48 protein-coding genes and 3 pseudogenes (1 of these 51 only partly in view) are annotated in these 46,368 nt (G+C 60.5%); 41 read left to right on the top strand and 10 right to left on the bottom strand.

Annotated features, from left to right (window positions below):
• The 3 genes and pseudogenes from CK222_RS22020 to CK222_RS22005 form a co-directional block, all read right to left on the bottom strand.
• Positions 1 to 687, bottom strand: a pseudogene (locus CK222_RS22020) (hypothetical protein); the annotation flags it as partial.
• 710 nt (positions 688 to 1,397) lie between these two features.
• Entirely contained in the window at positions 1,398 to 1,892 is a 495-nt protein-coding gene (locus tag CK222_RS22010) for a response regulator transcription factor (protein ID WP_095801817.1), read from the bottom strand.
• Between the two features lie 305 nt (positions 1,893 to 2,197).
• Positions 2,198 to 2,644 carry a MucR family transcriptional regulator gene (locus CK222_RS22005; RefSeq protein ID WP_095801816.1) on the bottom strand — a complete coding sequence of 149 codons (447 nt, stop codon included), beginning with the start codon at positions 2,642 to 2,644 and terminating at the stop codon, positions 2,198 to 2,200.
• Positions 2,645 to 3,093: 449 nt separating this feature from the next.
• Between CK222_RS22005 and CK222_RS22000 the strand changes: the two genes are divergently transcribed.
• Positions 3,094 to 3,309 carry a DUF768 domain-containing protein gene (locus CK222_RS22000; RefSeq protein ID WP_095801815.1) on the top strand — a complete coding sequence of 72 codons (216 nt, stop codon included), beginning with the start codon at positions 3,094 to 3,096 and terminating at the stop codon, positions 3,307 to 3,309.
• Positions 3,310 to 3,837: 528 nt separating this feature from the next.
• Here CK222_RS22000 and CK222_RS21995 read toward each other — a convergent pair.
• Together CK222_RS21995 and CK222_RS21990 are read right to left on the bottom strand one after the other, a co-directional pair.
• The gene (locus tag CK222_RS21995; protein ID WP_095801814.1) at positions 3,838 to 4,242 is read right to left on the bottom strand and encodes a MucR family transcriptional regulator; all 405 of its coding nucleotides are present in this window, start codon (positions 4,240 to 4,242) and stop codon (positions 3,838 to 3,840) included.
• A gap of 265 nt (positions 4,243 to 4,507) precedes the next feature.
• Positions 4,508 to 4,800, bottom strand: a pseudogene (locus tag CK222_RS21990) (DUF763 domain-containing protein); the annotation flags it as partial.
• Between the two features lie 493 nt (positions 4,801 to 5,293).
• Between CK222_RS21990 and CK222_RS32990 the strand changes: the two are divergent.
• The gene (locus CK222_RS32990) at positions 5,294 to 5,587 is read left to right on the top strand and encodes a PilZ domain-containing protein (RefSeq protein WP_095801813.1); all 294 of its coding nucleotides are present in this window, start codon (positions 5,294 to 5,296) and stop codon (positions 5,585 to 5,587) included.
• A gap of 61 nt (positions 5,588 to 5,648) precedes the next feature.
• Here CK222_RS32990 and CK222_RS21980 read toward each other — a convergent pair whose 3' ends face one another.
• Positions 5,649 to 5,927: a hypothetical protein gene (locus tag CK222_RS21980; protein WP_095801812.1), complete on the bottom strand. Its 279-nt coding sequence runs from the start codon at positions 5,925 to 5,927 to the stop codon at positions 5,649 to 5,651.
• A 1,034-nt stretch (positions 5,928 to 6,961) separates the two neighbouring features.
• Positions 6,962 to 7,681, bottom strand: a complete 720-nt coding sequence (locus tag CK222_RS21970; RefSeq protein ID WP_095801844.1) for a recombinase family protein — start codon at positions 7,679 to 7,681, stop codon at positions 6,962 to 6,964.
• Positions 7,682 to 7,877: 196 nt separating this feature from the next.
• Between CK222_RS21970 and CK222_RS32985 the strand changes: the two are divergent.
• Both CK222_RS32985 and CK222_RS21965 read left to right on the top strand, forming a co-directional pair.
• Positions 7,878 to 7,922, top strand: a pseudogene (locus tag CK222_RS32985) (hypothetical protein); the annotation flags it as partial.
• 6 nt (positions 7,923 to 7,928) lie between these two features.
• Complete coding sequence (locus CK222_RS21965; protein WP_176477684.1) at positions 7,929 to 8,873, top strand: hypothetical protein; 945 nt, start codon at positions 7,929 to 7,931, stop codon at positions 8,871 to 8,873.
• A gap of 109 nt (positions 8,874 to 8,982) precedes the next feature.
• Here the strand turns inward: CK222_RS21965 and CK222_RS21960 are convergent, their stop codons facing one another.
• Positions 8,983 to 9,714: a hypothetical protein gene (locus CK222_RS21960; RefSeq protein WP_176477704.1), complete on the bottom strand. Its 732-nt coding sequence runs from the start codon at positions 9,712 to 9,714 to the stop codon at positions 8,983 to 8,985.
• A 294-nt stretch (positions 9,715 to 10,008) separates the two neighbouring features.
• On the opposite strand from CK222_RS21960, the gene CK222_RS21950 reads away from it, so the two are divergent.
• From CK222_RS21950 to CK222_RS21770, 37 genes are all read left to right on the top strand, one after another.
• Positions 10,009 to 10,806, top strand: a complete 798-nt coding sequence (locus CK222_RS21950; RefSeq protein WP_095801809.1) for a HipA family kinase — start codon at positions 10,009 to 10,011, stop codon at positions 10,804 to 10,806.
• Positions 10,803 to 11,732: a hypothetical protein gene (locus CK222_RS21945; RefSeq protein WP_095801808.1), complete on the top strand. Its 930-nt coding sequence runs from the start codon at positions 10,803 to 10,805 to the stop codon at positions 11,730 to 11,732. The genes CK222_RS21950 and CK222_RS21945 overlap by 4 nt, the downstream gene beginning before the upstream one ends.
• A gap of 734 nt (positions 11,733 to 12,466) precedes the next feature.
• A complete protein-coding gene (locus CK222_RS21935; RefSeq protein ID WP_095801806.1) occupies positions 12,467 to 14,047 on the top strand; it encodes a hypothetical protein in 1,581 nt (526 codons plus the stop codon).
• Between the two features lie 1,041 nt (positions 14,048 to 15,088).
• Positions 15,089 to 15,271 (top strand): AlpA family phage regulatory protein, encoded by a 183-nt coding sequence (locus CK222_RS21930; protein ID WP_095801843.1) that lies wholly within the window; start codon positions 15,089 to 15,091, stop codon positions 15,269 to 15,271.
• Positions 15,264 to 15,428: a hypothetical protein gene (locus CK222_RS32455; protein WP_176477703.1), complete on the top strand. Its 165-nt coding sequence runs from the start codon at positions 15,264 to 15,266 to the stop codon at positions 15,426 to 15,428. The genes CK222_RS21930 and CK222_RS32455 overlap by 8 nt, the downstream gene beginning before the upstream one ends.
• A complete protein-coding gene (locus CK222_RS21925) occupies positions 15,425 to 16,153 on the top strand; it encodes a hypothetical protein (RefSeq protein WP_095801805.1) in 729 nt (242 codons plus the stop codon). The genes CK222_RS32455 and CK222_RS21925 overlap by 4 nt, the downstream gene beginning before the upstream one ends.
• Entirely contained in the window at positions 16,150 to 18,327 is a 2,178-nt protein-coding gene (locus CK222_RS21920) for a terminase gpA endonuclease subunit (RefSeq protein WP_095801804.1), read from the top strand. The genes CK222_RS21925 and CK222_RS21920 overlap by 4 nt, the downstream gene beginning before the upstream one ends.
• An 87-nt stretch (positions 18,328 to 18,414) precedes the next feature.
• Positions 18,415 to 18,630, top strand: coding sequence for a gpW family head-tail joining protein (gene gpW, locus CK222_RS21915; protein ID WP_095801803.1), 216 nt, complete (start codon positions 18,415 to 18,417; stop codon positions 18,628 to 18,630).
• Complete coding sequence (locus tag CK222_RS21910; RefSeq protein WP_095801802.1) at positions 18,627 to 20,315, top strand: phage portal protein; 1,689 nt, start codon at positions 18,627 to 18,629, stop codon at positions 20,313 to 20,315. Before gpW ends, CK222_RS21910 begins: the two co-directional genes overlap by 4 nt.
• Positions 20,312 to 21,565 carry a S49 family peptidase gene (locus CK222_RS21905; protein ID WP_095801801.1) on the top strand — a complete coding sequence of 418 codons (1,254 nt, stop codon included), beginning with the start codon at positions 20,312 to 20,314 and terminating at the stop codon, positions 21,563 to 21,565. Before CK222_RS21910 ends, CK222_RS21905 begins: the two co-directional genes overlap by 4 nt.
• Before the next feature lie 38 nt (positions 21,566 to 21,603).
• On the top strand, positions 21,604 to 22,056 hold the full coding sequence (locus CK222_RS21900; protein WP_095801800.1) for a head decoration protein: 453 nt from the start codon (positions 21,604 to 21,606) through the stop codon (positions 22,054 to 22,056).
• A gap of 44 nt (positions 22,057 to 22,100) precedes the next feature.
• Positions 22,101 to 23,195, top strand: a complete 1,095-nt coding sequence (locus CK222_RS21895; protein WP_095801799.1) for a major capsid protein — start codon at positions 22,101 to 22,103, stop codon at positions 23,193 to 23,195.
• Positions 23,196 to 23,264: 69 nt separating this feature from the next.
• Positions 23,265 to 23,801 (top strand): hypothetical protein, encoded by a 537-nt coding sequence (locus CK222_RS32450; RefSeq protein ID WP_176477702.1) that lies wholly within the window; start codon positions 23,265 to 23,267, stop codon positions 23,799 to 23,801.
• Positions 23,801 to 24,208, top strand: coding sequence for a hypothetical protein (locus tag CK222_RS21885; RefSeq protein WP_095801798.1), 408 nt, complete (start codon positions 23,801 to 23,803; stop codon positions 24,206 to 24,208). Before CK222_RS32450 ends, CK222_RS21885 begins: the two co-directional genes overlap by 1 nt.
• Positions 24,205 to 24,819 (top strand): phage tail protein, encoded by a 615-nt coding sequence (locus CK222_RS21880; RefSeq protein WP_176477701.1) that lies wholly within the window; start codon positions 24,205 to 24,207, stop codon positions 24,817 to 24,819. Before CK222_RS21885 ends, CK222_RS21880 begins: the two co-directional genes overlap by 4 nt.
• Positions 24,812 to 25,345, top strand: coding sequence for a hypothetical protein (locus tag CK222_RS21875; RefSeq protein WP_095801796.1), 534 nt, complete (start codon positions 24,812 to 24,814; stop codon positions 25,343 to 25,345). Before CK222_RS21880 ends, CK222_RS21875 begins: the two co-directional genes overlap by 8 nt.
• Positions 25,346 to 25,393: 48 nt before the next feature.
• Positions 25,394 to 26,179, top strand: coding sequence for a hypothetical protein (locus CK222_RS21870; RefSeq protein ID WP_095801795.1), 786 nt, complete (start codon positions 25,394 to 25,396; stop codon positions 26,177 to 26,179).
• Between the two features lie 9 nt (positions 26,180 to 26,188).
• Positions 26,189 to 26,623 (top strand): hypothetical protein, encoded by a 435-nt coding sequence (locus tag CK222_RS21865; protein WP_095801794.1) that lies wholly within the window; start codon positions 26,189 to 26,191, stop codon positions 26,621 to 26,623.
• 95 nt (positions 26,624 to 26,718) lie between these two features.
• Positions 26,719 to 26,874: a hypothetical protein gene (locus CK222_RS32445; RefSeq protein ID WP_176477700.1), complete on the top strand. Its 156-nt coding sequence runs from the start codon at positions 26,719 to 26,721 to the stop codon at positions 26,872 to 26,874.
• A 460-nt stretch (positions 26,875 to 27,334) separates the two neighbouring features.
• The gene (locus CK222_RS21855; RefSeq protein WP_176477699.1) at positions 27,335 to 30,382 is read left to right on the top strand and encodes a phage tail length tape measure family protein; all 3,048 of its coding nucleotides are present in this window, start codon (positions 27,335 to 27,337) and stop codon (positions 30,380 to 30,382) included.
• Between the two features lie 54 nt (positions 30,383 to 30,436).
• A complete protein-coding gene (locus CK222_RS21850) occupies positions 30,437 to 31,738 on the top strand; it encodes a hypothetical protein (protein ID WP_095801791.1) in 1,302 nt (433 codons plus the stop codon).
• Between the two features lie 3 nt (positions 31,739 to 31,741).
• Positions 31,742 to 33,667: a hypothetical protein gene (locus CK222_RS21845; RefSeq protein ID WP_095801790.1), complete on the top strand. Its 1,926-nt coding sequence runs from the start codon at positions 31,742 to 31,744 to the stop codon at positions 33,665 to 33,667.
• Entirely contained in the window at positions 33,667 to 35,286 is a 1,620-nt protein-coding gene (locus CK222_RS21840; RefSeq protein ID WP_095801789.1) for a hypothetical protein, read from the top strand. Before CK222_RS21845 ends, CK222_RS21840 begins: the two co-directional genes overlap by 1 nt.
• 99 nt (positions 35,287 to 35,385) lie before the next feature.
• Entirely contained in the window at positions 35,386 to 36,204 is an 819-nt protein-coding gene (locus CK222_RS21835) for a phage BR0599 family protein (protein ID WP_141247102.1), read from the top strand.
• Between the two features lie 50 nt (positions 36,205 to 36,254).
• A complete protein-coding gene (locus CK222_RS21830; protein WP_095801787.1) occupies positions 36,255 to 36,497 on the top strand; it encodes a hypothetical protein in 243 nt (80 codons plus the stop codon).
• On the top strand, positions 36,494 to 36,706 hold the full coding sequence (locus CK222_RS21825; protein WP_095801786.1) for a hypothetical protein: 213 nt from the start codon (positions 36,494 to 36,496) through the stop codon (positions 36,704 to 36,706). Before CK222_RS21830 ends, CK222_RS21825 begins: the two co-directional genes overlap by 4 nt.
• A gap of 34 nt (positions 36,707 to 36,740) precedes the next feature.
• Positions 36,741 to 39,260, top strand: a complete 2,520-nt coding sequence (locus CK222_RS21820) for a phage tail protein (protein WP_176477698.1) — start codon at positions 36,741 to 36,743, stop codon at positions 39,258 to 39,260.
• Positions 39,261 to 39,281: 21 nt separating this feature from the next.
• Positions 39,282 to 39,668, top strand: a complete 387-nt coding sequence (locus tag CK222_RS21815) for a hypothetical protein (RefSeq protein WP_095801784.1) — start codon at positions 39,282 to 39,284, stop codon at positions 39,666 to 39,668.
• A gap of 6 nt (positions 39,669 to 39,674) precedes the next feature.
• The gene (locus CK222_RS21810) at positions 39,675 to 40,754 is read left to right on the top strand and encodes a hypothetical protein (RefSeq protein WP_095801783.1); all 1,080 of its coding nucleotides are present in this window, start codon (positions 39,675 to 39,677) and stop codon (positions 40,752 to 40,754) included.
• Between the two features lie 232 nt (positions 40,755 to 40,986).
• The gene (locus CK222_RS31825; RefSeq protein ID WP_141247101.1) at positions 40,987 to 41,829 is read left to right on the top strand and encodes a glycine-rich domain-containing protein; all 843 of its coding nucleotides are present in this window, start codon (positions 40,987 to 40,989) and stop codon (positions 41,827 to 41,829) included.
• Positions 41,830 to 42,337: 508 nt separating this feature from the next.
• On the top strand, positions 42,338 to 42,631 hold the full coding sequence (locus CK222_RS21800) for a hypothetical protein (protein WP_095801781.1): 294 nt from the start codon (positions 42,338 to 42,340) through the stop codon (positions 42,629 to 42,631).
• Positions 42,585 to 43,259, top strand: coding sequence for a lysozyme (locus CK222_RS21795; RefSeq protein ID WP_245433121.1), 675 nt, complete (start codon positions 42,585 to 42,587; stop codon positions 43,257 to 43,259). The genes CK222_RS21800 and CK222_RS21795 overlap by 47 nt, the downstream gene beginning before the upstream one ends.
• A complete protein-coding gene (locus CK222_RS21790; RefSeq protein WP_095801780.1) occupies positions 43,259 to 43,672 on the top strand; it encodes a hypothetical protein in 414 nt (137 codons plus the stop codon). The genes CK222_RS21795 and CK222_RS21790 overlap by 1 nt, the downstream gene beginning before the upstream one ends.
• Positions 43,673 to 43,784: 112 nt before the next feature.
• Positions 43,785 to 44,213, top strand: coding sequence for a hypothetical protein (locus CK222_RS21785; RefSeq protein ID WP_095801779.1), 429 nt, complete (start codon positions 43,785 to 43,787; stop codon positions 44,211 to 44,213).
• Positions 44,176 to 44,487, top strand: coding sequence for a hypothetical protein (locus CK222_RS31820; RefSeq protein WP_176477697.1), 312 nt, complete (start codon positions 44,176 to 44,178; stop codon positions 44,485 to 44,487). The genes CK222_RS21785 and CK222_RS31820 overlap by 38 nt, the downstream gene beginning before the upstream one ends.
• Positions 44,484 to 44,723 (top strand): hypothetical protein, encoded by a 240-nt coding sequence (locus CK222_RS21775; RefSeq protein ID WP_095801777.1) that lies wholly within the window; start codon positions 44,484 to 44,486, stop codon positions 44,721 to 44,723. Before CK222_RS31820 ends, CK222_RS21775 begins: the two co-directional genes overlap by 4 nt.
• Positions 44,724 to 44,737: 14 nt before the next feature.
• A complete protein-coding gene (locus CK222_RS21770) occupies positions 44,738 to 45,988 on the top strand; it encodes a hypothetical protein (protein ID WP_095801776.1) in 1,251 nt (416 codons plus the stop codon).
• Between the two features lie 77 nt (positions 45,989 to 46,065).
• On the opposite strand, the gene CK222_RS21765 is transcribed toward CK222_RS21770, so the two are convergent.
• Positions 46,066 to 46,335: a hypothetical protein gene (locus CK222_RS21765; protein WP_141247099.1), complete on the bottom strand. Its 270-nt coding sequence runs from the start codon at positions 46,333 to 46,335 to the stop codon at positions 46,066 to 46,068.
• Between the two features lie 27 nt (positions 46,336 to 46,362).
• Positions 46,363 to 46,368, bottom strand: partial view of a site-specific DNA-methyltransferase gene (locus CK222_RS21760; RefSeq protein WP_095801774.1) — the 3' end only. 1,317 nt of this gene lie beyond the right edge of the window; 6 of the gene's 1,323 nt are visible here — the last part of the coding sequence; the start codon falls outside the window, past its right edge — the gene reads right to left on this strand; it ends in the stop codon at positions 46,363 to 46,365.

The raw sequence follows: 46,368 nt of genomic DNA, 5'->3' as shown, positions 1-46,368 counted from the left end.
GGTCGCGCCGGTCTTCACCTCATTGGCCTGGAACTGGATGTAGGCGCTGGTGATGATCGCGCCTTGCGGGATATCGACGCCGGTGAAGCGTAGGCCGACCGTCTGGCGGGTCGTGCTGGCAAAGCCCAGTTCCAGATCGTCGACATTGGTCGAAATCGAGCCGGAACCTTTCTCCTCGACATCATCGCCCGCGGCCGCCAGCCGCGTTTCGAAAACCGGGTCGGCCCCCAGGGCACTGGTGGCGGTCAATGCGCTCGCCGTCGCGGTGCCGGTGTTGGATGCCGTACCGGCACTGGTGGCTTCGTGGGTGGTGTCTGCTAGGCCCGCACGGTGCCCCGAGCCATAGCCAGTTACGCTGTCAGGAAGAGTGCTGTCGAGATGAATGCCAATTCTGGCTGCAGCTTCGGCAAGGCCATTCAGGCCGGCATTGATCCCGCCTGTCGAGGTGCAGGCCGCAATAAGGGTATCGATCCCGGTCGCGGCTTGATTCGCGCCATCGCTATGAACGCTTTTGTCGTTTCCGGCGGCAAGGTTGCCGGAGCCGGGAGCTTCCTCTGTCGCTGAAACCCTTGGCGTGTCATGGTCCTGCTTATCGACCTTCGGAACGCCAGTTCCGGCCGTTGGGACCGGCCCGTCAGCGATCGTCTGAAGGCCTTTTACGGAGGACCAGGAGCCGAACCAAGTCATGTCGGCCCCAAGGCTTTCGCCAACGCCAGATGTCCAAAGTCGTTCGGACATATCATGTCTTCTTCGCCGCTCATGACAAAGCGCCCAGCCTTGGCCTGGATCGATGCAGCCTCGACGGTCGCATTCAACCGCGCGCGCCGGCGCTTCACGATGACCCGAACAGGATGGTGTGGAGGAAGCTGATTTCTAGTATTATTTCAGGCGATTCTGCCACATCACAACGGTCACCTTGTCAGACAAATGGCTTAGCATCGCGCGCTATAGCCTAGATAAAAACGGTGTTTTGGTGCGAGGAGTTTTAATCCCCAGAGCGCCGGGACCAAGCGACCATCTCGCGGGTTCGGTCGCTGGATGCTTCCGGCCGGCGCTAGCGCAGGCCGCCTCTCGCAGAAGGCCCGCATAGTAACCTCCACATGAGCTGCTGTTCCTTCGAGTGATCCTGAAGGTCCGGATTGGCTGAATGAGCCTTGGCAAGGTCTGCCGCTGAGCGATGCCCATAGCTGTTGGCGCTGGGGTCCGTGACTATCGGCAGATGCCCTCAGGATTTCAAAAAAGCAAATCCAGGTATTCGCCCACTACTGCCTGCAAGGACGTTCTGTTCGTCGCGCTCAGCTTGGAGTAGACCTTGTTCAGGTGAATCTTGACAGTGCCTTCGGATATCTTCAGGTGCCGTGCTATCTCTTTGTTGGACAGGTCGCGGCTAGCCAGCCTTACAATTTCCCGCTCTCGCTTCGTGAGCGGCTTGAACAGAATGCGGGCGCGGTCGCGCCGTTCGGTTTCTCGGCCCAGTGCTGCCACAATCGTGTCCGGGTAAGCCATCGGCGGCCGGCCGCCACCTCGCGCAGGCAATCGATGAGGGTGTCAGGCGCGGCGTTCTTCATACTCAGCCCATCCAGCCCGGCCGACAGGGCATCCATAATGTCCGCGTCGCTAATGTCGGCCGTTAGAAGTACAATGCGCGATGGCAGCCTTGCCGCCCTGACTTCTTTCAGAATATCGAGCCCGCTCATGCCAGGCATATTCAGATCGATCACCGCAATATCGGGTCTGCTTTCTTGAATTTCCGCCAGAGCCGTCGAGCCGTCGGTAGAGATGGCGACGATTTCAAGGTCCGGGTTCCCATTGATCAAAGACGCCAAGCCACGCAGTACGCGCGGGTGGTCATCAGCAAGCAATATTGTCGTGGGGGCATGTTGACGTCTCATCCGATCGGGACCTTCAAATCGATCTCGAGACCCTCAGGTGAGCTGTGGAGGTGCACGATGGCGCCGAGGTCGATGGCTCTTCGCCTTAGCGAGGCAGAACCGAGCCCTGCCTCGAACACGCGTTTGTGGGAGAGGGAACCAGACAGCCCTGGTAGGCCACTGCCATTGTCCTGCAGGCGGATGGATAGCGCTGTCTCCGACTTCGCCACGTCGAGCCGGAAGGTCGCCGAGGCCGGCCGACACCTGCGGGCACACCCAAGTTGATGGTCACCCTGCCTTCGTTGACGCGGGTGAAGGCTCCGCAGTCACCGTGTCGAACGTTTTTTGCCATTGCCGTTTGCCGGCTTGGCGGCAGGCTTCCGCCCCAACCCGCTGGCCTTCGCCAATTCAGAGCGTTGAGCCGCGTAGTTCGGCGCCACCATGGGATAATCGGGCTTCAATCCCCATCTGGCCCGGTATTCGTCGGGCGTCAGTCCGTGGAGCGCAAGATGGCGCTTCAGCGATTTGAACTTCTTCCCATCCTCCAGGCATACGATGTAGTCCGGGAACACAGACTTTTTGGGATTCACAGCGGGGACTTGTGCTTCCGGCACAGCCGACCTCTGGCTAAGGCCTGATAATGACGAGTGAACCGACGAGATGAGGTCCGCCAAGCCTGCAACCGGGACTGAATTGTTGCTTACGAACGCCGAGACTATGTCGGCGGTAAGCTCCACGAGTTCGGTGGCATCGGTGTTGGTTTGGTCGATCATGCGTGAGATCCCTTTTGTCTGACAAAGCCTCTCTATTGGAGGAAACTCAGGGGCGCAATGGAAGCGTTTGTGCAACGGAGCGCTGTAGACTGATCCGACGAAGCTCCGTGCCAGCAATCGGCGCATCCACTGACAGGAATTGAACAGGTCATATTCGCGATTGTAGCGGCGAAGGTATTTTGGACGTTGTTGCGGATGTTATGGACCAGGATCGCGCCTTCAAGCAGTGCCAGCATTATCTCGCCGGCGACCTCATCGGGTATCTGCCTGGGGAGGGCGGATGGTATTGACTGCGCGCGGCCGAGCGCCTTCGCCGATGATGTGGAATGGCTGAAGCCAGGCATCACCGGGCGCGTGAAATTCCTTCGCGGTGAACACACCCCACGCCATGCGACGCTGCAGGATTTCATAGGAAGGAACCTAAGATCGCGGTCGGCTTTTCCTCGACCATGAGCGCGCGCGCTTTGGAGTTTCTGGACAGATGGATTGCAGAACATCTGCCGAAAGTGAGCGACCAAGCGGCCATTGCCGATCTCGTCCTTGAACTCGTGGATTCTGCCAGGACTGTGGGCATCGCGCCCGAAGAAATATACGAGGAGATCGACAGCGTGTTTCGCCTTCTGAGTGAAGCGATGGAGCGCCGTAGGGGCGGCTCGGCCCCCTAAGACGGCGAATAGATGTCACTCCAAGGGCCTACATCATTTTTAAATAACGGCGCGCTGCTGCGCTCGCCAGATGGCGGGCCAAGTTCAACAAAGGGGGATTCGCCAATGAAGCGCATGTATGAAAAGCCTACCCTGGTCTAGCGTGACCGCCTGTCCGCCGTTACAGCAAACATCGTCGTCTCGATCGCGAACGGCGCGGCGTCCCGATAAAGGACGATGCCGGCCACTCCAGGCAACCGAATGGCGGGCATCTATCACTCCTCTGCCGCCGACGATAGGGGCCCCGTCACCGCTCGCCGGCTCTATCAAATGATGGACCGCGGCGAAGGTTTCAGCGTAGGGACCAAAGCGTCATTCTCTACGCCTTCTGTCTAAATTGGGAACATCCCGACGGGATGCGAATATGGCCTCGGCGGCACGGGTAGTTCCGGCATTCTATCCGGGCCGCCTGAAAGGCAAAGCATGGAGCCCGCTCGCACTCCTTCTCTCACGAGCGGGCTCTTGCCCGCCGCCCAGAGGGCCTTCACTTCACGCTCTCCGCTTGGTTGCCTTCTTCGCCGGCTTAGCTGCAGCCTTCCGCTGAAAGCCAAACCCCTTCGCCAACGCCGATCGCTGCTCCGCATAGTTCGGCGCCACCATCGGATACTCTGGATTCAATCCCCACTTGTTGCGGTACTTATCGGGGGTCAGGCCATGTTCGGTCGACAGGTGCCGTTTCAGCGACTTGAACTTCTTCCCGTCCTCGAGGCAGACGATGTGATCGGGGAAGACCGAGCGCTCCGGGTCGACGGCAGGCTCCTGCTTTGGCAGCAGGGCTGCGCCAGTGAGCGAGTAATATACCGACGCGATCAAATCCGCCAAGTCGGTTACCGAGACGAGATTATTGCTAACATAAGCGGAGACGATGTCGGCGGTGAGGTCCACAAGTGACATGCGAAATCTCTTTTATCTGGCAACCTCTCTATTTGAGCGCATCTGCTAATAAAACGAAATCCAGCCAAAAGGCCGAGCCCGCCTTGCATCGCCAGCATGACGGCTGGACTCCTCAAGAGCTTATCGATGCGGGCATGTCCGTCACGGGCGGCTGCCTGGACTGCCATCGTCATCAGAGGCTCGATCTGCCGGCGCTCCGCGATCGGTTCGGCCCTGACGCTCCCGCCATGGAGTGGGATCTGCGGCCGAAGATGAAGTGCGCCATCCCGCGCCCGCCACAGGCATGGATGCCGAGCTCACCGGCGATCGGGTGAGCCCGCGCTTCAGCGCGCTGATGACGGAAGTGGTCATGCCGGAGGAGTGCCAGTCCATGCCCATCACGGCGCCGAAGGACTGGCACCAGAAGGGATGGGCGAGGCGGCGCAAAAGCTCGTCGCGGCCATAATGATGGATGATGGCTTCGCACAGCACCGCGCCGAGCTTCGTCATGCGATCGCCCAGCCATTTCGGGACCCGCCCGCCATGCAAGAAAGCGCCAAATGCGTTCCCGCCTCGCACAAAGGCGACGAATTCCAAGCCCGTGTCGAAGATGTTGCCACTATCGTGAAGCCAAGCGACAAGGCTGCAATCGCTATCGAACAACGCAATCATTTCATGCTCCTCGCCCTTCGTCGCTTGCGCTCCGCTTAATGAAGCGAACGAGCGCCGCCATAGTAGCCATGGAAGCAGTTGCCAACTTTTGAAGATCGTCTACCGGGAAGTCGAGCAAGGTGCTTTCTCGCTAACCCCACGGGGGAGGGCAAATGGGGTCTGAGGCCGGACTACCCGATGGTAGCGGCAATTTCCCGCCTATACGCTCCCACTGGCTTTGTTCCCGGCCCGAAAGAGTACGTCGCCAGCGTCCATTGAGCACAGTGATCGCGTCCCGGCTGCTCTCCCGAGCACAGTGGGAGGCAAAGCTGCGCCGCTGGGGCTGCCGGCCGATGGCTCTCGGCCTGCCCAATGTTTGTGACTGGGCGGAGCGCCGGAAGCCCATTCACGTTATAGGCCTATGGAATCCCCACCTCCAGACGGTCCCCGTCGAGAACATCGCCCGCGCGTGCTGAAGGGCGGAACGATCATCACGGGTTTTCAAAACTCGGAAATCAGCTGCTCTCTACGCAATCAGCACTCCCAAGGAGCCGAACTGAGGTTGGCCGCAGACATTCAGATTCCAGCACGTTTTCTGCTCTACGTTCCAGTCGACGGGATCGCTTACCGGACTGTTGTTCGATGGCGCAAGAATGACCGCGTAGGCGTCGAATTCGAGGGTACCGAGCCAAAGCCGAAGTTTCATTACGGTTGAGCCGCGATGCCCCTAGGCCGGGGTTCGGCGGCTGGGCTGGCCGGGGTTATCAGCCGGGGCGCTATGTGGCGGGGCCTTTTTCAGCTGTTGGGACGTAAATGGCATCGCCCGAGGGAATCTTTGCCCCGAACTGGAGTGTGAACAAGAGGCGGTTTCTGCCATCCGTCACATGCATGATCCAGGGCGTCTGATGATTCCAGAAGGACTGCTTTGCCTCATTGATCATTTCGCCCGCAGCGCGCACTGCCTCGACCTGAGCGGCGGCCAAATCCAGGAGTTCGACGCCGTTCGCGTCGGGAATGAACTCGCCGTTGTCAACATGAAAGTGATAGATCGGCATGCGGCTCAACGGATTTGAAAAACACTCCCGAAGGAACGCCCTCGGCCGGATTTTGTTTCGGGAGCACCCTCAGCCCTCGGGAAGTGTGGTTAATCGGGCCAGCGCTTCGCCAGTGGCAGAAAAGTCACGCAACTTGGCTATGCGGGCGCTTCAACTAGGGCGCGCTTATTATCGATCTCAGCGAGGCGTACCGTCTTGCTGCGGGGTAACGGGGGCTTCGCCTTTGGATATCAACGAAATGGCACAATTCCGAGCCGCGCCCTTTCGCTCGCGGCGAAAGTCTCGGCTTCTCTGTGGGAATCGAATGCCTTGATGTTCACAACGCCATTTTCGATGATCCGGACGTAATGCCTGCTTTTTGACTTCCCCGATGATTTCGACCGCAGTCTTCCGCGATTGGTTGTTCATTCGCCCAGCCCCCTGAGAGAACGCCTACTATACCACTATAGCGGGTAGGAGGGCAGCCCAGGGTGTCTCGATGGTTAATGGGGTTTTCACGGAGGCGGGCCGGCGGAGCCAAGATATTCCGCGAAACTTAAAGTCGACCAGCCCCCTAGGGGCACGTGTGGCGTCATTGGATTGAGTGGAGTGAGAGGCTTCAGGGGTCGCAGCGGCCTCAGGGGTTTCAACGGGTTCAGGGGCTGCAATGGATCGGGCCGGCTCATTGGGGCATGGCCGCTTCCGAATGTGACAGGTCGCCCAGCTCGATCCATCAGCGTCGTATAGTCGATCGGGCCCAGCCAACTCAGATTGGAAGCGCTAAATACGTTCCCGCCTCGTACAAAGGCGACGAATTCCAAGCCCGTGTCGAAAATGTTGCCACTATCGTGAAGCCAAGCGACAAGGCTGCAATCGCTATCGAACAACGCAATCATTTCATGTTCCTCGCCCTTCGTCGCTTGCGCTCCGCTTAATGAAGCGATCGAGCGCCGCCATAGTAGCCATGGAAGCAGTTGCCAACTTTTGAAGATCGTCTACCGGGAAGTCGAGCAAGGTGATTTCTCGCTAACCCCACGACGGGCTCTGAGGCCGGACTACCCGATGGTAGCGGCAATTTCCCGCCTATTAAAACACCCCTCATCAGTCGTTGATCGACGAAGGAGGTTGCGCACGTTCGAAACCTGCCACTGCCCGCCCCGGGCCGTCCGAACGCCTCGGTTGTTTAGAGCGACTGCCATGCCGCGCAGGCTAGTCACGCCTGAGCGCTGAATGGACCCGATGATTGGTAGGACAGTCTGCGCGAAGCGATCCGCGCCCTCCACCGAGACCAGCCGCCCCTTGGCCGCAGCTTCGGCAGCATTCGTCGGATTGCCAAGCCTGGTGCCTATGGACTTGCGAGAGGCGAGGGCGGCCTTGGTGCGTTCCGAGATCAGCCGCCGCTCTTTCTCGGCGAGCGCCGCATAGAGATGTAGCATGAAAGGATCGGCGTCAGCCCCGAGTTCGGCAACAATGAACGGCACGCGCTGAACCATCAAGCCGGCGATGAATGCGACGTCGCGCGACAGGCGGTCGAGCTTGGCAACGATGACCGGGCACTTTGCTTGGCGTGCCTGGGACAGGGCGGCTGCAAGCTGCGGGCGTCGATCGAGAGCGTCTGAACCTTTGCCAGTCTCGACCTCGGTAAACTCCTGGATGATTCGAATGCGTTCAGCTTCGGCGAAGCGAGCAATGGCTACGCGTTGTGATTCGATACCTAGACCCGAACGACCCTGTCGCTGCGTTGACACGCGATAATAGGCAACCGCGCTCGACATCGCCGGAACTCCGCTGGTGTTCAGACTGCAAACCACCGTTTGCAGTGTGCTCACAAGCTGCCACATAGCAACTACACAGTTGATATTGCCGGATAAATGACCCGTGCTCGTGCCGTTGGTTGGGGGGCCCTTGTTATGTCGGCTTGCCGATTAAACGGTCACATGGGAAGTAGCGCAAAACCTCCTGACAGCTGGATTGAAGAGAACGGGCGCGACCTACGCCCAACTCGTCGAAAGGCTGAATGCCATGGGCGTTGACGAGGAGGAACTGAACGTGCGGAATAAGCTCTCTAGGGGCAACGGCGGCGTTTCTTGTTCAATGCCTAAAGGCGATTGGTTCTCCTACCTTGCACTTGGACTAATAGCGGGACTTGGCCTCGCGCTCGTCTTTATGACTTCGCTTGCGTTCATGAATGGGTACCTAGCTACCAATTACCCATACGGCTCCACCGAACAGCAGCAAGGCAATCTGAAAAAGAGTGAGCAAGACCACGGCTATGTCGTGCCTTTTGGGCAGGCAACCGGCGACGATATCCGCAAGCTTGAAGCTCGCGAAAATCCAGACGATTCCAAATATTATGAAGAGCAGGACCGCCGGGCGCAAAAGAGCGCAGCGGACGCTGCGCAAGTCATGGTGTTTCTCACCGAGGTCTCGATAATACTGGGGCTCGTAGGTGCTGGCGCAATTATCTGGACGCTCGCAGTTTCCAGAGAATCCAATTCCATCTCCCGGGAAACCGCCGAACGCCAACTGCGAGCTTACATTCATGTTACGAGCGTAAAGCTCGAACACGCTAACGACGATTTTGCCCCAACGATAACCGTCAATTATAAGAACTTCGGGCAAACTCCAGCCCGGAACGTCATCAATCACCTTTCCGTAAGTTTCGTGATCATGGGGGAAGCCAAAGGAGGCAAACGAAAGGTTTCCGATGAGCGAGGGTACGACCTTGGGCCAAGCCAAGATTCATCCACCTCTTCCCATGTCTCGTTCGACACCGGTTTTAGCTCGCGCGAAATGCTCGTAGATAACTTGGTCAAGCTGTATGTGATCGGAGAGATCACCTACAAAGATGTCTTTGGGCTACAAGACCGCTATACGCGCTACAAGATGGTCCTCCACCCCGAGCCCGACGCGGTTATCGACACCGACGCCTTCATGATTTGTCACGATGGAAACGAAGCCAATTAACATGCGGGCCACGCCGCTCAAGCCGATACGACGCGCGCCGTCTAGGCCAGGATTCCCCTCTTCAGGGCTTGGTGCTTTTGGCCGCACTAGCGACCGCCGTTCAGATCAATCACACGACCCAGCTTAAATCACGATGCTCGTATGCGAGCGGCTTCCGCGGCTCCTCGTAAGACACGCTGATCAGCCCGAAGGCGTCGGCGCCGTGGCTCGACCAATCGTGCTCGGGGCCGAGGCCGATGTTGCGCGCTTCGTCGTACTTCTCGTGATACCAGCCCAGAGCATCGAGCCCGGGCGAGCAGGTGGGCTCGTTGAACCAGAATGCCGGGAAGAGACGGCGGGTTGCCTCGACGCGCTTCAGTGCCGCCCCCTTGCCCTGGTTGGGCACCGTGGTGACGTCAAAGCCTGCAGAGCGGATATGATCCTCGAAGCGGATGGCAGTGAGCGCGTCCTCTTGCGAAGCGTCGTGCGGCAGGAAACATTCGGCACTTCCATAGCCCTTCGATCGGAGCCACTCCAGGTGCGTGGCCAACGGTTGCCGCACTGCCTCGTAGTAGTCGAGCACTCGGATCTCGCGCCCGACATACTGCACGATCCAGATAGCAGTCGCATCCCGGACGCCGATGTCCCAGAAAGCCTTGATCGGGAGGAGGGGGTCCCGAGCCACCTTGCCGATGCGGCCTTCAGAACGGGCGGCCGTCAGTGAGGCAGCATAGTAGGCGCCGGTCAGTACGGTCGCATAGTGCAGGCATTTGATTGGAAGCATCAATTGGATGTTTGTAGGTTTGCTACGGTCTCCGAACTTGCCGCCGCCAAAGGACTCGATCGATCGTTTGTCGGTCATATGCTGCGACTTACGCTGCTAGCGCCTGACCTAATTGAAGCGATCCTCGATGGTCGCCAGCCTCCGACGATGCAATTGCAGCCGCTGGTGCGCGGGTTTGCCGTGGAGTGGGAGCGCCAACGGCCCGGTAGCGGCTAATGCTGTAGTCCGGGTTTTGACCGAAAGCGGCCATTCCCGACGGGAAACGGCGTCTACAAAGCCGACGTTCAGGCCCATCGCACGTTCGCTTGCAGAGCACTCGACACCGGGCGTCATTGCAAATAGCTTGCCGGCCGATGGGTTAGAGCCGAGTGCATGTCCGAAATCCAACTGGCAACTGTGCTTCCGGGCGCAAAGGGGTTCAAGGAAGGGAATGTCAACGACACGTTCCGTGGACAGGTGCTGCTCGCCGATGGGACGGTCAGAGGTGCCATCCTCAAAGACCTCGATCAGAAGCAGCTATCGAACGAGGTGCTGACTTCCGTCCTCGCCCGTGCGGCAAGCCTTCCGACGCCAGACGTCTATCTCGCCCTCGTTCGTGGCTCCGATCTGCCGGTGGCGAAAGCGCCACAACTGCAGGATGGTAACCGGCTCGTGTTCGCGAGCGTGGAAGTGAAGGTGCCCAACATCACATTCCGCGCGACCGGGGCGAGCGTCGACGAGCAACAGCAGCTTCTCCGCGACATACTGGAATGGGGCGACCTCGGCCATCTCTACGCCTTCGATGCGTGGATAGCGAATATTGACCGCCATCCTGGCAACCTATTGTTCGGCGGCAAGAAGGAGATGTGGCTGATCGACCACGGCCATTGCTTCTCAGGACCAGCATGGGAACCGAGCGACCTCGACCCTGACGCCGATTATCGCAACCGCTTGTCCGAATGGCTGACGGGCCACTTCACGCTCGATCAAAAGCGAAAGCGGTCTTCGGAGGCAGCGAAGTTCTCGGAGGTCATCGCGTCCATCGACGTGGCCGAGTCCCGGCGTAGGAGCCGCATCGAGGCAATACTGCCTTCAGCCTATGTCGTTGCCGTCGAGAAGTTTCTGAGAGAGCGGACGGATAAGGTACCCGTTCATGCCAACCGCGCGCTAGGAGTTCCAACACTGGTATGACGGATCAAAGACTCAACACGGCAGCTTTCCCTGCCTTCAAGCGCAGCGTCCGCGCTCGCTGGGCGCCGGTGCTGCTTGAGCCTATCGCTGGATCCTATGAAAGACTGGTCATCGGCGTGGCGGTTGTCTCTGACGATGGTTTTCACCTCGAACTCGCAAACGCACTTGACCGCCTGCGTTGCCTCTACTCGGACGATGCCTACGGCGCCGTCTATGCGATTCAGCTCACGGCGGAGCACCTGCGGCAGGATCTCGCGACAAGGGCACTTCAGGCCCTGACGGACCCAAAGCCCGCCACGTCGGGAGTCGTCATTGGCGAGAGCCGCGAGGCAGAGGGCGAGAGCTTGCAGAAGATAGGCGCAAGCTGGATGCTCACCCTGTCATCGCTCTACCGGGAGGTTGCCCAGGATGCAGACGAGGCAGGGCCGGAACTCGATGAAGCGTTGGACGGGCCCGGCGAGAGCGGCGGTGACCGCCTGCCACTCCTCGTTCTCGGCTATGTGACGGAGCGGCGGGAAGGCCTGGCTCGGTTTTTCAGCAACGATCTCCGCGGGGGTCGCAAGCGGCGCACGGCAGGGCGCAGCCACGAAATAGTGATCGACTTTTCGGGTTCACGCCTCGTCGCCAACTTCGGGACGCTTCAAGCGGGTAGTATCGCGGGGTCGGTAAACCTCATCAAGCGGCGGCTGTGGGATTTGAAGGTTGAGCGCGATCGTGAGCACAGCCCGATGCTCCTTCGCCAGCACGAGATGATTCTACAAGCGCCTCCCAAGGGCGATCCACAGGTTTCGACGAAGCAGCGCGCCAACATCAATGACGCACTAGAGGCTCTTGAAGCGCAGGCCGATCAGGAGGAACTGCGGCTCCGGGCGTTACCTTCAGTTGCGGAAATCGGTGAGCACCTCATGCGGCTAGAGGCGGCTTAGGAACGCCTCGTCTGACACTACTGGTGCCGGCTTCCAGAATGCGTTCGACGCTGATTCTGAGCCAGTTAGCCGCTCCGCCCTTATCGCCCCAGATTGCAGAGAAGGAATCCCGCATGGCCTCCGCTGCGTCAGTGGAGAACAGTCCGAACGCTGCTTCGATCGGTCTCCGGATGTCGACTGGGGTTTCTTTTGGAATCTCGATTATCGGCGGGCGGGAACCATACTGCGGGTGCAAGAACGCTGTCCCAGTCTTCGACCAATCGCCATTCTCGTAAGTTTTGAGGTAGCAGCGTGTTGAAAGACAATTGCCCGGCGACTCCGACTGCGGTCCTTTGCTTGACCGCTCCAACGCGCGGCTCAAGGATGCAGCACTCGATGGTATGCAGGTGAGCGAGCGATGGCACGGACCGTAATCCCTCGACCAAATCCGGGTGCAGTTCCTGGTGGACAGACGGTCGCAAGACCTGAGCCGCTGCGTATCGCAGCCTTCGGAGATTCCCTGATGTGGGGACAAGGCCTGCGCAACGCCGAGAAGTTCAAGAACCTCATCGCCAGCGCACTGGGCAGGCACCACGGCAAGACAGCGAGTATTGTGGTTGATCGGTCGCGATCCGGGGCCCAGCTGCTCGCGCGTCCGAGCGCTGACCAGACTAAGGATCCGCGAGAGGCATTTATCGACGCCTTTGCGGGCCTCTTCGCGGACGAGACGTCGCGACGCCGCTTCAGGTCAGGCGATGATGAGAGCCCCCGCTGAAAAACTCTACGGCGAGGTACCCGCAACGTTTCCCACCATTGCCTGGCAAGTCGAAACGGTAAAAAGTGACCTTGGGAAAAAGATAGACGTGGCTCTTTTGACCGGCGGAGCGAACGACATCGGTTTTGATGCGGTCATCAACCCGCGCGATTTTCCTGGCCAGTTTCTCCAACGGTTCGAAGGTGAGATCGCTTCCATTGCCTATGCCGAAACTCTGCAGAGCATCGCCCGAGTCCGCTCGAAGTGCCCGAAGGCCATTATTATGCTCTTCGGCTACTTCGCTCCAATCTCGTATTCCTCCCATGTCAGCAAGATACGCAGCTTTTTCAAGCATGAGCTGAATGACGACTTCGGCTGGTGGATCAACAAAGCCTTCAATTTCGTAGACGTCGAGGCCGCCATTCGAGAGGGCAAGATTCGATCCGTGTGGGCAGCTAGCCGCGCCCAACACTGGATGCGGGCAGCCGTTACAGAGGCCAATCGAAATGATGCCCTTAGGGGGGCGGGTGTGCTGTTTGTTCCTTCGGCAATCGACCGCGGCAGCTCGGCCTTCGCGAACAACCCGAAGGTTGCCGCCGACTACAAACACCCCGCCACCGATCCCGCACAGGCTGATCGGGAGAAGCGGTGTCCGCGAGCCGACCTGCTGAAGGATATGCAGAAGGTGTGGTACGCCGTCGCAAGGACAACGGCGGGGGCTACGTCCAGCTTCGACAACCTGCTCAAGGATCTAAAGGCCGACGGTGGCCCTGCGTCCCTCATTGCGGCCATGACCAGGTTTAAGAGCAACCCTGGCAACACCAATACGAGAGCGGAAATAGTCGGCGGGCTGCAGTCGGAGATCCACCGAATACAGCGAGCACTCATCGCCTCTTTCCTGCATCCGAACGCTTCGGGTGCCGCCGGCTATGCCAGTATTGCCACCCGACGGTATCAGGAGCACCTGAGCGTCGTCTCGAAGATCAAGGCAACACGCCCCCAAGGTCCCGCGAGAGCCGCCATCCAGCCGAGCCAAACCCTCGATGTTATACTACGGAGGTTTGGGCTTCGCGGTCCTGGCTCCCTTCTCGCTGATATCGGCCATCTGGATATCGACGCAATCTTTTTGACAATCGTGACCGCCCGCCTCTCCGAAGCAAAGTTAACTCCGGACATCTCGCTTATGGTCGAAACGCAGAAGCAGAACCTGCCGAAGAAGACGCGCGAATATGTCCTTAACTTCCCCTATTACTTTCCGGACATTCAGGGCGTGAGCTTAGTCCGCAAGATCGCACCGGACTTTGAGCCGGCGACAACGACGCTTTCTTCAATCGATACGCTCGACCAACTAAGACTGGAGGATATAACGGCCGTCTATCTCCGCGTAGGGCAGGATCCCTTGGCGGGAAAAGTCGCGGAGCCCCATGGAACGACCTGGAGGCCACGGCGGGTCGAGGTCAAATTCAATGGCGTACCGGTGATAGACGTAACCCTTCAGGACCCCTTTGTCGGTCCAGGGGGCACCGTCCAACTGAACTTCCCTCCCACTCCTTCCCAACCAGGTGTGCTTGCGCCAGTCTGACGGTCCAGGTTGATGTCGCAACCAGGACCTGGCGATGGTCTAGTTGTGGCTTGTTTGACAGGCGAGCGAAACGCAAAACTGCCCGCAGCAAGGCAGGCGCTAAAGCATTGATATTGTTGTGTCAAAACCTGGGGATTTTTTGAAGCTACTCCCCAGGTTCGGAGAATGATGGACATTCGGAGAGCAGTTTGAGTAGGAAAATTGTTTTCGCTCTCCCCAGCTTTCGGCTTCACATCCCACAAACGCTGGGCTTCCAGGAAGCCAAGAGGGGCCGGAGAATTGTTTGGACTTTGAGGGTGGTAGCGGAGGAGGGATTTTAATCGACAACGAAATCAATAACTTACGCGACGCTAGTCAACATTTCGGGAAAAATGAGTCCACAGGCGAGTTAAGACCTATCGCATTTGCTGCCCTTAAGGCAGGAACGCCGATGGGGAGAAGTCGACTTGGCCCGCCCGGTTGATGCGCCTGCTATGTCGCCGCGAACGGCGCCGGGGGCTCGCACCCCGCCTCACATGACTGACGGCGGGCCAAGTCTTGCCGGTCTTTCCCGACTGCCCGACCCACGCCTCCACGGCGGCAAAGAACCTTCTTTCGAAGGAAACGGATTCGAACCGTATTTACTCACCTGATCTCGGTCAGCGAGGCGGAATTGAACCGCGCCACCCTCGTTGGCGGATAACCGCCGATCTCATTCACGATAGCCCTCACGCCATCATCAGAGCAACACCGGCCTTCTCATCCTCCTGCAAGAGGGTAGCTACGAAAGCTGGTCAGTGAGTTGCAGCCCACTTAGGTGTTGCCGTGATGGTGGCGCGCCAGATGCATGTACACCTGGCGCTAATCGACAAAGTTTTCTGTTTAGGGCGGTTTTCGCCGCCTAATTCATGGTCGCCTCCATCGCTGCAAAGGGCTTCGTTCGCGTCTGCGTTCTGATCAGTCGCTACTAAGGCCATGTGTGCACTTTCACGTTTATCGTGTTTTCTATTGTATGTCACGTAAAAAGTGATTATGAATGGGGCCGTATATGGAGACGTGAAAATGGAAATCGAGCAAAGCCTTCGGCTGCCGCAGGTGATAGCGATCACCGGGCTATCTCGATCGGAAATCTATCGGCGCATCCAGGCCGGCCTGTTTCCGAAGCAGACGCGCAAGTCGCACAGGGTTTCGGTCTGGAGGAGCAGCGAGATCAAGGCGTATCAGGAGGCCGTTTTCGGTGCCTGAGAAGTCCGAGCCGCAGCCCAAGCGAGAGCAGGTGAAGCGTAAATGGCTTCCCGAGAAAGGCCCGCACGGGCGCCGCTGGCATCCTGATCTTTGCGGCAATGGTGGCGTGGTGCCGCGCGCGCCGTTCCTGGACGAGTTGGACCGGGACGACCAATGACCGATGACAGCGATCTCTCGGACCTGCTCGGCGACGACGAGCCGACATCCGAGCCCGAGATAGCGCGTCCGAAGCGCGGCCGGCCGACCAAGGAAGAAGCCGCCAGGCGCTTGCAAGAGCAAGCTTCAAACAGCCTGCCGCACTACACGGCCTTTCGGCGTCCGGTTGGCGTGACCTTCTTCGCAAACATCCTCGGCGTTCAGCCGAAGCAAATTCAGAAGCGGCTCGAAAAGTGCCCGATTCACTCGTTCGTCACGCACGCAGGGAAGCAGCAGCCGCTGTACGACTTCCTGACGGGCATGTCCTATCTGATCCCGCCGCAGGGCAGCATTGAGGACTGGCTGGCGCAGCAGAACCAGGCGTCGCTGCCGCCGATCGTCTCCAAGGCCTATTGGGAGATGACCAACGCCCGTATCCGGGCGCTCACGGCTGCCGGGCAGCTTTGGCACGACGAAGACGTGCTCATGACCTTCGCGCGCGTGGCCATGCTGATCCGGCAGGAAACCAAGCTCTGGATCGAGAACATGCCCGGCCGCGACCGGCTGAGCGACGAGCAGTACAAGTTCATGCTGGCGGCCGTGGCCGACCTGAATGTCCAAGTCAAGGAAGCGCTCGAAACCAAAGCGCGCACCTGGCAGAAGGTGACTGCTCATTCGCAGGAGATAGCCAAGGAGCTTGAAGGCACGGACAAGCGCCCGCCGCCTGATCTGCCGGGTGATGAATGACCGCGAGAATGCGCCCGCCGTCGATCAATGACCTGATCGACGCAGCCCCATATCAAACGCTCGACGAATTGCTGGTGAAGGGCTTCGAAAGCCTGACCCCGCAGGAAGTCTTGACGGTCTCCGAGGCTGCTGAGAAGTACATGCGGATCGGCGGCGGCAGCGGCCACAGCGTCCCGTGGTCCGCGAAGAAGACGCCCTATCTCGTCGAGCCTATGAACATCCTCACCAGCCTCGACTATCAGGGCATGGTGTTCGTCGGGCCGGCGCGTACCGGCAAGACCATGATGAGCCTCGGCTGGCTGACGCACACCGTCAAGGCCGATCCGGGCGACATGCTCTACATCCACATGGACCGCGAGAACGCGCGCAAGTGGTCGAATGGCGATCTCAAGCGCTATCTCGAAGCGTCAACGCATGTGCGCGCCGAGCAGTTCACCAGCCGGCAAGATGACAACACCTTCGACAAGGAATTCAAGTCGGGGATGCGCTTCCTGCTCGCCTATCCCACCGCGAGCAACCTATCGGGCATCACCGTGCCGCGCGGATGGCTGATCGACTACGACCGCATGGACGACAACGTGGATGGCGAAGGCAACCCCTTCGACCTTCTGCAGATGCGCACGACGACGTTCAAGCGCTTCGGCATGACCGTCGCCGAGTCGTCGCCCAACCCGAACAAGGAAATCCAAGACCCGAAGTGGCAGCCGCCAAAGCATAGTCCACACGAGGCGCCACCGATCCGTGGCATCTTCGAGCTATACAATCGCGGCGACCGGCGCCGCTGGTATTGGTGCTGCCCGCATTGCCGCGAGTCCTTCGAACCCGACTTCAAGCTGTTGCGCTACCCCGACAGCGAAGACATCATGGAAGCGCGCGAGCAGACCTACATGCTCTGCCCCGTCTTCCAGTGCGGCGGTGTGCTTGAGCCGCACATGAAGGAGGAATTGAACGACACCGGCCGGTGGGTGAGGGACGGCATGATCTGGCTGCCGGCCGAAAACAGGATCATCGAGCGCAACGGGCTCAAGGCCGCTCGATCGAGCATTGCATCATTCTGGATGAAAGGGCCGGCCGCCGCGTATCAGGATTGGGGCCAGTTGGTTGAGAAGTACCTGCGCGCGGAGAAGGCGCTCAAAGACACGGGCGATGACGCGCCGCTGCGCAAGACCGTCACGACCGACCAGGGTTCATTCTACATTCCCGCCTCGCGTCTGTCCGAGCGCTCGCCGGAAGACCTGAAAGACAAGGCCGAGGATTGGGGCACCGAGCCGATTGTGCCGCATGGCGTCCGGTTTATGGTTGCCACAGTCGACGTGCAGAAGACGGCCTTCGTTTGCCAGGTGCATGGCATCACTGCGAGCGGCGACCTAGTGGTAATCGACGCATTCAAGCTCCGTCTGTCAGATCGCCTCAACGGGGCAGGGGAGAAACTGCCGATCGATCCGGCCGCCTTCGAGGAAGATTGGGACGTGCTTATCGAGCAGGTCATCTTGAAGACCTACCCGCTGGCCGACGAGAGTGGCAGGAGAATGCGCATCCGTGCGACTGGCGGCGACTCAGGCGGTGCCGAGGGTGTCACCGGGCACGCGTATAATTTCTGGCGCCGGCTGCGCAAACGCGGCGATGGGCTCCATCGTCGCTTCTGCCTCATCAAAGGCGAGCCCTCCAAGACGGCACCGCACGCGCGCACGACCTGGCCGGATTCCAGTCAGAAGGGAAAGAAGGCCATAGCCAAGGGTGACGTGCCCGTGATCCTGCTCAACTCGAACCTGATGAAGGATCGCGTCTCGAACATGATGGCGCGCCGCGTCGGCGACGAGAGCGAGGAAAACGCTGGCGCTATACTGCGCTATCCCGACTGGATGCCCGACTGGTTCTACAATCAGTTGACGACCGAAATCCGCACCGAAAAGGGATGGGAAAATCCCTTGAAGCGGCGCAACGAGGCATTCGACCTTGCGTATTATGCGCTCGGCCTGGCTATCCGGCCGTTCGAGGAAATGGTGCCCTACGTTACGTTTAACATCGATCGGCTCGATTGGGAGAACCCGCCAGGATGGGCAGCCGAATGGGATGAGAACGACATGGTGTATGGCGGCGCCGCGCCGGCTGCTTCGGAGCCGGTCAAAGAGGAGTCCAAGAGCTTCGCGGCGCTCGCGGAAAAGCTTGCTTAGACTTTCACTTTTATGTTGAAAATCAATTATATATTGCGTAAGTTTCACGTTTGCGCTATCTATACGTGAAATTCACATGGATAGCCGATGGCGACCACCGCCGATCTCCTTGCAGAAGCTCAAACAGCTTACCACCGACTGCAAATCGGTGAGTCGGCTGTAGAAGTGCGCGACGCTACCGGCGAGTCGATCCGCTACACGCCAGCCAATGCGAGCCGGCTGCTCGCCTACATCCGCTCCCTGCAAGCCCAAATCAACGGCTGCCCGGCAGTCGTTCCTCCGTTGCGGCCGGTGTGGGGATGAGCGATCTCGATCTTTCGGACCTGCTTGGGTCGGATGCCGGTGTCTCCCCGGCGATCCATGCGGTGCAGCCGCCCGTTGCCTCGGCGGTGGCAGCGGGCGGCGGTGTCGCCTATGACGGCGCGGACAAGCTGAGCCGGCTCGCCGGCTGGCGCCCACCGCTGCGTTCGGCTGATGCCGATCTTCTGCCGCTCAAGGACGATCTCGACGCCCGCTCGATCGATACGGCTCGCAATGACGCGTACGTCGCGGGCGGCGCGACGATCCGCAAGGACTCCATCGTCGGAACCCTGTTCCTTCTGAACGCCAAACCGGAAACCAAAGTTCTGTTCGGCAAAGAAGACGAGCAGTGGGAAGCCGAGGCTCAGGAAGAAATCGAGACCAAGTTTACTCTGTGGGCAGAAAGCCCGCAGTGCTGGCCCGATGCCGCGCGCAGGAAGACGCTGACCGATATCGTGCGCCTCTCCGTTGGCGTGCATCTGATGGGCGGCGAGGTGCTGCAGTCGGCCGAGTGGTTCGACGATGGCCGGCCGTATGCCAGCGCCATTCAGATGATCGACACCGCGCGCCTCTCCGATCCTCGCGACCGCATCTTTCAGCCGTTCAAGGGCAGCCGCTTGCGCAAGGGCGTCGAACTAGACTCCTATGGCGCACCGCTCGCCTATTACATCCGCAGCGCTCATCCCGCCGACTATCGCTCGGGCGTGAATTCCTTCACGGCGCCGACCTGGAAGCGCGTGCCGGCCCGGAAGTCTTGGGGACGCATGGTCATCAACCATGTGTTCGAGGAACTGCGTCCCGACCAGACGCGCGGCGTCGCGGCGATGGTCACGGCGCTCAGCGAAATGCGGATGACGAAACACTTCCGCAGGACGGAATTGGAGAGGGCGGTCGTCGCGGCCACCTACGCGGCTTCGATCGAATCGGAAATCCCGCAGGATGTGACGGCCGCCCTGGGTGCCGGTGCCGGTGAAGGCAACGCGACGACGACCTGGATGCAGGCGTATCTATCGGCTATCGCCGAGTATGCGGGCGCCGCCAAGAATCTGCACATGGACGGTGCGAAGATTCCGATCTTTGCGCCCGGCACCAAGCTCAAGATTCAAAATCCGGGTGCGAACAGCCCGGCCGGTGACAAGTTCGAGCAGAGCTTGCTGCGCTATATCGCAGCCGCACTAAACGTCTCCTACGAGCAGTTGTCTCGCGACTTCACGCAGACCAACTACTCGTCGGCGCGCGCGGCTCTCGGCGAGACCTACAAGACGATGATGTCGCTCAAGCGCATCGTTGCCGACAAGGTGGCCAATTTCATCTACCGCCTCTGGCTTGAGGAAGCGATCAACTACAACGAACTCGAATGCTTCAAGCGGCGTGGCGTGCCCCGCTTCTACGATGGCCTCAACGCCGAAGCGTTCAGCGCGTGCGAGTGGATCGGTGCCGGTCAGGGTCAGATTGATCCGCTGAAGGAAACGCAGGCTGCGGTCCTCAAGATCAAGAGCGGCCTGTCCACCAAGGAAATCGAGATCGCGAAAATGTCGGGCGGCGACTGGCGAAAGATCGCCCGTCAAATCGCTCGCGAACGCGCGCTCGACGAGAAGTACGGCAACCCGTCGATCTACGACCAGGCCGACCCGAACCTGATGAATTCGCTGTCAGCGACGCCGAGCGACGGAGGCAAGAAACAATGAACCCGATCATCGCTCAGTTTCAGGACCAGCCGGCGCTCATCGACGAGGGGCAGGGCGCATGGCTGCAGTCATCGCTCCTGGCGCTCGGCGCCCGCATTGATGAAATCGAGAAGATGACCGCCGAGTCGGCCGCAGCCGATTTCTGGTTTCCCGAGGACGATTACCGTTCGCGCTATCGTCCCTACGTCGTGAAGAACGGCATCCTGCACGTCCCGGTTAAGGGCGTGCTGCTGAACGATTTCCCGTGGGCCTTCGGTGTCTACGCAACCGGCTACGAGTACATCTACCAGGCCGTCAAGCGCGGCGTGGACGACTCCAACGTCAAAGGCATCGCCTACATTGTCAATTCGGGCGGTGGCCTGGTCGCGGGCAACTTCGACCTAGTGGATAGGCTGTATGCCCTGCGTGGCAAGAAGCCCATTCGCGGCTTTGCGGAGCACGCTTACTCGGCAGCCTACAACGTCATTTCGGCCGCCGATCCTAACGGCATCACCGTCTCCCGCAGCGGTGGCGTCGGTTCGATCGGCGTCGTCGTGGTCGCCATCGAGTATTCCAAGATGCTCGATGCAGCGGGCATCACGGCCAACATCATCCGCTCCAAGCCCGACAAGATGGAGGGCAACCCCTACGAGAAATTGTCCGAGGGGGCGCGCGAGCGGATTCAGGAGCGCGTGGATGCATTCCACGAGCAATTCGTCGCTTCGGTGGCGAGAAACCGGGACATGAAGGCGGAAGCGGTCGACGCAACCGACGCACATACTTTCATGGCTCAACAGGCGATCGACAACGGCTTGGCTGACGCAATCGGAGCCCTGGACGACGCTATCACGGCCTTTGAGGCCACATTCTCAGAAGGAGATGAACAAATGGCCGAACTCACCCAGGCCGATCTCGACACCGCTAAGGCAGCCGGCAAAACCGAAGGCCTGGCAGAAGGCATCAAGCAGGGCGCCACCGAGGCCCTTGCTCGCATCACCGCGATCCTCGGCTCCGAAGCCGGCAAGAAGCGGCCGAAGGCGGCACTCAATGCCGCTCTCAAGACCAGCATGTCGGCCGAGGAAGCTGCGGCCTTCATCGGCGAACTGGCCGAGGAATCTGCGCCCGAGGCTGGTGCCGGCGCGCCGAAGGGAATGCTCAAGGACGCCATGCGCGGCTCGGGCAATCCCGGCATCGAGGCCTCTGCCGATGAGGAAGCCGACAAAACGGAAGTGAGCCGCGCCGCAAAGACGCTCGCAATGGTCAAGGGCTAACGGCCCGAGGCTCAACCGTAGACTAAGGAGAGAGTCGAATGGACATCAATCTTCCGAACCTCGGTCCTTCCGCTGGCACGCCGTCGCAGTGGACCGATACCATCAACCCCGTCTTGGAAGGCCTGATCGTCGGCGAAACGCCGGCTGTCGTCGTACAGGACTTGAAGGCTGCGGCCAACCAGACGCTGGAACCCTACACCCCTGTCGGCTTCGACGACTCGGGCAATCTGGTTCCGGCTCTCGTCGGGAGCGTCGATCCGGCCGACGACATCAAGGCCATCGGCATCACGCTTTTCAAGATCGTGATCCCGGTCGGACAGAACCCCGGTCTCCCGATCCTGCGCAGCGGCTGCCTTGCCAAGCACATGATCGCCTGGCCGGCGAGCTTCGACACCGACGCCGAGAAGTTCGCGGCGTTCGCTGGCGCACCCACCCCGACCAACATCGTCGTTCGCGAAGTTTACTTCGGCTCGACCGTGGCGGCCCCGTAACCCCGAAGGCTCGTTAGCCCCGAACTCTCGAAGGAAAAGCATCCATGGGTATCGAACTCTGGACTCCCAAAGACCTCTACGCTCTGCGTCAGGACGATCGCTACAAGGCGATTCCGTCCTACTTCCTGGACACGTTCTTCACGCAGATGCACTTCTCGGAAGACGGCGCGATCCGCTTCGCGGACCTGCCGGCCTCCACTCGCTTCCTGGCGCCCTTCGTCCTGCCTTACGAACAGGGCCGGCCGATGCAGAACGCCAAGAGCGAGTCGATCTCGGAGATCACCGCGCCGTATATCAAGCTCAAGAATGCGGTGCGCGCGACCGACCTGAAGAACATCCGTCCTTCGGAAGTCTTCATCAACGCCGGCCGTCAGCCCACGCTCGCCGAGAGGTACGACATGCGCGTGGCTGAGATCACCGAAATGCACACTCGCGCGATCGACGTGCGCGAGGCGTGGATGGCGGCGCGAGCCTTCATCGACGCCAAGGTGCAGATCGATTATGACCGCGACCAGGGCGCCAAGAATCCGTCCGTCCTGCTCGACTTTGGCCGCGCGGCCGGTCACACCGTCGTCAAGTCCTCGGGCTTCTGGAGCGATCCGGCCGCCGACATCCTTGGCGATCTGCAGACGTGGATGAACACCATGTACCTGGCCAACGGCGGCGGCTCGGCCGCGCAGTTGATCGTAGGTGCGCAGGTGGCTCCCGTGTTCCGCAAGAATGCCGGCATCAAGGACGCGCTCGACACTCGCTACCGTGGCAACGACACGGTGTCGATCTCGCTCGGCATCATGCGGCAGGAGCAGCCGCTGACCTATATCGGCCAGCTTGCCGATGGTCTCAGCGTTTGGGCCTACAAGGATACCGTCGATGTGCCGGATGGCTCTGGCGGCACCACGAAGGTGGACCTGTTCAACGAGAAGGACATCCTGCTCGTCGCTCCGGGTGCCACGGGCGTCAAGTGCTACGGTGCGATCTTCGACAACGAGGCGATCAAGAGCGGTCTGCAAAACGCCCGCATCTTCGCCAAGCAGTTCAAGACCGACGATCCGGGCGACGACTTCCTGATGCATCAGGCCTCGCCCCTGCCGGTTCCGCTCTACCCGAACCGCACTTTCAAGGCTCGCGTGCTGGCGTAAGCCAGGACACGAGAGAACCCCACGGCCCGGCAAACCCTGTCGGGCCGTTTTCTCAACGGAGACGATCTCATGTACATCAAAGCAATCCACACCATTCAGCGCGACCCGAAGACGAAACCCCCGGTCGTGTATCCCGGCCAGGTCGCGGACCTGGAAGGCGACGAACTCGACTACGTTCTGCGGCCCGATGTCCTCGCGGCTGTTGAGGCCAGCGAGGAAGACCTGGTGAAGGCCGGCATCAAGAAGCCTGTCGATCACGAGGCCGAGGAAGCTGAGCGCGCTGCTGCTGAGGCCGCCGCGAAGGCCGCCAAGGAGCAGGCCGAGAAGGACGCTGCCGACAAGGCTGCTGCTGACGCGGCTGAGAAGCTTGCTCAGGAGCAGGCCGAGAAGGACGCTGCCGACAAGGCTGCTGCTGACGCGGCTGAGAAGCTTGCTCAGGAACAAGCTGAAGCGGCCGAGAAGGCTGCCAAGGAGCAGGCCGAGAAGGACGCTGCCGACAAGGCTGCTGCTGACGCGGCTGAGAAGGAAGCGGCTGACAAAGCTGCCGCCGATGCTGCCAAGAAGAAGGGCGGCAAGAAGGCTGCCGACGACGAGTCGCTCGTCTAATGGCCGGCTGGCGCGAACAGAAGCGAAAGTCGCTTGGACACGTCCACGCGACTTTCGAGATTCCTGCGGTGTACCTCACGCACGCCGCAGGGACGCCTGTTCGCGTCACCGTCCGTTTGCATAAGGCGCAGGTGGCCTCGCAGAACCAGGCCGACGACTTCCGCAACGGCGCCACGGTGCTCGATCTAACGAATCGTATCGTCTTTCAGCAGACCCAACTGCCGAAGGTTCTCATCAACAGTTACGTCATCTTTGGAAACTCCGAAGCCTATCGCACCGGCCCTGGAAAGCCGTGGCGGGAAGGCTACCTCTATTCCGAGGTATCCGAGGTTTCCCAAGCTGATCTGACCGAATTCCTGACTGGCGTGGATGCCACCGGCGACGTTTGGGAAGGTATCCTCAGTTGAGCGCGGCGCTGGTCATCGTCGAGTTCGCGCAACTGCCAGCCATCGGCGAAGTGACAGCCGAGATTGAGACGGCGCTGGTGCGCGCGCTGAACAAGGCCGCCGACAAGGGTCGCACGCGCGCAGCGAGACTGGTGCGCGATCAGGTTGCTTTCCCCGCGTCTTACGTGTCGCCGTCGAGCAAGAAACTGTGGGTCAAGACCCGCGCCCGCCGTGGCGCACTCATTGCCATGATCGAGGGTCGTGGTCAGGCTACATCGCTCGCCCGCTTCAGCCGGCAGACTGTTCTGACTGGTGGTGCCCGCCATCGCGGCGGCAAGATCAATGTGACGGTGAAGCCCGGCCAGACGAAATCGATCTCGCGCGCCTTCATCATGCGCCTGAAGAACGACAACATCGGCCTGGCGGTGCGCACCAATGGCGAGGCGCCGGCTGGCGCATATAAGCCGAAGCCGATCGGCAAGAACCTGTGGCTGCTCTATGGCCCGTCCGTCGATCAGGCGTTGAGCGCCGCGTCACGCGATGGCGGTGTCTTCGAAGACATGAGCCAGGAAACGCTGGACGACGTGGAGGAAGAATTCAACCGCCAGATGGAGCTTCTGAGAAATGGCTGATCCTTTCCGCCTGCGCGTCGCCAAGGCGATCTGCAACAACGTGCTCAAATCGATCACTCCCACCAACGGCTACCAACACGACTTCTCCGATTTCACCGACGAAGCCGGCCGCTCGGCCGCGCGAGTGTTCCGTGGCCGCACAGTGTTCGGTGAGGGCGATCCGCTGCCGATGCTTTCGGTTCTGGAAGACCCTCGCTCGCGTGAGCCCGGCGCCTCGAACATCACGTCGGGAAACGCGGTGAACGAATTCCGACTTCTGATCCAAGGCTTCGTTCAGGACGACAAGGATAATCCGCTCGATCCCGCCTACTATGCCTCGGCCGACGTGATCACGGCACTAGTGAAGGCGAAGAAGGTTCGGGACTACAATTTCCTCGATCTCGGCAACGTCGCGCCCTGCGTGATCGGCCTATCGATCGGAGAACCCGTTCATCGGCCGCCCGACGATGACGTTTCCGCCGTCGCATATTTTCTGGTTCCGGTGACGCTAACCCTAGCAGAAAACCTTGAGACACCTTTCGCTTAATCTAAAATCACGTTATACGTGATAGTCACGTAAGAAGGAGAAATCGCAATGTTCGACACTCAGTCCAAGAACCTCGTCGTGCCGAAGGGCAAGGCCTACTTTGCCAAGTATCTCGCCGGCACGCAAAACCCTGGTCCGCTCCGCGAACTTGGCAACTGCCCCGAGTTCACGCTGACCCGCAGCGCTGAGACCTTGCCGCACTACGGCGCGATGGGTGGCCTCAAAACCCTGGACGAGGAAATTCCGATCGACGCGACCATGAACGGCGCTCTGTCGACCGACGACATGCGGCCGGAAAACATCTCCTACTGGTGGATGGGTGATGTGGCGACCATTTCAGCCACGGCTGTCACCGACCTGTCGGAAACCTTCCTGCTCGTCAAGGCCGGCGACGTGTTCCAGCTTGGCCGCACGACCGCCAATCCGTCTGGCGCGCGCAAGCTGACGAACGTCTCCTGCGATGATGGCGCTGCCGGTACGCCGGCCACCTTCGTGCTCGACACGGACTACACCGTCGATCTCGAACTCGGCCTCCTGTTCATCCTGACCGACAAGCCGAAGCTGGTGGCCAACTACGACACGCAGGTCTCGACCCGCACGCAGATCGCGACCGGCATCTCGGCAGTTGAGGGCGAGATGAAGTTCTTCTCGATCAACCCGTTCGGCGCTCAGTCCGATATCACGATCCCGCGCTGCCGGCTCATCCCGAACGGCGACATGGCGCTCGTGACCGATGCTTCTTCGCCGGCCTGGCAGACGATGGGTCTGAACATCTCCGCGCTCAAGAAGGGCACGCTGCCTCTCGCTCTGCGCGACGGCCGCCCGGCAGCGTAAGGCGCGACAATGAGCCAGTTGGAGACACTGATCATTCCGTCCGAGACCGTGACCTTCGGCGCCAACACGCTGAAGGTCTACGGGCTCAGCCTAACGCACATCACCTTCATCGTTCGCCATCATCGCGAGGTGGTGGCGAACCTCTACACGCAGGCCATCAGCGGCACCTTGCCGGCGAGCGCCGAGGAAATCGCGGTGTCGATCATCGACGACTTCGCGCCGCTCGTTTCGCTGGTCATCGCGTGCGGATTGGGTGAGCCCGAGAGCGCCGAGCGGTTGGCAAAGATCAACCTGCCGCTTGCGGTTCAGGCCGATGCCCTGGCCAAGATTTTCCGGCTGACGGTGGAGGCAGAAGGCGGCTTGGGAAAACTGATGGAGATCGTCACGAAGGTGGCCATGTCGGCAGCGAAGCTGACATCCCCGGAACACTCGACGATTGGATAGAGGGCGTCCGTCGCCAGGTCAGCCTATTGCTCGACCACGGACATCCCAACGCATTTAGCTATCCAATCTGGAAGGTGTTCGCAGAAGCAAGCCTGGTGGTCCGACGCATCAACGCTCAGTTGGCCGCCGAAATCTCGCTTCTGCAGTTGGCGCTCTCCAGCATCCCGAACAAGAGCGTAAAGCCCGCCGCCACCAGGAACGCTGCCAACGTCTTGAAGCAGCAATTGAAGGAACTGACGGATGGCGAGTAACGAGAGAGTCGTAGAATTTGCCGTAAAGGCTCGCGACGAATACTCGAAGGTTCTCAAGAACATCGAGCAGACGCAGAACAAGCTCTCTGCGTCTGCTCAGGCATCTAATCGGCGCGCTGTGCTCGGCGCGGCTAAGGGCGACATCGACACCGCCGTTGCCGACTACAAGCGTCTCACCGACCAAGTTGCACGCTATCAGGCCGCACTCGACAACGGGCGAAAGTCGGGCTCGCTGAGCGCTGATGAACAGCGCGAGCTTGGCGAGACGATCGCCTTGACGCGCAAGCGGTCGCTGGAAGCGATCGACACGCTCAACCGTCATCGCACTGCGCTCAATCAGCTTAACGGCGAGGCCAGCAAGAACGGCTACGCTGCATTCAATCGCCTCGCGACGGCGATGGAGAAAGGCGCTGTCGCCGCGACCGAGGAAAGCGCCGCGATCGTCGCGCAGACGACGCAGTTGAACAAGCTCACCGCAGCCTCGAACACCGCTGCGAAGGCGCAGGACACGCTGGCGAAGAAGCAGACCGCGCTTCGCAACAGCACGTCGCTGAGTTCCACGAAGGGCGAGGCGCAGAGCATCGCTGCCTTCGGCCTCAAGCCATACCAGTTGACCAATCTCGGCTACCAGGTCAACGACGTGATCTCTGGCCTGGCTGCGGGCCAGCGACCGATGCAGATTCTCGCGCAACAGGCGGGTCAGTTCATTCAGATTTGGCCGGGCGCCATGTCGGTCCTGGCACGCTCGATCCCTATCATTGCCGGCGTCACTGCCGTGCTCGCGCCGTTCATCGCGACGGCGTTACGCCTGAAGACCGCCGCCGACTCGCTCGATCTCTTCAATAAGGAACTGGCACTCTCGGCTGACGGCAGCCGATACAGCGCGCAGGAACTGGTCAAGATCACGCAGCAGATGGGCGAGTTCGGCATTGCGACCGACAAGGCTCGTGATCTGGTCAAGCAGTTCGTCAAAGACGGCATCGACCAGAAGGACTTCGCCCCGCTCGCCCAAATGGCGCAGCGTCTGAGCGCCATCACGGGCGACGATGTTGCGGAGGCCGGCAAGAAGCTTTCGGCGGCGTTCAGCGGCACGGTTAGCGGCGTCCGCGATCTCGACAAGGAACTGAACTTCCTCACTGCCGATCAGTACGCGCAGATTGAGGCTATGTCGAAGGCTGGCAACTCGGCCGGCGCCATGTCGCTCGCGCAAGACATTCTCGCGCAGAAATTGGCGAGCGGTGCCGATACGACTTCCTCGTGGGCCGAAGCCGCGAAAGCCGCTGGTCGCGCGTGGAGTGATTTGCTCGACATCATCGAAAAGTCAGGCCTGCTTCAAAAGCTCGGACGTGAAACCGAGAACGCCGCCAACACCATGGCGAATATTGCTGGAAAGGTTGAGGCTGTCGCCGACAAGGTTCGCAGCGTCACCAGTGGCTTTGGTGGCGGGGTGGACACCAACAACCTTGAGGCAGTGAGGGCGAAGCTCGCAGAGATCAACGGCCAGATCGCCGAACAGGCGAAGCTTCTGGAAGCCGGTCAGACTGTCTACGCTGACACGAGCGCTTTGGAAGCGCAGCGTGCGCTGTTGCAGGATATCGTCGACAAGCGGCAAGCCGAGTTGCAGGCCATCAAGGACGGCGACGCTGCGCAGAAGGATGTGGCTGCGCAGACCGAGGCCGACAAGAAGGCACGGCTCGACATTCAGGCGGTGATCGACAAACAGGGCAAGGCGCTGACCGACGAGACGCGCCAGGCGAACCTGACCAACCGCGAACGGTACATCGAAGGCGAACTGCTCAAGGCGAAGAACGCCGCGCTCGAAGAAGCCAAGCGGCTCAACCAGGATATTCTCGGGCTCACCGCCGAGCAGACGAACCAAATTCGCGCGCAGGCGGGCATGGCCTACGATGCGACGCACAAGAACTACGAAGCCGAGTATACCGCGCAGCGCAACTCGGGCTCGGCGTCAGCCGCGCAGATGGCCGACATCGTTCGGTTCGCAACAATCATCGCCGATCAGTTGAAGGTCGACGTGAAGGACATCCTGACGGCGATCTCCTACGAGACCGGGGGCACCTTCAACCCGTCCATCCGTGGCGGCGCGGGCAATCAGTATGTGGGCCTGTTTCAAGCCGGCCCGGCTGCGCAGCAGCGGTATGGCATCAGCCAGGATTCATCGGTCCAGGCGCAGATGGAGGCGATGGCCAAGTACCTGGTCGACGCTGGTGTGAAGGCCGGCGACGGGCTGCTGCAAATCTACGCCGCGATTAACGCCGGCAACGCGAAGAACATCAATGCGTCCGACGAGAAGAACGGCGGCGCGCCTGGCACGGTGCTCGACAAGGTGTCGGGGCAGATGGATGATCACAAGGCCAAGGCCGAGGGCATCCTGGCAGCCTATGCCGGCATCACCGAGCAGGCAAAGAAGACGCAGGAATACGAGAAGGACTTCACGGCCCGCATGGATGCCGCGAAGGCGGAACTCGATTACAAGATCAAAGAGAACCGCGAAGCCTTCATCGCCAAGGCCATCACCGACGAGGAAATCAAGGCAAAGAAGGCCGGCGTCGAGCTTTCGCAACAGCAGCGCGACCTGGTGAAGGAAACGGCCGCTGCCGAGTTCGACCGCGCCCACGCTAACGACGAAGTGAACCGGCTCGTCGAGCAGCGCACGGCGCTGTTCCAGAGCTTGCAGATCGCCCAGGCTGCCGGCGACCAAGGGAAGGTTGCCAGCGCGATCGACCAGATTGGCCAGATCGAAGAAAAGCTGAAAAGCGCAATCCCGGCCGCCATTGCATTCTGGCAGGCGATCGGCGGCGCGGCGGCTGATCAGCAGATCGCGAAGCTGCAAGCGTTGCAGGAAGGTATTGGCCAGACGCTGCAGAAGATTGACAAGCAGTTCCTGCCGCAGGCTCAGCAACTCAACGAGGAAATCGCCGACATCGGCGGCAATGCATTCAGCGCGTTTGCGCAGTCGATCGCGCAAGGCGAGAACGCAGCGACGGCATTCTTCAATGCGCTGCGGCAGGGTATCGCTGACTTCTTGATTGAGATTGGCAAGGCAATCGTCAAGCAGGCGCTGTTCAACGCGATCTCTGGCGGCGCGGGCGCTGGTGGCAGCGGCGGCCTCGGCGGCTCGATTGCCGGCTGGATCACGTCGCTGTTCCACGAAGGCGGTATCGTCGGCCAGGCATCGGCTTCCGGCGCTCGCATGGTCAATCCGGCTATCTTCGCCAATGCGCAACGCCACCATGGCGGCGGCATCGTCGGCCTCAAGCCAGACGAAGTTCCGATCGTCGCTCTTAAGGGCGAGGAAGTTCTGACCGAGGATGATGCACGCCACAGCAAGAATGGCGGCGGCCGGGTGGCGGTCAACCTCAAGAACGTAAACGTCTTCGATCCCAACGACGTTTTGGAGAACGCGCTTGCGAGCACGGCCGGCGAGCGGATCATGATGAATTGGCTAACGCGCAACTCTCGGAAGGTGTCGGGCGCTCTCAACAATTAGCGTTGCACAAAATCACGTTAAACGGTAGATTCACGCCAATACGTGAAGGGCAACATGGCCGTTTTTCTTCCCATCGTCCCCAATTGGCAGAACGGTGTCCGCGACACCTACGAGTTCAAGACCAACGTGTTCACGAGCCGCAATGGCACGGAACAGCGTCGGGGCGAACGCGTCAACCCGCGACGCACGATCGAGGCGGCTATTCTGCTCGACGGCGACCGGCTGCGCAGCTTCAACGACGCGCTGCACCTGGCGCGCGACGGCAAGGTAACGATCGGCGACTTCTCGGCTGACAGCGCGATCTTGACACAGACCGTCGCCGATGGCGGCACGGTGCTGACCGTTGATCGCGTCCCCGCATGGCTGACTGGCAGCATGTCCTGCGTGCTGCTGACCGGCCGCAAGTCGCGCAAGATCACGATCGACTTCGTTTCCGGCAACCAGGTCGTGCTGACCAGTGGCGTTGTCGGCGCCGTGGGGCAGGGGGCAACGCTGCTGCCGCTGTTGCCCGCGTGTCTTGGCAAGGCGACCACGCTCTCGATCTACACCACCGCTGTCGCCACGTCGTCGCTAAAGCTCGAAGTCGAGCCTGGCACCGTTGTTCGCGAAGCTGATCCGCTGCCCTTCGACGACGGCCCGACCGGCGAAACGACGCAAATCTTCGGGCCGGCCGGCCTGTTCTATGGCCGCTATGTGCTGCTGCGGAAGCCCAACTACGTGCAGCAGCCGCAGATGGCCTTCAACATGGGCTTCGAGACGGTTGATTATGACCGAGGCGTCACTAAGACCTTCACGCCTGTCCCGCTGGTATCGCGCACGCTGACCGCGACCTACATGGCCATGAGCCACGCCGATGCGATGGCGATGCTCGATGTCTTCCTTCGTGCTCGCGGTCGCGCAGGCGAAATCTACGTGCCGACGTGGGGCAACGACTTCCCGGCGATCAAGAGCATGTCGGGTTCGAACATCCGGTTCGCCGGCACCGACTTCTACGACGCCTACCAAGCTGATCCCGCGCACCAGTCGATCCTGATCCGCAAAAAGGACGGCACGCTCATCCCGCACGAGATCAGCGCTTGGCAGATCGACAGCGGCGACACGCTGATTGCCACCGAGACGCCGATCGGTGCGACCGCAGATGAGATCGAGCTTATCTCGTGGATGTTTGTTGCCCGCTTCGCGAGCGACACCTTCACGATCAATTGGGTGACGAACGGCGTGGCCAACATCGCCATGTCCTTCACGACGCTCGCCAACCTGGCTGCTGAGGAAAGCTTCGGCAACAACTGGATTCTGGCGACCGGCCACTGGCGCGACACCGGCCAGTGGCAGGACGGCTCGGCGTGGGAGGACTGACCGATGCCAGTCACCATCCCACCAATCGAGAACGGCGAAGCTGGCCTGAGCGTCAGGGAGAAGTTGAACCTGCTCATCGCGGGCGCGGCTGCGGGCACCTTGGGCTCGGTGAGCCCGGAAGAAATCGCAGCGATGTTCGACCACGATCCGCCTGCGGTGCCGAGTGGCCTCTTGCTGTCCTCGAACGTGGTGGACGGTCAGACCTACCTCACGATCACATGGGACTTCAACGGCGAGGAAGATTTCCTCTACTATGACCTTCAGGTGAAGGAGGGCAGTGGCGATTGGGTTGGTTTCCAGACCGCCGCCGAGACCTACGCTACCGCCGCCAAGCCCAATGTCACCTACAGCGCCAAGCTGCGCGCCGTGGACAAGAGCGGCAATGCATCCGTCTATTCGGCTGTGGTCACGCACACCACGGCGCGCGACACGATCCCGCCTGCCATGCCGATCGGGATCACATCAAAGGCGGGACTCGAGTCCATCTGGATCAGTTGGACGGCGAACACCGAGGCCGATCTGGCGCGTTACGAGATTTACGAGAGCGCGAGCGACACAACGCCACTCGAAACGGCAACGCCGTCGCACGCGACACTCGCCAACAACTTCGTTCGCGCCGGTCTCGACATGGAAACCCACCTGTATTTTTGGGTGCGCGCCGTCGATACCTCGGGCAACGTATCGCCCTGGTCGACCGAGACTAACGCCGAGACCGGCAAAATACGTGGCGAGATCAAGGTCGCGCTGATCGGCATCACCTTCCAGCCGGGACAGGATAGCGGCAACCGCTTGACTTGGACCGCAGGGCAGATCAGCTACGGTGTTGCCGGCGACGTGCCCACGCTTCAGGCGCTGCCGGCCGGCCAGGTCGATTGGACCGCTGGCACGATCTACGTCCGCTACACGCCAGGCGACACGGAGATCACCACCACCGCGTCGCTGACAGCGCTCTACGCGGCCGACTCCGTGATCCTCGGCATCTACAAAGGCGGCAACGACTTCCAGCTTGTCGAAGGCAAGGCCTTCATGGATGGCGGCCTGATCCTCGCGCAGACGATCGGCGCCAACCAGCTTGTCACCAATGCGGCCGTCATCACAGGCGCCGCTCAGATCGCGTCGGCGGTGATCGAGGACGCGCATATCGTCGATCTCGACGCCTCGAAGCTCATCGCCGGCAGCATCATGACAGGCGACATCGTGGTTGCGGGCAGCTACGGCAATTTCAGCCTCGATAACCCGGCCGCTGCCGTCAACGCAGGCACCACCAAGATCGTGCCCGGCCAGATCAGCATCTCGGGCGGCACGACGCTGTTCAACTGGATTGCCGGCGATGGCACGTCCATCAACGGTGCCTCGATCGCCACGGGCTCGATTACTGCCGAGAAGGCTGTGTTCGGCCAGCGCGGCATCACGCTTGAGGGGCTTGAGTTCCAGGCGAACAGCCCGACCACCAACAAGGTCTCGTGGACCGCTGGCACGATCAAGTACATCGGCGACGATGGCAATATTGCCACCTTCAACATCACAGCCGGCAACGCCACCTGGTCGACCGGAACGCTCTACGTCTACTATGTGAAGGGCAGCACGACGCTCGCTGCTTCTGCCACGGTGGCTACCGCCTTCCAGTCCGATCGGGTCGTGCTGGCCACCTACAAAGGCGGCATCGATCTGGTCAACGACTACGGCCGCACGATCATCGACGGTTCGCAGATCAAGACGGGCTCGATCACCGCCACTCAGGCAGACATCACGTCCTTCCGCACGAGCATCCTGATCGCCGGTTCCATCACCGCGACCATGCTCAACGTCGCGAGCCTGTCGGCTATCAATGCCAATCTCGGCACCGTGACGGCAGGCCTGATGCAAAACGCCTCGGGCTCCATGGTCATAGACCTGACCAACGGCTTCATCTCGATCTCGGTGCCCTGATGCCAAAGCTTGGTTTCGGTCTGACGGCGGGCAACGTTCCTGCGCTGAGGGTAGCATTTAACAACGCGACCGATCTCCGTACTGAGCCGGCATCGAATCCCGGCAAGATGAAGCTCGACAGTCTGAGCGGGACCAAGCTCAGTTACGTCTATGATATCGGCGAAAAGGGAAGCTATGACAGCCGCTACGCGTCGGGCGGCGGCTGGAATACAAACTATTGGTTTTTCACAACGGAGGGGGATTGGGATCATCCGTATACGGCGTCCAATATCGGAACGACGTGTAAAGCGATGATTATTTATCTTACCGGCGGAAGCGGGACGCAAACTAAATACATCCCGGAAGGATGGTTTCCGTTTGGCTACATGCCGATTATGGAATGGCGGTTTATCGATCCTGCTCTAGCCGCAAATACATACACCGGAGCGATTGTTAATTACGACAGTTTTGCAACTTCAAACGGCTTTGTCGAAAGCTTCTCCGGATTTAGAAGCATGATGACCGCGTATATTGATTCCAACTTGTACGGTTCCAATGGTTCGCGGGAGTTTTACGTACAACCGACAAGACAATTCGGCACTACCGTTCGTTATCAAACATCGGTCCTACAATTGCCGGCGCGCGACGACGCATTGCCTGATTTTTCCACGTCTCCCGTAAGTGGACAGGAGGTATTGCTAATCGCCCCAACAACGGCGCGTCTCGCGCTGCCCGGCCGCACGGTCGCCGATAGTAATCCGGACCATTTCATTTTTCATGAAGACAAAATTCCCGCCAAGATCATGGCGGCGGGGGACATTACCGTAGCAGCATCCGGCACAGCGGACATTCACTGTCCGTTGCCGATTACACCGCTCACTTACATGGACTTTATGATCAAACGGCAGACCGATACCGAATTTTGGAACCCGCCGTATTATGACAGTATCGCCTCCGATAAGTCATTGAAATTCGTATATTTCATCGACGTTGCTAACCAGAAGGTCACAATAACGAACCAGAAAGCCACGGCGCTTACTATTCGATATGTTATCTTTGCGGATAGCGAAGACGTACATACGACGGGCGGAAAGAAAGTGTTGCTCAAGGGTAACGACGGGATACACGATTTCATTCAAATCAAGCGTCCCGGTTCGTCCGATGTTGCGCCAAATCTCAACGACATCATCGTTGATACTCGCTTGGCATATTTGCCGATTCTTGCGGAAGGATTTTTGAATTGGACAAGTGATTTCCCAACCGTCGTTGCGTCGCCTAATAAGTTCAAAGGCGAAAGAATGGCAACGGTGATGGTAAATAACCCGTCGCCATCGCTAAAGCTATTCGTAAAACAAGGCGTCGTTTACGATAGTAGGACAAGCCCGCTTTCCTGCCGCTGGAACTATCACAAGGTATTCACCGACGCTGCCGGTTGGACCGGCCGCGCGAGTGCCGACAGTACTTGGGCGATGGTTCATTCCGACGAAAGCGCGGTTGATTTCTATCTATCCGGAGCAAATCCGCAAACTGCGGATAATGCAGGGGGAACAACTTATAATCGATATTGGGATGGCTCTATGCATCAAGCAACGGCGCTCGGCCTCCGATACTACGTCTTCGGCATCCCTGACAGCCTCTAAAGGAACATCTCAATGAGCATGGATACACGCGAGTCCAGTCGCTACCGTGGGCAGCCGATCAGGCTCTACCTGATCCAAGGCGCGGACACGGATGACGATGTGCCGCTCGGCCCGTTCGCCTACAACAATGGCGAGGCGCCGATCACGCGCCCGGTGCTCGATGCGAACGGCAATCCGGTCAACATTCAGTTTGATCCGTGGCCCATCAAGAACAGCAACATCTCGCACGACGGCACGCTCGACAAGTCCGACATCACCATCACCATGGCGTTTGGCTCGGAGATGGATGATCTGTTCCTCGCCTATCCGCCTTCGCAGGTGGTCAACCTGACGATCTTCGAGGGGCATATCGGCGACGACGTGACCGAGGAAAACTTCCCGGCGATCTGGATGGGCCGCATCACGTCGAGCGCGGACAACGATTCGAACGAGCAGGAACTGTCCTGCGTCCCGGTCTCGACTTCAATCAAGCGGCCGGGCCTGCGGCGGAACTACCAGGTTGGCTGTCCCCACGTTCTGTTCGGCGACCAGTGTCGGGCGAGCAAGGCTGCCGCGACCGTGGCGCGCCAGGTGGCCTCCGTCACCCGCAACAAGATCACGCTCGACACGACACTCGGCGACACTGCGAGCCGCTACGTCGGCGGTCTGCTGCAATGGGCGAACTCGGACAACGGCCGGAAGGAGCTTCGCACGATCTCGTCCGTGCGCGCTGATGGCCTCGAAATCACCATCCGTGGCATTGCTCGCGGCCTGGCCGCAGGGACGCCGCTGTCGGTGATCCGGGGCTGCAATCACCTGATGACCGGCTGCAACCAGCACACCGACAGCGTGGCGGGCGGCCCAAACATCAAGAACTACGGTGGCCAGCCGTGGATACCGCTGGAAAATCCCCTCTCGCAGAAGAACCAGTTTTATTGATAATCACGTTTAACGTGACAAACCCTTAAAAACGTGCGATTAGTGGACCTATGCCGTTCTTCCTGCTCCCACTGCTGATCAATCTCATCATCGGCGTCGGGCTGCAGGCGCTCGGCTATCTGCTGATGCCCAAGCCCAAGAGCACGAAGTCTGAGGAAGTCACCGACATGGACAACCCAACCGCCGAGGGCGGCCGTCCCATTCCGGTGCCGTTCGGAGAGCCGATCATAAACGGCCTCAACATCCTCTGGTTCGGCGACAAGGCAACGACGACGCGGGAGGTCGACGCGTGAGCGCCGACGATCCGCATCTGACGATCGCCGATCTGCGCGTCCTCTACTGCGTGAAGGGCGTCAAGAAGCACATGGACGAGGCTGGCTTGGACTTCGCCAGGTTCATCAAGGAGGGCGCAAAGGCTTCCGAACTGCGCGGCTATGGGCTCGATGCACAGGTTGATCGCGCAGTCGCGATGATCAAGGCCAGGGACGCCGCCAATGGGTAAATCTGGCGGAAAGGTAGAAGTTCACGAATATTCGATGTCCCTGCATGTGGGCATCTGCGCGGCCGGCGATGGGCTTCAGCTAATCGCGCTCAATTACGGCGACAAGGAAATCTGGCGCGGCGAGGCTGCGGACCAGGGCGTCTTTTCGATCAACAAGCCTGATCTGTTCGGCGGCATCAAGAAGGAAGGCGGCGTCAAGGGCCTGCTCTGGTGGCTGCCGGGCAAGTCCGACCAGTCGATGCCGGAAACACTGGCAAAGCGCCTCGGGCTCACCAGCGCCACCTGCCCTGGCTTCCGTGGACTGTCGAGCTTCTTTCTCACCGGCACTAAGGAAGCTGCCGAGCCGAGCAATCCGCCGTGGTGGTCCAGCGGCATTCTCGCCGGCCTCATGGGCAATCCTGGCAACAACAAGGCTGGCTTCTACCTCGGCGCCAACAATCCGTATCTGCGCACCCTGTCGGCGCGCGTGCGGCGCCCGTCGATCGGGCTCAATCCCGCCATAGCGCTCATCCGCATTCCCGACGATTCGAACGGCAACGCGCAGTACGCCTCGAACCCCGGCCACATGACCTACGAATGCCTCACCAACACGGATTGGGGCTTGGGTGAGCCGACCAGCGCGATCGACAAGGCTTCGTTCGAAGCTTCCGCGCAGACGCTCTACGATGAAGGCTTTGGCCTGACCATGTTGTGGATGCGGCAGACCGAAGTCGGAAAGTTCATCGGCGAGATCAGCACGCACATTCAATCGGCTGTGTTCGTCAATCCGTCGACCGGCAAGCACACGATGAAGCTGCTGCGCGCCGACTATGATTTCGACGTGCTGCCCGAGATCAATCCGAGCAACGCCAAGCTGTCGTCCTTCAAGCGCAAGACGTGGGGCGAAATCTCGAACGAAGTCGTCGTCACCTACACCAATGCCGAGACCGGCAAGGAAGCGACTGTAACCTCACAAGACCTGGCCGGCATCGCGGCTCAGGGCGGCATCGTTTCTACCTCGCAGAACTACTATGGCGTGTCGCATGAGGCACTGGCCATCAAACTGGCTGACCGCGACCTGGCCATGATGGTGGCCCCGATCGCCACCTTGCAAGCGACGGTGACGCGGGAGTTCTGGAAAACCACCGCCAGCAACGTGGTCAAGCTCTCCTGGCCCGAGCGGAACATTGATCAGATCATCTTCCGCGTCTCGGAAGTGAACCTCACGGATCACACCGTCGAACTGTCGCTCTACGAGGACATCTTCGGTCTCGACCAGGCGAGCTACCTGACGCCGGGCGGCTCGCAGTGGCAGAACCCGTCGCAGCCACCCACGCCGGCAACCTATTACCAGTTGGGCACCGCGCCGGCGTTCATGACGGCCGCAGCGCTCCAACTCACCGATCCGTCCGAACTGGTCTACCCCGAAGTGCTCAGCGCCGTGACCGTAGGCGCTGACAGCGACGACGACGTGAACTACGACCTAGTGTCGAACGTCACCGATGTGAACGGCACGCCCTCGCAATCGGTCCTCGGCACAAGCGCATATCGCGGCACATGGGCCTTCCTAACGCCGCTCGTCGCCGAAGCGCAGACCACGGTCTCGACGCTGCCCGGCCTGCGCGGTTCCGAGCCAGTGTCCGGCGACTTCGTTCTAATCGGCACCGGCCCGGATGAGTACACCGAGATCGCCACGGTGCAGGCCGTGGACGAAGATGGCTTCCATCTCAATCGCGGTATGCTCGACACGATCCCGCGCGCCTGGCCGATCGGCACCCGCGCCTTCGTGATCCCGCCGTCGACCTTGGTGGTTGACCCGACCATCCGCTCGGCCTTCGAAGATACGCCCTATTGGATTTTGACGCGGACCACAGGCGGCGTGCTCCCACTGGCAAGCGCGCCGCAGGTCAACGTGACGCTGAGCGAGCGCCCTTACCTGCCCAACCGACCGGCCGACGTGAAGGTCAACGGCGTTGGCTTCGGCGACGTGGACGCGAACGAGGCAACCGAACTCACCGTCACGTGGGCGAACCGCAACCGCATACTCGAGTCCACGCAGGCGATGAAGTGGACCGATGCCGACGTGGCAGGGGAGGCGGGGCAAACCTCCAAGGTCGTTGTGTCGATGCTCGACGGCACGCCGCTGCAAACCTACGCGGGGCTCACTGGCACTTCGAAGGTCATTCCGCTGACCGACGTGGCAGGGCAGAAACGCGTCCTGATCTCGGTTGTCGCCGAGAAGGACGGCAACGAATCGCTGCAAGCCTACGAGCTTATGGCGAAGCTGATCACGCGCTTCTTCACGACGGCCAGCTTCGTGGGCGCCGGCAGCATGATGGCCGCCGCGTCGAAGCGTGAGCGCCTATCGAGCAGCGCCTTGTTCATGGGTGCTGGTGGCATGGCTGCCGGCTACACCGTCAGGCGCATCTCGTCAGTCACCTTCACCGGCTCGGGCGCCACGTCGGCCAACTACACCAAGACGATCAGGCGTTCGGCAGCGTTTGCCGGCGTCGGTTCGCTGCGCGCGATAGCCGCACGCGGCTTCGATGCCGGCTTCGATGCCGGCTTCCGCTAATCACTCCCAAGGATCGAAACGATGGCTGGATTTTCTGACTACCTCGAAAACAAAATTCTGGATGTCTTCTTCCGTGGCCAGGCATTCACGCCGCCCGCAGCGGTCTACCTGGCGCTCTACACCGCAGCGCCCACGGATGCCGGTGGCGGCACCGAGGTTGCGGGCAACGGCTACGCGCGGCAAGCCATTCCCATGGCCACGGCTGCCTCAGGTGGCGTCGTCTCGAACACGGGCGTGGTGAGCTTCACGGCAGTCGGCGGCAACTTCGGCACCATTACCCACGTCGGCATCTTCGACGCGGCAACGGGCGGCAATCTGCTGTCCTGGGACGACATCATTCCGATCGCCATCAACAATGGCGACACGCTGGACTTCCCGATCGGCGAACTCGACATCTCGCAGGACTAATCAACCATGACTGCACGCACCAGGGCTCAGCTTAACAGCGACGCCGATACCTATCTTCCCGATAATACGACCGGCGACATTTCGCCGGCCGACATCCGTCAGCGGGTCAAAGACCTTGCCGACAGCGCCAAGCTCGCGGAGGACATTGCCACTGTTGCGACGACGGGCGCCTATGCCGATCTGAGCGGTAAGCCCACGCTGTCGACGGTCGCGTCCACAGGCGCGTACAGCGATCTCACCGGCAAGCCGACGCTCGGCACGGCCGCGAGCAAGGACACCGGCACGGCCGCTGGCCAAGTTCCGGTGCTCGATGCTGGCGGCTTGCTGGATACGTCGGTCCTGCCGGCCGTGGCGATAACGGATACGTTCGTTGTCTCGACCCAGGCCGCGATGCTCGCGCTCACCGCGCAAAAGGGCGACATCTGCATTCGAACGGACCTCAACAAGTCCTTTGTCCTTCAAACCAACTCGCCATCGACTCTGGCCGACTGGAAGGAGCTTCTGACACCTACGGACGCGGTGCTGTCCGTGGCAGGTCTTACGGGCGCCATTACGGCGGCGGCTCTTAAAACTGCGCTTGCGATTGCGGCAGCCGACATCACCGATGCGTCGGCCAACGGGCGTTCGTTCATTCAGGCTGCCAACTACGCGGCGATGAAGACGTTGCTGTCACTCGTCAAGGGCGACGTAGGGCTTGGTAACGTCGACAACACGTCTGACGCGACCAAGAACTCTGCTGTTGCTACGCTGACGAACAAGCGCGTTACACCGCGCATCGGGACGGTCGCCAGTGCTGCCTCCGTAACCCCCGTGGGCGACAGCAACGATCAGTACAATGTCACCGCGCTCGCGGTTGGCGGAACGTTTGCAGCACCTTCGGGAACGCCGACCGATGGTCAGCGCCTGACGATTCGCATCAAGGACAACGGCGCATCTCAGGCGCTCGCCTGGAACGCGATCTATCGGGCCGGCACCGACGTTCAGCTTCCGACAGCAACTGTTGCCGGCAAAACGATGTACCTCGGCTTCGTCTACAACGCGGCCGACTCGAAATGGGATGTCGTCGCGAAGGTTGGCAACATATGAGCCCAATAGGAATCGGCATCGTGTTCAAGCTGGAGGGCGATGGCACGCCCGCCATCCTTCGATACGTGCATGGTGAGAGGCACACCTTTCCCGCCCATGTTGCGCCTGGTGAGAACCTTCTGATCACAGACGAAAATGTCCTCGTGACGACGGGAGATCGCAAGGTCCCTGATTCTGGAATTGCGATGCGCGTACTCGCGCACAAACTCGCTCAGCCTTTGAGGACCATCCTATGGTAGCTACTGTCGTTTTCCTGACCTCGGGGACCAGTTTCAACACCCCGGCAGATTGGAACAACAGCGACAACAGCGTTGCAGCTATCGGAGGCGGTGGCTCGGGCGGCTCGGCGTTCGTAGGCACCTCCGCTGCCAAGATCGGAACTGGCGGCGGCGGCGGCGCGTTTTCGTCCGTGTCGAACCTGGCTCTCTCGGGTGCGATCCAGTATCAAATCGGCGCAGGTGGTGCCTCGGTCACGGGCGTGTCAGCCGGCAACGCTGGTGGAGATACCTGGTTCAACGGTGCCTCCCTCGCGGCCAGCAGTGTTGGCGCAAAAGGTGGCGGCGCAGGCGCTGGAACCCTCACCAATTCTACGCAGTCGGGCGGCGCTGGCGGTGCAGCGGCAAGCGGGATTGGAAGCACAAAAAGCTCTGGCGGCGCAGGCGGCTCAGTCACTTCGGCACCTGGCAACGGGCGAACCTGCACGGGCGGCGGCGGCGCAGGCGGTGCCTCTGGAAACGGTATCAGCGCCGGGAATCTCACCACGGCCGGTACGTTCAGCGCCGGTGGGGCTGGTGACAATGGTCTCGGTGGAGCCGGGGCGACCGCTAACACGACTGCCAATGGTGGGGCAGGTGCCGAATATACGGCTACGGCCGGTGGCACGGCCGGTTCAGGCGGCGGGTCGGCCGGCTTTGACGCATCAACTGGTGGCGCGCCGGGAGCAGGTGGGCTGTACGGTGGTGGTGGCGGGGGCGTCGCGGGTAGTCAGGACAACGGCTCGGGCGCTGGCGCGCAGGGCATTATCATTGTGACATATACCCCCGGCAATACAGGTGGGATGTTCCTGACCTTCTGAATCACCAAACGCGCCAGGCGATGATGCAGAGGACAGCGAAGCAGAGCCATAATATTAGACGCACCTCATATAAGGCTGACATAATGGGATCGGCGGCAGCGATTAGCGGTTCTTCTTCGCTTTCAAATCGCTCCTGCGCGTCGGTCCATCGCTTTTCTGCTCTGTTCATTGTGCCCTTTTTTTGTCGGTTGGAATTTCGCTTCTGTATTCTGCGCGCGAGCAATTGTCGACTGCATCAATCAAAATCACGTTTAACTTGATAATCACGTTTAGACGTGCGATAGATAGGCCTTCCACCTAACCGTGGCGGGCGCCCCGTGACTTTCTATCGGCTTTCAGGACTCTTGAACCGGCTCTGCGGTGGACGCGGAGACCAGACCCTGTGCGCCCGCGTCGCCGAGAAGCGCGGCACCCAATGCCTTTTCTGCCGCATCGTATCGCGTCTGATCGAACCCAACCACTGCGCGCTGCAATTGGCCAAGTGGCACTCGATCAAGGACGGCCGCGCATGATGAACCTCATCCGCCCGTTCCTGGTGCCGAACGTCGTCAAGGTCGCCAAGCACTCGCGCAGCTTCCACTTCAACGCGCTCGCCTTCCTCTGCCTTGTCGTCCTCATGCTCGACAGCGCCTGGCCGTTCCTGGCCGGCTACGTGCCGATCCCACCCGTCCTGTTCGCCATCCTCGCCGGCCTGTTCTCGGGCCTGGCGCTGCCGGCGCGCTTCGTCATTTCGAACCAACTCTCGGGAGCACCCGATGCCGTTACCGATAAGCAAGATCAAGGCGACGCTGCGCGGTCGTAACGCCGTCGCTGCGGCGATCGTCTTCGCAGGCGCCAGCGGCTACAGCGCCTACGTCGCACAGCAGCACGCGACCGTGCCGGCGCCTGCGGTTCACCAGATGGTCGTCACCCCGGCCATGGAAATCCACCGGGCGATCGACAAGGGTTACATCCCGCCCGCCGTCAAGCTGGCCGTCGAGCAGCTTATCGGCCCGTGGGAAGGATTGCGCACGACCGCGTATCTCGATCGACTGCCGAAGGTTCCGGTCTGGACCGTCTGCTACGGCGATACGCTCGGCGTCAAGAAGGGCATGAAGTTCACGCCAGAGCAGTGTCGGGACAAGCTGATCCAGCGAGTGCTCTACGACTACTATCTGCCGCTGGTCGATGGCGTGCCCGGCTTTGCCGAGGCGCCCATCTCGCTTCAGGCCGCGATGACCTCGGGCGCATACAATTACGGGGTCGCGCGGCAGAAGAAGTCCAAGGCGGCCGAGTTCGTCGGCAAGCGACAGTACAAAGAAGCCTGCATCGCGCAGACCGCCTTCAATCGAGCCGGTGGCATCGTTCTTGAAGGCTTGGATAAGCGCCGCAAGATGGGCGACGCCCACCGCATCGGGGAGGCCGAGCTTTGTATCTCGGGGCTGAACTGATGGCTGAGTACCGCTGCACCTGGTGGGAAGACACCGGTCGAAACGCGCCGTTCGAGGATGGCGTTTCGAAGCGCATTTATCGCAATCGCGATACCGGTGCGGAAACCTCACAGTTGCCGATCGGCGCACTGTTCGTGGATGACCGTGGACCGAAAGGGCCTGACGGCTTGTCGGTAGTGTGCATCATCCCTCGGGAAGGCAATCGGGGATACACCTGGTGGCACATCGATTCGCAGGCGAGCAACTGCACCCTGCCTGACGACAAAGAGCACCGCTGTTGGGTGCGCCATGGCACCATCGGCGAGACCGTCCATGTCGATAAGAATGGCAAGACGTGCGCTGCCGGCGCCGGGTCGATAGCCGTGCCCGGTTTCCACGGCTTCCTTCATCACGGCGTGCTGAGGGATTGCTGATGGGCTGGAACGAACTCTGGACCGCCATCATCGAAGACTACGCGGCTGAGGCCTGTGTGATCTTCGCACTGATCGTCGCCGGCCTTGGCGCCATCTGGTGGAGTTATCTCCCATGACCGCCGCCATTGCCATCGCCTGGTTGCGCAAATGGGTGTGGCCAGTTCTTTCTTTCGGCATCACGCTTCCCGTGTGGGCGTTCTTGATCGCCGGCACCTGGCTCTACTTCGACAAGGCTTCCGCGATCCGCACGGCCGTGAACCAGGCCGTCACCAAGCTCGTTGCCGGCGCCGAGCTCGAGGCACTGAACGCCAAGCTCACCGAGGAACGGCGCATCCGCCAGTGGGCCGAGGCGAAGGTCGACGAGACCAACCGGCTTGCCGAGATCGACCGCCAGGCGCGCGAAGACCTGGAAAAGCAGTCCAACCTATCCCGCCTCGATAATCGAAAGAGAAAAGATGACCTGGTTCAGATCGAAGCGAGGGCGCTTCCTGACGGCTGCCGTGTTGACGAGTTTCTGTTTAACCGGATGCGCAACAAATAAGTTCCGGCTCGAACAGGCCTACTCCGACAAGGCACGTGCCGAGGCCGCTGAAACCGCGCTCGCGGTGGCCGAGAAGCGCGTCCAGGAAGCTCGCCGGATGCCGGTCTACCCCGACTACTGCAAGCAGACTCACCGCAGCGGCGTGAAGCTCAACGATCGTCTCGACGTGGCGAATGAGAAGGGCGACATCGCCCTCGGCGCAGCCAACGACCAAATCCTCTGGTGTGCCTCCTGGTACGCCAAAAACTACGACGCCAGGGAGCCGAAGCCGTGACCGACGCTGAAATCCACGAGATCGCGCGCCGCGCGGCACAGGAAGCGGTCAAGGAGACCTTCCTGACGCTCGGTCTCGATCCTGACGACCCGCTCGAAGCGCAGGCCGACATGCGGTTTGTCCGCAAGACGCGAACCGGCGCCGATGCAATCCAGCGCCAAAGCCTCATGGCGGCCGTGGGCATGATCACCCTGGCCGTTCTCGGGCTCATTTGGGCGAACATCAAGGGCCACTGATGCCAACACCACGATTGTCCGATGAATTGGCCAAGGCTGCTGCCGAAGCCATGCTTCTCCACGGATCAGCAGTTGACGCGGCAAACGCGCTCGGGCTCGATCTCAAGACCTACAAGAACCGGCTGCTGCGCGCCCGAGAGCGTGGAATGCTCGGCGCCGAGTCGGCCCGCGAGCAGACAGTCGACGACGCGGCAATTTTGGAAGCTGCACAGGCTGGCGGCATCGAAGACCCGCGCAATCTCTCCCACTTCTGGAAGATCGTGAAGGACGATACCGGCAGCGGCTATTCGCTGTTCGTGAAAAACCCCCGCACCGGCCAGAACGTATCTGTTGCCGACATGGTGCGCGAGGCGATCGAGGGCATGTCGGTTGCCAAGCCGTTGGCGCTGCCGCCCCGGCCGCGAGCGGACAATGAGCATCTACTGGTTATAGACCTGGCCGACGTTCATTTCCTCAAGCTCGCGGTGCGCACGGAGACCGGCTTTGAGTACAATCGCGAGGTCGCCCGTCACCGCGTCGTCGAAGGCACCAAGTCGCTCCTGCGCATGGCAGAGCCCATGGGTATCGGCCAGGTGCTGTTCGTCCTCGGCAACGATGCTCTCCATGTGGACGGGCCGCGTTCGACTACGACCAGCGGCACCTTCCAGGACAGTGATGGGACGATCTTCCAAGGCTTCATGGACGCAGCCGTGGCCTACAACGAGGCGATCGGCGAGGCAGCTAAGATCGCCAACGTCGATCTGCTGCACTGCATGTCGAATCATGACTGGCTAATGGGATGGGCATTGTCGCAGACGATCGCCGCGCCGTACCGGAACCAGGTCAACGCGCGCATCCGCGCGAGTGACTACAATCTCAGCGAACGTCACCGGAAGTACTATTGCTACGAGTCTAATTTGCTCGGCCTTAGCCACGGTGATGGCGCGAAGGAGGAAAAGCTTTACGGTCTGATGGTCCAGGAGGCGCGCGACTACATCTCGCGATGCAAAAACCTCTACTGGCTGCTCCATCACGTGCATCACAAAGATCGCAAGACGCGCGGTGAACTGCCCTTCCTTCGTGAGAAGGATCACAACGGCATGACGGCGCTCATCAGCGGCAAGCCCCAATTTGAGGGTGAGCACGTCAACATCGAATACGTCCGATCACCATCGGCGCCGGATAGCTGGCATGATAGAAACGGGTATGTGAATCGCCAGGCGGTCGAATGCTTCCTCTATCATCCGCAGCTAGGCCAGCGGGCGAGGTTCACAGAATTCTTCTAAGACTGGCAAAAGAAAAGGCTCACCGAGCGTTCCACTCTCGATGAGCCGCGTGTGCGTCCCCCTCGAACGGCCATGCACTAGGCCACCAGGCGTTCGGCCATAGCTTGGGTGAAGCCGATCTCGACTGCATCCCACACACCGCCCTTTACTTGCGCGCTCAAAACGCGGCATAGGAACGTCGGGTTGTTCTCTTGCCGCATCAGGTCAAGAAGCTCGGCATAGTAGGCGCGGCCAGCCGCGCAATCCTGCGAGTAGTCCCCTGAACGCTTAGGTTGCCACGGTACAACCTTAGGGTATTCACCACTGGAATCCACTCCAGTAAAAGATAGTTTAGCAAGCTTCGGCATTTCGACCTTTCCCTGAGACGCAGGCATTTACGA

The sequence above is a fragment of the Mesorhizobium sp. WSM3866 genome, from assembly GCF_002294795.1.
Classification (GTDB): domain Bacteria; phylum Pseudomonadota; class Alphaproteobacteria; order Rhizobiales; family Rhizobiaceae; genus Mesorhizobium.
The sequence above is the reverse complement of the archived record's forward strand: the minus strand, read 5'-3'. Positions and strand labels throughout refer to the sequence as shown.

What these genes read in the sequence shown, in the direction of transcription:
- CK222_RS22010 (WP_095801817.1), bottom strand. Translation starts at nt 1,892, where the DNA reads ATGAGACGTCAACATGCCCCCACGACAATATTGCTTGCTGATGACCAC.
- CK222_RS22005 (WP_095801816.1), bottom strand. Translation starts at nt 2,644, where the DNA reads ATGATCGACCAAACCAACACCGATGCCACCGAACTCGTGGAGCTTACC.
- CK222_RS22000 (WP_095801815.1), top strand. Translation starts at nt 3,094, where the DNA reads ATGAGCGCGCGCGCTTTGGAGTTTCTGGACAGATGGATTGCAGAACAT.
- CK222_RS21995 (WP_095801814.1), bottom strand. Translation starts at nt 4,242, where the DNA reads ATGTCACTTGTGGACCTCACCGCCGACATCGTCTCCGCTTATGTTAGC.
- CK222_RS32990 (WP_095801813.1), top strand. Translation starts at nt 5,294, where the DNA reads ATGGAATCCCCACCTCCAGACGGTCCCCGTCGAGAACATCGCCCGCGC.
- CK222_RS21980 (WP_095801812.1), bottom strand. Translation starts at nt 5,927, where the DNA reads ATGCCGATCTATCACTTTCATGTTGACAACGGCGAGTTCATTCCCGAC.
- CK222_RS21970 (WP_095801844.1), bottom strand. Translation starts at nt 7,681, where the DNA reads ATGTCGAGCGCGGTTGCCTATTATCGCGTGTCAACGCAGCGACAGGGT.
- CK222_RS21965 (WP_176477684.1), top strand. Translation starts at nt 7,929, where the DNA reads ATGGGCGTTGACGAGGAGGAACTGAACGTGCGGAATAAGCTCTCTAGG.
- CK222_RS21960 (WP_176477704.1), bottom strand. Translation starts at nt 9,714, where the DNA reads ATGACCGACAAACGATCGATCGAGTCCTTTGGCGGCGGCAAGTTCGGA.
- CK222_RS21950 (WP_095801809.1), top strand. Translation starts at nt 10,009, where the DNA reads ATGTCCGAAATCCAACTGGCAACTGTGCTTCCGGGCGCAAAGGGGTTC.
- CK222_RS21945 (WP_095801808.1), top strand. Translation starts at nt 10,803, where the DNA reads ATGACGGATCAAAGACTCAACACGGCAGCTTTCCCTGCCTTCAAGCGC.
- CK222_RS21935 (WP_095801806.1), top strand. Translation starts at nt 12,467, where the DNA reads ATGATGAGAGCCCCCGCTGAAAAACTCTACGGCGAGGTACCCGCAACG.
- CK222_RS21930 (WP_095801843.1), top strand. Translation starts at nt 15,089, where the DNA reads ATGGAAATCGAGCAAAGCCTTCGGCTGCCGCAGGTGATAGCGATCACC.
- CK222_RS21925 (WP_095801805.1), top strand. Translation starts at nt 15,425, where the DNA reads ATGACCGATGACAGCGATCTCTCGGACCTGCTCGGCGACGACGAGCCG.
- CK222_RS21920 (WP_095801804.1), top strand. Translation starts at nt 16,150, where the DNA reads ATGACCGCGAGAATGCGCCCGCCGTCGATCAATGACCTGATCGACGCA.
- gpW (WP_095801803.1), top strand. Translation starts at nt 18,415, where the DNA reads ATGGCGACCACCGCCGATCTCCTTGCAGAAGCTCAAACAGCTTACCAC.
- CK222_RS21910 (WP_095801802.1), top strand. Translation starts at nt 18,627, where the DNA reads ATGAGCGATCTCGATCTTTCGGACCTGCTTGGGTCGGATGCCGGTGTC.
- CK222_RS21905 (WP_095801801.1), top strand. Translation starts at nt 20,312, where the DNA reads ATGAACCCGATCATCGCTCAGTTTCAGGACCAGCCGGCGCTCATCGAC.
- CK222_RS21900 (WP_095801800.1), top strand. Translation starts at nt 21,604, where the DNA reads ATGGACATCAATCTTCCGAACCTCGGTCCTTCCGCTGGCACGCCGTCG.
- CK222_RS21895 (WP_095801799.1), top strand. Translation starts at nt 22,101, where the DNA reads ATGGGTATCGAACTCTGGACTCCCAAAGACCTCTACGCTCTGCGTCAG.
- CK222_RS32450 (WP_176477702.1), top strand. Translation starts at nt 23,265, where the DNA reads ATGTACATCAAAGCAATCCACACCATTCAGCGCGACCCGAAGACGAAA.
- CK222_RS21885 (WP_095801798.1), top strand. Translation starts at nt 23,801, where the DNA reads ATGGCCGGCTGGCGCGAACAGAAGCGAAAGTCGCTTGGACACGTCCAC.
- CK222_RS21875 (WP_095801796.1), top strand. Translation starts at nt 24,812, where the DNA reads ATGGCTGATCCTTTCCGCCTGCGCGTCGCCAAGGCGATCTGCAACAAC.
- CK222_RS21870 (WP_095801795.1), top strand. Translation starts at nt 25,394, where the DNA reads ATGTTCGACACTCAGTCCAAGAACCTCGTCGTGCCGAAGGGCAAGGCC.
- CK222_RS21865 (WP_095801794.1), top strand. Translation starts at nt 26,189, where the DNA reads ATGAGCCAGTTGGAGACACTGATCATTCCGTCCGAGACCGTGACCTTC.
- CK222_RS21850 (WP_095801791.1), top strand. Translation starts at nt 30,437, where the DNA reads ATGGCCGTTTTTCTTCCCATCGTCCCCAATTGGCAGAACGGTGTCCGC.
- CK222_RS21845 (WP_095801790.1), top strand. Translation starts at nt 31,742, where the DNA reads ATGCCAGTCACCATCCCACCAATCGAGAACGGCGAAGCTGGCCTGAGC.
- CK222_RS21840 (WP_095801789.1), top strand. Translation starts at nt 33,667, where the DNA reads ATGCCAAAGCTTGGTTTCGGTCTGACGGCGGGCAACGTTCCTGCGCTG.
- CK222_RS21830 (WP_095801787.1), top strand. Translation starts at nt 36,255, where the DNA reads ATGCCGTTCTTCCTGCTCCCACTGCTGATCAATCTCATCATCGGCGTC.
- CK222_RS21820 (WP_176477698.1), top strand. Translation starts at nt 36,741, where the DNA reads ATGTCCCTGCATGTGGGCATCTGCGCGGCCGGCGATGGGCTTCAGCTA.
- CK222_RS21815 (WP_095801784.1), top strand. Translation starts at nt 39,282, where the DNA reads ATGGCTGGATTTTCTGACTACCTCGAAAACAAAATTCTGGATGTCTTC.
- CK222_RS21810 (WP_095801783.1), top strand. Translation starts at nt 39,675, where the DNA reads ATGACTGCACGCACCAGGGCTCAGCTTAACAGCGACGCCGATACCTAT.
- CK222_RS31825 (WP_141247101.1), top strand. Translation starts at nt 40,987, where the DNA reads ATGGTAGCTACTGTCGTTTTCCTGACCTCGGGGACCAGTTTCAACACC.
- CK222_RS21800 (WP_095801781.1), top strand. Translation starts at nt 42,338, where the DNA reads ATGATGAACCTCATCCGCCCGTTCCTGGTGCCGAACGTCGTCAAGGTC.
- CK222_RS21795 (WP_245433121.1), top strand. Translation starts at nt 42,585, where the DNA reads ATGCCGTTACCGATAAGCAAGATCAAGGCGACGCTGCGCGGTCGTAAC.
- CK222_RS21790 (WP_095801780.1), top strand. Translation starts at nt 43,259, where the DNA reads ATGGCTGAGTACCGCTGCACCTGGTGGGAAGACACCGGTCGAAACGCG.
- CK222_RS21785 (WP_095801779.1), top strand. Translation starts at nt 43,785, where the DNA reads ATGACCGCCGCCATTGCCATCGCCTGGTTGCGCAAATGGGTGTGGCCA.
- CK222_RS21765 (WP_141247099.1), bottom strand. Translation starts at nt 46,335, where the DNA reads ATGCCGAAGCTTGCTAAACTATCTTTTACTGGAGTGGATTCCAGTGGT.